37 protein-coding genes, 1 tRNA gene and 1 pseudogene are annotated in these 48,827 nt (G+C 73.0%); 13 read left to right on the top strand and 26 right to left on the bottom strand.

The annotated features are described in order from the left end of the window. Nucleotides 1–134: 134 nt before the first annotated feature. Nucleotides 135–704: a site-specific integrase gene (locus tag AB0D32_RS29660; protein ID WP_357097351.1), complete on the top strand. Its 570-nt coding sequence runs from the start codon at nucleotides 135–137 to the stop codon at nucleotides 702–704. A gap of 94 nt (nucleotides 705–798) precedes the next feature. Here AB0D32_RS29660 and AB0D32_RS29665 read toward each other — a convergent pair. Beyond that, a tRNA-Thr gene (locus tag AB0D32_RS29665) sits at nucleotides 799–875 on the bottom strand. Between the two features lie 136 nt (nucleotides 876–1,011). Here AB0D32_RS29665 and AB0D32_RS29670 point away from each other — a divergent pair. Then, nucleotides 1,012–2,769, top strand: a complete 1,758-nt coding sequence (locus AB0D32_RS29670; RefSeq protein ID WP_357097288.1) for a metallophosphoesterase — start codon at nucleotides 1,012–1,014, stop codon at nucleotides 2,767–2,769. Nucleotides 2,770–2,775: 6 nt separating this feature from the next. On the opposite strand, the gene ricT is transcribed toward AB0D32_RS29670, so the two are convergent. The 6 genes from ricT to tmk all read right to left on the bottom strand — a co-directional run bounded on the left by ricT (nucleotide 2,776) and on the right by tmk (nucleotide 8,664). Then, complete coding sequence (gene ricT, locus AB0D32_RS29675) at nucleotides 2,776–3,615, bottom strand: regulatory iron-sulfur-containing complex subunit RicT (protein ID WP_357097290.1); 840 nt, start codon at nucleotides 3,613–3,615, stop codon at nucleotides 2,776–2,778. Nucleotides 3,616–3,812: 197 nt separating this feature from the next. Then, complete coding sequence (locus AB0D32_RS29680) at nucleotides 3,813–4,499, bottom strand: hypothetical protein (RefSeq protein ID WP_357097293.1); 687 nt, start codon at nucleotides 4,497–4,499, stop codon at nucleotides 3,813–3,815. After that, the gene (locus tag AB0D32_RS29685; protein WP_357097295.1) at nucleotides 4,499–4,804 is read right to left on the bottom strand and encodes a hypothetical protein; all 306 of its coding nucleotides are present in this window, start codon (nucleotides 4,802–4,804) and stop codon (nucleotides 4,499–4,501) included. The genes AB0D32_RS29680 and AB0D32_RS29685 overlap by 1 nt, the downstream gene beginning before the upstream one ends. A gap of 1 nt (nucleotide 4,805) precedes the next feature. Next, nucleotides 4,806–5,135: a YbaB/EbfC family nucleoid-associated protein gene (locus AB0D32_RS29690; RefSeq protein WP_357097297.1), complete on the bottom strand. Its 330-nt coding sequence runs from the start codon at nucleotides 5,133–5,135 to the stop codon at nucleotides 4,806–4,808. A 149-nt stretch (nucleotides 5,136–5,284) separates the two neighbouring features. Further along, a complete protein-coding gene (locus tag AB0D32_RS29695) occupies nucleotides 5,285–6,565 on the bottom strand; it encodes a DNA polymerase III subunit delta' (protein WP_357097299.1) in 1,281 nt (426 codons plus the stop codon). Then, nucleotides 6,565–8,664 carry a dTMP kinase gene (gene tmk, locus AB0D32_RS29700; protein WP_357097353.1) on the bottom strand — a complete coding sequence of 700 codons (2,100 nt, stop codon included), beginning with the start codon at nucleotides 8,662–8,664 and terminating at the stop codon, nucleotides 6,565–6,567. The genes AB0D32_RS29695 and tmk overlap by 1 nt, the downstream gene beginning before the upstream one ends. Nucleotides 8,665–8,962: 298 nt before the next feature. On the opposite strand from tmk, the gene AB0D32_RS29705 reads away from it, so the two are divergent. After that, on the top strand, nucleotides 8,963–10,171 hold the full coding sequence (locus AB0D32_RS29705; RefSeq protein WP_357097301.1) for an amino acid deaminase/aldolase: 1,209 nt from the start codon (nucleotides 8,963–8,965) through the stop codon (nucleotides 10,169–10,171). A gap of 76 nt (nucleotides 10,172–10,247) precedes the next feature. Here the strand turns inward: AB0D32_RS29705 and AB0D32_RS29710 are convergent, their stop codons facing one another. Then, nucleotides 10,248–10,823: a TetR family transcriptional regulator gene (locus AB0D32_RS29710; RefSeq protein WP_357097303.1), complete on the bottom strand. Its 576-nt coding sequence runs from the start codon at nucleotides 10,821–10,823 to the stop codon at nucleotides 10,248–10,250. 222 nt (nucleotides 10,824–11,045) lie between these two features. Here AB0D32_RS29710 and AB0D32_RS29715 point away from each other — a divergent pair, with 222 nt between their 5' ends. After that, entirely contained in the window at nucleotides 11,046–12,362 is a 1,317-nt protein-coding gene (locus AB0D32_RS29715; RefSeq protein ID WP_357097305.1) for a D-arabinono-1,4-lactone oxidase, read from the top strand. Nucleotides 12,363–12,464: 102 nt separating this feature from the next. On the opposite strand, the gene AB0D32_RS29720 is transcribed toward AB0D32_RS29715, so the two are convergent. The 8 genes from AB0D32_RS29720 to AB0D32_RS29755 form a co-directional block, all read right to left on the bottom strand. Further along, nucleotides 12,465–13,427 carry a DUF559 domain-containing protein gene (locus AB0D32_RS29720; protein WP_357097307.1) on the bottom strand — a complete coding sequence of 321 codons (963 nt, stop codon included), beginning with the start codon at nucleotides 13,425–13,427 and terminating at the stop codon, nucleotides 12,465–12,467. Between the two features lie 87 nt (nucleotides 13,428–13,514). Then, a complete protein-coding gene (locus tag AB0D32_RS29725) occupies nucleotides 13,515–14,552 on the bottom strand; it encodes an IS30 family transposase (protein ID WP_357097355.1) in 1,038 nt (345 codons plus the stop codon). Nucleotides 14,553–14,643: 91 nt separating this feature from the next. Continuing rightward, nucleotides 14,644–17,469 (bottom strand): type I DNA topoisomerase, encoded by a 2,826-nt coding sequence (gene topA, locus AB0D32_RS29730; protein ID WP_357097310.1) that lies wholly within the window; start codon nucleotides 17,467–17,469, stop codon nucleotides 14,644–14,646. A gap of 320 nt (nucleotides 17,470–17,789) precedes the next feature. Then, nucleotides 17,790–18,359, bottom strand: a complete 570-nt coding sequence (locus tag AB0D32_RS29735) for a hypothetical protein (RefSeq protein WP_357097357.1) — start codon at nucleotides 18,357–18,359, stop codon at nucleotides 17,790–17,792. A 131-nt stretch (nucleotides 18,360–18,490) separates the two neighbouring features. Further along, entirely contained in the window at nucleotides 18,491–19,033 is a 543-nt protein-coding gene (locus tag AB0D32_RS29740) for a hypothetical protein (protein WP_357097312.1), read from the bottom strand. A 112-nt stretch (nucleotides 19,034–19,145) separates the two neighbouring features. Continuing rightward, on the bottom strand, nucleotides 19,146–21,500 hold the full coding sequence (locus AB0D32_RS29745; protein WP_357097314.1) for a sodium-translocating pyrophosphatase: 2,355 nt from the start codon (nucleotides 21,498–21,500) through the stop codon (nucleotides 19,146–19,148). 348 nt (nucleotides 21,501–21,848) lie between these two features. Further along, entirely contained in the window at nucleotides 21,849–22,283 is a 435-nt protein-coding gene (locus tag AB0D32_RS29750) for an ATP-binding protein (protein ID WP_357097316.1), read from the bottom strand. Beyond that, complete coding sequence (locus tag AB0D32_RS29755) at nucleotides 22,283–22,639, bottom strand: STAS domain-containing protein (RefSeq protein ID WP_357097318.1); 357 nt, start codon at nucleotides 22,637–22,639, stop codon at nucleotides 22,283–22,285. Before AB0D32_RS29755 ends, AB0D32_RS29750 begins: the two co-directional genes overlap by 1 nt. A 133-nt stretch (nucleotides 22,640–22,772) precedes the next feature. Here AB0D32_RS29755 and AB0D32_RS29760 point away from each other — a divergent pair, with 133 nt between their 5' ends. From AB0D32_RS29760 to AB0D32_RS29770, 3 genes are all read left to right on the top strand, one after another. Further along, a complete protein-coding gene (locus AB0D32_RS29760; RefSeq protein ID WP_357097320.1) occupies nucleotides 22,773–25,274 on the top strand; it encodes a DEAD/DEAH box helicase in 2,502 nt (833 codons plus the stop codon). Nucleotides 25,275–25,467: 193 nt separating this feature from the next. Further along, nucleotides 25,468–26,046 (top strand): hypothetical protein, encoded by a 579-nt coding sequence (locus AB0D32_RS29765; protein WP_357097322.1) that lies wholly within the window; start codon nucleotides 25,468–25,470, stop codon nucleotides 26,044–26,046. Nucleotides 26,047–26,139: 93 nt separating this feature from the next. Further along, on the top strand, nucleotides 26,140–26,694 hold the full coding sequence (locus tag AB0D32_RS29770) for a hypothetical protein (RefSeq protein WP_357097324.1): 555 nt from the start codon (nucleotides 26,140–26,142) through the stop codon (nucleotides 26,692–26,694). A gap of 312 nt (nucleotides 26,695–27,006) precedes the next feature. Here AB0D32_RS29770 and AB0D32_RS29775 read toward each other — a convergent pair whose 3' ends face one another. The 7 genes and pseudogenes from AB0D32_RS29775 to ssd form a co-directional block, all read right to left on the bottom strand. Beyond that, the gene (locus AB0D32_RS29775) at nucleotides 27,007–27,405 is read right to left on the bottom strand and encodes an Rv3654c family TadE-like protein (protein WP_357097325.1); all 399 of its coding nucleotides are present in this window, start codon (nucleotides 27,403–27,405) and stop codon (nucleotides 27,007–27,009) included. Further along, on the bottom strand, nucleotides 27,402–27,800 hold the full coding sequence (locus AB0D32_RS29780; protein ID WP_357097327.1) for a TadE family type IV pilus minor pilin: 399 nt from the start codon (nucleotides 27,798–27,800) through the stop codon (nucleotides 27,402–27,404). Before AB0D32_RS29780 ends, AB0D32_RS29775 begins: the two co-directional genes overlap by 4 nt. Further along, entirely contained in the window at nucleotides 27,797–27,964 is a 168-nt protein-coding gene (locus AB0D32_RS29785; protein ID WP_076470820.1) for a DUF4244 domain-containing protein, read from the bottom strand. Before AB0D32_RS29785 ends, AB0D32_RS29780 begins: the two co-directional genes overlap by 4 nt. 24 nt (nucleotides 27,965–27,988) lie before the next feature. Further along, a complete protein-coding gene (locus AB0D32_RS29790; RefSeq protein WP_357097359.1) occupies nucleotides 27,989–28,720 on the bottom strand; it encodes a type II secretion system F family protein in 732 nt (243 codons plus the stop codon). A 56-nt stretch (nucleotides 28,721–28,776) separates the two neighbouring features. Beyond that, a pseudogene (locus AB0D32_RS29795) lies at nucleotides 28,777–29,433 on the bottom strand (hypothetical protein); the annotation flags it as partial. Nucleotides 29,434–30,101: 668 nt separating this feature from the next. After that, a complete protein-coding gene (locus AB0D32_RS29800; protein ID WP_357097330.1) occupies nucleotides 30,102–31,313 on the bottom strand; it encodes a TadA family conjugal transfer-associated ATPase in 1,212 nt (403 codons plus the stop codon). Further along, nucleotides 31,310–32,413, bottom strand: coding sequence for a septum site-determining protein Ssd (gene ssd, locus AB0D32_RS29805; RefSeq protein WP_357097332.1), 1,104 nt, complete (start codon nucleotides 32,411–32,413; stop codon nucleotides 31,310–31,312). The genes AB0D32_RS29800 and ssd overlap by 4 nt, the downstream gene beginning before the upstream one ends. A 794-nt stretch (nucleotides 32,414–33,207) precedes the next feature. Between ssd and AB0D32_RS29810 the strand changes: the two genes are divergently transcribed. After that, nucleotides 33,208–34,014 (top strand): HAD-IB family hydrolase, encoded by an 807-nt coding sequence (locus tag AB0D32_RS29810; RefSeq protein ID WP_357097334.1) that lies wholly within the window; start codon nucleotides 33,208–33,210, stop codon nucleotides 34,012–34,014. 99 nt (nucleotides 34,015–34,113) lie between these two features. On the opposite strand, the gene AB0D32_RS29815 is transcribed toward AB0D32_RS29810, so the two are convergent. Beyond that, nucleotides 34,114–34,860, bottom strand: coding sequence for an oxidoreductase (locus tag AB0D32_RS29815; protein ID WP_357097336.1), 747 nt, complete (start codon nucleotides 34,858–34,860; stop codon nucleotides 34,114–34,116). Between the two features lie 266 nt (nucleotides 34,861–35,126). Between AB0D32_RS29815 and acs the strand changes: the two genes are divergently transcribed. From acs to AB0D32_RS29835, 4 genes are all read left to right on the top strand, one after another. Beyond that, nucleotides 35,127–37,091: an acetate--CoA ligase gene (gene acs, locus AB0D32_RS29820; RefSeq protein ID WP_357097338.1), complete on the top strand. Its 1,965-nt coding sequence runs from the start codon at nucleotides 35,127–35,129 to the stop codon at nucleotides 37,089–37,091. A gap of 268 nt (nucleotides 37,092–37,359) precedes the next feature. Next, nucleotides 37,360–40,149, top strand: a complete 2,790-nt coding sequence (locus AB0D32_RS29825; protein ID WP_357097340.1) for an immune inhibitor A domain-containing protein — start codon at nucleotides 37,360–37,362, stop codon at nucleotides 40,147–40,149. Nucleotides 40,150–40,479: 330 nt separating this feature from the next. Continuing rightward, nucleotides 40,480–42,873, top strand: a complete 2,394-nt coding sequence (locus AB0D32_RS29830; RefSeq protein WP_357097362.1) for an immune inhibitor A domain-containing protein — start codon at nucleotides 40,480–40,482, stop codon at nucleotides 42,871–42,873. Nucleotides 42,874–42,981: 108 nt separating this feature from the next. After that, nucleotides 42,982–43,914, top strand: a complete 933-nt coding sequence (locus AB0D32_RS29835; protein WP_357097343.1) for an alpha/beta hydrolase — start codon at nucleotides 42,982–42,984, stop codon at nucleotides 43,912–43,914. Between the two features lies 1 nt (nucleotide 43,915). On the opposite strand, the gene AB0D32_RS29840 is transcribed toward AB0D32_RS29835, so the two are convergent. Together AB0D32_RS29840 and AB0D32_RS29845 are read right to left on the bottom strand one after the other, a co-directional pair. Then, nucleotides 43,916–44,278, bottom strand: coding sequence for a hypothetical protein (locus AB0D32_RS29840; protein ID WP_357097345.1), 363 nt, complete (start codon nucleotides 44,276–44,278; stop codon nucleotides 43,916–43,918). Beyond that, a complete protein-coding gene (locus AB0D32_RS29845) occupies nucleotides 44,275–47,187 on the bottom strand; it encodes an SseB family protein (RefSeq protein ID WP_357097347.1) in 2,913 nt (970 codons plus the stop codon). Before AB0D32_RS29845 ends, AB0D32_RS29840 begins: the two co-directional genes overlap by 4 nt. 152 nt (nucleotides 47,188–47,339) lie before the next feature. Between AB0D32_RS29845 and mycP the strand changes: the two genes are divergently transcribed. Next, entirely contained in the window at nucleotides 47,340–48,608 is a 1,269-nt protein-coding gene (gene mycP, locus AB0D32_RS29850) for a type VII secretion-associated serine protease mycosin (protein ID WP_357097349.1), read from the top strand. Nucleotides 48,609–48,827 lie beyond the last annotated feature (219 nt).

Here is a 48,827-nt window from a genome sequence, read left to right on the forward strand (position 1 = left end):
GGTCTCCGGTATGAAGTTCTTGCTTGGTCGCAGAACCAGATACCGGAGACCTCTTCAGTTATCGATCACCGCCACGCCGCAACTTCACGGACACAACCCGACTTACGAAACACGCCTTAAAGGCCGTCGACGGCTTGCGATTGGAGGCGCGGTGGATCATCGGGATCGCGCTCGGACTTCGGCAAGGTGAGGTCCTAGGCTTGCGTTGGGATGACGTCGACCTGACCGCAGGCACCCTGCGAGTGCGGGGACAACTGCAACGCAATCCCGAGACGGGCGGCCTGGTCTTCGTCGAGACGAAGACCGCTCGGTCTCGCCGGACTCTGCCGCTGCCGCCCACTGTGCTTGTGGCGCTGCATCGTCATCAGGAGCACCAGGCAGCAGAACGTCTGAACTCCGACAACTGGGCCGACCCCGGCTTGGTGTTCGCAACCAGCGTCGGTACGCCCATCCACCCGCGCAACGACTACCGCTCGTTCCGGGAGATCATCCGGCGGGCCGGTCTCCGGCAGGTTCGGCTGCACGACCTACGCCACACGGCTGCCAGCGTGCTCCTCGCCCAGGGCGTGCCGGCCCGCGTGGTCATGGAGATACTCGGTCACTCACAGATCAGCGTAACCCTCAACATCTACGCCCACGTAGCTCCGGAGATCGCACGGGAAGCCGCTTCGCGGATGGAGGGGGCGCTGTGGTCGGGTGAATGAAGCTTGGCTGCTCGCTTGGCTGCTCGGCTCAGCGAAGGCATGCAAAAGGCCCAGGTCATGATCGGCGATCAAGCCGGTGACCTGGGCCTTTCCATGGAGCCGCCTGACGGAATCGAACCGTCGACCTACGCATTACGAGTGCGTCGCTCTAGCCGACTGAGCTAAGGCGGCAACGATCATCAAGTGTACGGCACGACCCGGCCTCCGGCCGAGCGGGATCCCCACTCGCCTGCCGAGCCGGACAACCGACCCCGAACCGTCGTCCGCCGGACAGCGATCGACGTCGGCCGGGACTACGCTGCGGCGGGTGACCGACGATCGCGCCCCCGACGTGGCTCCGCAGGACGGCGCGGCGGAGAGCCCGCACGCGAGCGAGGCGGTCGGCGGGCGGGCGGCACGCCGTCCGCGCAGCGTCGATCCCCGGGAGCTGGGCTTCACCCCGCGCAAGCCGGTGCCGTGGCTGGCGCCGTTCCTGCTGATCAGCACCGGCATCCGTACGCTGCTGGCGGTGCTCTTCGGGGCTTACCTGGACAAGCGGGAGCTGCAGAATTCGCTCGACGCCGGCATCGCGCGGCAGGTCGGGCCGGACGGCGGTCTCTGGCTGGACTACGTGGCCGACCTGGGCGACGGTTTCAACGCCACCTACTCGGTGGCCTATCTGCTCGCCCAGCCCGAGCTGGAGGTGGACGGGCACCGGCTGCCCCGCGCGCAGACCCTGGTGATGGGTGGCGACCAGGTCTACCCGTCGGCCGCCTTCGAGGCGTACGAGGACCGGTGCAAGGGGCCCTACCAGGCCGCGTTGCCGGTCACCCCGCCCGAGCGGCCCACGCTCTTCGCGGTCCCCGGCAACCACGACTGGTACGACGGCCTGACCGCCTTCCTGCGGCTCTTCGTCCGGTCCCGGGACCGGCACTTCGGCGGCTGGGAGACCGGCCAGTCCCGCTCGTACTTCGCGGTCGAGTTGCCCGCCGGCTGGTGGCTGCTCGGCCTCGACGACCAGTCCGGCTCGTACCTGGACGATCCGCAGCTCACCTACTTCGACAGGGTCGCCAAGCGGTTGGGCCCCGACAGCCGGGTGATCCTGGTCGTGCCGGCGCCGACGTGGGTCAAGGCCGTCGACCATCCCACGGCGTACGACTCGATCGACTACTTCATCCGTACGATCGTCGCGCCCACCGGGGCGCAGGTGCGGCTGCTGATCTCCGGCGACCTGCACCACTACGCCCGGTACGCCGGCCCGGACCGGCAGCTGATCACCTGCGGGGGCGGCGGCGCGTACCTCTACCCGACGCACGAGCTGCCGGAGCGGATCGAGGTGCCGCCGCGGGACACCCTCGCCCGGAGGGCCAGCACCTCCCACCCGTACGAGCTGGCCGGCCGCTACCCGGACGCCAGCCGCTCCCGGCGGTACGCCTGGGGGATCTTCCCCCGGCTGCCGCTGCGCAACCCGGGTTTCACCACCCTGCTGGGCACCCTGCACACGCTGCTGATGCTGTCGATGGCCGGCGTCGTGGCCAACCCGGAGGGGACGGCGCAGCGACTGTTCAGCGTGCCGCTGATGGCGATGCTGATCGTCACGATGCTCGGCGCGGCGTTCTTCGCCAAGCCGCCCAGCTCCGGCGGCAAACGGCATGCCCGGCACTGGATCCTCGGTGTGGGCCACGGCCTGGCCCAGATCGGGCTCGGCGCCGCCGGCACCTGGGCCTGGCTGGCGCTGCCCTTCCAGGACTGGCCGTGGCCGCTGCCGGCGGTCGCCGCGGCGGTGCTCTACGGGCCGGTGAGCGGGCTGGTGGCGAGCCAGTTGGTGGCCGCGTACCTGCTGGTGGCCGGCGCGTTCGGGGTGAACGTCAACGAACTCTTCGCCGGCCAGGGCATCGAGGACGCGAAGGCGTTCCTGCGGCTGCGCATCGACCCCGACGGCACCTTGACGATCTACCCGATCGCCGTGGACCGGGTCGCCCGCGACTGGCAGATCAACCCCGACCAGTCTCCCGGCTCCTCCTGGCTGACCCCGAAGCGCCCCCTCCGCCCCCGCCTGGCCGAGCCCCCGACCACTCTCACCTGAATCCGGTCAGGGGGCGTAGTGCTGGTCGTGGGCCTGGCGGGGGCCACAGACAGACGCGCGGGAGCAGGAGCAGCGGGAGCCGTCGGCGTCGAGACGCACCGTGACGGAGTCCCGGGGGACGCTGTGGCCGACCACCCGGCCGTCGCCCTCCGGCGTCGACACGCGGGTGCCGATCGCCGGGGCCGACTCCTGGAACCGCTGGTAGAGGGGATGTTCGTACTTCAGGCAGCACATCAGCCGGCCGCACGCGCCGGAGATGCGCAGCGGGTTGAGCGGCAGGTCCTGGTCCTTCGCCATCCGGATGGTGACCGGCTCGAAGTCGTTGAGGAAGGTGGCGCAGCAGAGGTCCCGGCCGCAGGAGCCGATGCCGCCCTGCACCCGCGCCGAGTCGCGGGCGGAGAGCTGACGCAACTCCACCCGGCAGTGCAGGGTGGCGCCGAGGTCCCGGACCAGCGCGCGGAAGTCCACCCGGTGCGGGGCGGTGAAGTAGATGGTGCTCCGCTCTCCACCGCCCTCGGCGGCACCGAGCACATGGTCGATGGCGACCACCTTCATCGGCAGGGCGTGCTCCCGGATCAGCCGCTTCGCCGCGACCTTGGCCTCGGCCTTGCGGCGGCGCACCGTCTCGTCGCGGCGCAGGTCGTCGTCACCGGCCAGGCCGGCCAGGCGGGGAAAACCGTCGGTCTCCTCGGTGACCCACTGCGCCGCCCAGACACACTCGGCCACCTCCGGCCCGTCGTCGGTCGGCACCAGCACCTTGTCGCCGACCTGGGGACGCAGCTCGCCCGGGTCCAGGTAGTAGAGGCGCCCGTACCGCTGGAAGCTGACCGCGCAGAGCATGCCCATGCCTCACACCCTACGATGCGCGGGCCGGGGCGACCCGGCCGGCCGTCGCCGCCCGACTACGGTGCGCAGCCATCCGCGCCTGCCGAATCGCCCGGCCCGCCCGCCGGCAAGGCGGTGGTCAGCGGGCGCAGCACCGCCAGCATCCCGGCCCCGCGCAGCCGGCAGCCCGGCACGGCACGCCACGCCCGCACCGCCGGTCACCAGCCGACCCGGGTGGGGGTGTCGTAGCGAGGGCGTTCCGCCGCCGGAGCCCGCCAGCGGGACTCGGCGAGGCTCGGCGCCCACTGGCGCAGCAGGGTCTCGGCCCCGTCGTACGCGACGCCGAGCACCGCCAGCACGCGCGCGGCGATCTCGGCGGCCTCGGTCCCAGCCGGCCCGGCCGTCCCCCGGTGTTCCGGTCCGCCGCTCGGCATCGACGTCGCCGCGACCACGGTCACCGCCTCGGCGGAGCGCAGGACGGCGGCCAGCGCCCGGGCCAGCGTGAGCCGGCTGCCCTCCACCCAGTCGGCGAGCGCGTCGGCGTAGCCGGCCGTCGACTCCAGTCGGCCGACCAGGCTCTCCGGCCCCTCGTCGAGGTGCCGCAGCAGGGCCGCCCGGGCCTGCCCGTACGACGAGGCGGCCGGGCCGGACCAGAGCACCGGGTCGGTCAGCGCGGCGCAGACGTCGTCGTACCCCCGCGTCAGGCGGCGCGCGGTGTGGCCGGCGGTGGCCAGCGGCGCCGGATGCAGGTCGAGGAAGCTCCGGACGGCCTCGCCGGGAAGCACCTGCATCCGGCGCAGCAGCGGCCATACGCGGTGCCCCTCGGGGGCCCCGGCGGCGAGCAGCGTGTCGACCCGGCGGAGCAGGTCGAGGGCGGGCTCGGCGAGCCGGTCCAGCGCGTCCATCACGCCTCCCCGGTCAGCCGGTGGCGTACGTCGCGGTCGACGTCGGTGTAGTGGTCGGCGGCGGCCCGCACCGCCGCGGCGGCAGTGGCCAGTTGTTGGGCGGCGGCGTGCGCCTCCCGGGCCCGGTCGCCGGTGGCGGCGGTCCACTGCCGGTGCAGGGCCCGCCCGATCTCGCCGGGCCGGCCGGGGGCGTCGACGCCGAACGCGGCCTGCGCCGGGTCTCCGGCGGTGACGGTGCGGGACATGGCTGCCATGGTCTCGCTCGCCTCGTCGAGCCGGGCGGCGAGGACGCGCAGGCTCTCCATCTCAGGCTCCCGCCAGCGGCCGGTAGGCGGTGAAGGTCTCGTTGTGCAGTTTCTCCCGGGCCCACTGGGCGGCGTCGGCCGCCGCGGTGACCGCCGCCTGCACCGAGCCGGCGACGTCGCGGGGGTTGCGGGTGTGCAGCGGGCCGAGGAACCGGACGTCGGTGATCCGCCCGCCGGCGGTCACCACCACCTCGACCAGCCCGTCGGGCGACCGGACGGTGACCTCGACGGTCGACACCGCCTGGTCGAACTCGGCCTGGAGGGACTCGATCCGGCGGTAGCGCCGCACCGCCTCCTCGATCCAGGCCTCGTCGATCTCCCCCCGCGGCATCGGCGGACTCCTCCCGGAACAGGAAATCACTGTGCGTGCCGCCACCGTCACCACGGCACACCGGACCGCACCGCACAGCAATCGAGCCTGTCGATGCCTGTGGACAGCCGGTCCGGCCGGCGGGACCTCGTGGTCGCGGGGCGGCCCGCTCAGCCCTTCCAGAGCGAGAGCATCATCGCCTCGACGGCGATGCGGGGCTTGACGTTCGCCTCGATCGCCGCCCGGCACTCCAGCACCGCCTCCAGCCGGCGCAGCGCCCCCTCGGCGTCCCACTTCTGCGCGCCCGCCCCGGCCAGCGCGGCCGTGTCGGTGTGCACCGGCGCCACGGGGGCGCGCAGCGCCATGGTGAGCGCGTCCCGGTAGAAGCCCGCCAGGTCGACCAGCGCCCGGTCCAGCGCGTCGCGCTGCGCCCGGGTGGCCCGGGACTTCTGCCGCTTCTCCAGGTCCTTCAACTGCCCGGCGGCGCCCCGGATCGCGCCCGCCGCCCCCCGCCCGGTGCCGCCGGCGCCGAGGGCCGTCTCCAGCGCCGCCCGCTCGGCCGCGTCGGCCTCCGCGACCGACGCCTCGGCCTCCGCCTCGGCCGCCTCGATCAACGCCGACGCCGCGTCGAACGCGGCGCCCACGCCGGTCAGCCGGCGTGGCACCGCGAGCACGGCCTCGCGGCGCTTGCGCGCCTCCGGGTCACGGGCCAGCCGGCGGGCCCGTCCCACGTGCCCCTGCGCAGCCGCCGCCGCCCACCGCGCCGCGTCGGGCGCGACGCCGTCGCGGCGGACCAGCACCTCGGCCACCGCGTCCGGCGCGGGCTGCCCCAGCGGTACGATCCGGCAGCGCGACCGGATGGTCACCGAGATGTCGTCCGGGTGGGTGGACGGGGCGCAGAGCAGGAAGACCGTCCGCGGCGGCGGCTCCTCGATGGCCTTGAGCAGCGCGTTGCCGGCCGCCTCGGTGAGCCGGTCCGCGTCCTCGATCACCACCACCTGCCAGCGCCCGCCGGACGGAGTGCTGGCGGCGCGCAGCACCAGCGCCCGCATCTCGTTGACGCCGATGGAGAGCCCCTCCGGCACCACCATCCGGACGTCGGCGTGGGTGCCGGCCAGCGTGGTGTGGCAGCCGGGGCACTCGCCGCAGCCGGTGCCGCGCACGCACTGGAGGGCGGCGGCGAGGGCCCGCGCCGCCACCGACCGGCCCGACCCGGGCGGCCCGGTGAAGATCCAGGCGTGCGTCATCCCCGCCCCCGGGTCGACGACGGCTGCCGCCTCCGCGCCCGTGCCGTCGGCCTCCTCGGCGAGAGCGTCCCACTCGTCCCCGGCGGCGTCGGTCGTGGGCGGGACCGCGGCGGCGCGCAGCACTGCGGCCGCCGCGGCGGCGGCGCGGCGCAGCGTGTCGACCGCGTCGTCCTGCCCGACCAGGTCGGCGAAGACGTCGGGCATCAGGTTCTGTGCTCCATCGGTACCAGCTCCGATTCGGATAACTCCGGCTGCACCGTGGTGTCCGGCCCCTGGGCGGGGCGCGGGTGCACGATGCCGCCCGGGCTGCCGAACATCTCCTCGACCCGCCGGGCCACCTGCCCGGTGATCTCTTCGACCGGGCGGGACGCGTCGAGCACCAGGTAGCGCTTCGGGTCGGCGGCGGCGAGGTCGAGGAAGGCGTACCGGACCCGCTCGTGGAAGGCGACGGACTCGGCCTCCAGGTGGTCCGCCGCCTCGGTGCGGGCCGCCACCCGGGCCAGGCCGGTACGCGGGTCGACGTCCAGCAGCACCACCAGGTCGGGCTTGAGCCCGCCGGTGGCCCAGGACGAGAGCCAGGAGACCTCGTCGGCGGGGAGTGTCCGCCCGGCCCCCTGGTATGCCAGGGACGAGTCGACGTACCGGTCGCTGATCACGACCGCGCCCCGCACGAGCGCCGGCCGGACGACGGTGGCCACGTGGTGCGCCCGGTCGGCGGCGTAGAGCAGCGCCTCGGCGCGCGGCGACGGCACGTCGGACCCGGGGGCGCCGAGCAGCAGCGACCGGATCCGCTCGCCCACGGCGGTGGCCCCGGGCTCACGGGTCACGACCACGTCGCGCCCCTGCCCGCGCAGCCGCTCGGCGAGCGCGGCGAGCTGGGTGGACTTGCCGGCGCCCTCGCCGCCCTCGAAGACCACGAAGAGGCCGGCGGAGACGAACGGCTCGGCCGGCATCAGCGGGCGGCCCCGGATCGAGCCCCAGAGGTCGGCCAGGACGGGCACGCCCTTCTTGTCGTCCATCTGCCCGAACGCGCTGATCCCGGCGAAGATGCCGGCGGCACCGGCGGCGAGCAGCAGCAGTCGGGTGGACGAGATCGAGACGCCCAGGTCGGCGAGTTCCAGCCGGCGCGATCCGCCGACGCCGGCGAGCAGGCTGCTCAGGCCGATCGCGAGGATCAGCACCAGCCGGGTGCCGATCTGCACCACCGCGAAGACCCGGCCCCGCACCTCGTCGGCGATCTCCCCGCCGAGCAGGGTGGTGCCGGAGAGGAAGGCCATCCCGGCGCCCGCGCCGACCAGGACCGCGCCGACCATCGCCATCGAGAGGTGGATGGCGAAGGCCAGGGCCATCACCGACGCGCTGGCCAGCACGATGCTCATGCCGAACCAGCGCCGCCGGGACATTTCCTTGACGATCATCGGGCCGAGCCCGATGCCGAGCGCGAGGCCGACGAAGATGGCACCGAAGAGCAGGTAGAAGGCGGCGTCACCGGCGCCGAGGGAGGTGGCGAAGAACTTGGCGGTGCCGATCACGATGCCGCCGCCGGCGAACGCGCCGAAGATGCCGAGCACCAGGCCGCGGACCAACGGGGTCTGCCCGATGAAGCGCCAGCCCTCCTTGAACTGGCGCAGCATGCCCTGCTCCGCGTCGCCCCGCTCCGCGGCCTGCCCCTGGCTGATCTCCTTGATGCCGTACGCCACCACCAGCGCGGTGGCCAGCCGGGAGAACGCGTTGAACCAGAGCGCCAGATCGGCCGGCTCCGCCCAGTTCGGCGTCGAGCCCCCGGTGGCGGCCCGCACGATGCCGTCGAGCGAGGCGAGGATCAGCGCGGCGAGGATGGGAGTGAGGCCGTACGTGGTGATCAGCGTGAGCTGGTTGGCGGCCTCCAGCCGGGCGCGCGGGATCAGGTTGGGGACCGCGGCCTCCTTGGCCGGGATCCAGAGCAGCGTGATCGACTCGATCAGGAAGGTGGCGATCGCCGCCCAGCCGACGGTCACGCCGCCGGAGGCACCGAGCAGCGCGACCAGCGGGATCGAGGCGAAGAGCAGGAAGCGCAGCACGTCGCAGATGACCATGGTCCAGCGCCGGTCGAACCGGTCGGCGAACACGCCGGCGACCGGGCCGAGCACCAGCGCCGGCAGCAGCCGGATGGCGATGACGCCACCGAACGCGGCACCCTGGGCGGTGCTCCCCTCGACCTGGGAGGCGGCGAAGACGGAGGTGGCGAGCAGGCCGAACCAGTCGCCGAAGGACGCCGCGCCGAGCACGATCCAGAGCCGGCGGAACGGGGTGATCCGCAGCACCGAACGGATGCCGGCGTAGCCGGACAGGTCGGTGCCGGACTGGTCGGCGGTGCCGCCGGACTGCTTCGAGGACGACGACACGCCGGGCGACTCGCCGTTGAACTGGCTTTCGATGGCCGTACCTCCACGTGCCGGCCCATCGCTGGGCAGTCCCGGTGGAACACTCTAGACCCGGTGGGGACCTGCCCCGCCGCGACATTCTCCTGTTCGCCGAGCCTAGGCCGCCGCGACCACCGCCCGCAGCCCGGACAGACGCGAGGGTATTTCGCATTGCCTCCCAGACAGTTAGCGTGCACACGTGGCCATCGAAAGCGACAAACTTCGTGATCGCCTCGACCGGGCGACCGCGCACCTCGACCCGCCGTACGCCGTCGTCGACCTCGCGGCCTTCGACGGCAACGCCGCCGCGCTGGCCGCGCGGGCCGACGGCAAGCCGGTTCGGGTCGCCAGCAAGTCGGTACGCGCCCGGGAGCTGATCGGCCGGGCGCTGGCGCGGCCCGGCTGGCAGGGCGTGATGGCCTTCACCGTGCCCGAGGCGATCTGGCTGGTCCGCTCCGGCGTGACCGACGACGCCCTGGTGGCGTACCCCACGGCCGACCAGGGGGCGCTCGCCGAGCTCGCCGCCGACCCGGCGCTCGCCGGGGCCGTCACGCTGATGATCGACAACACCGACCAGCTCGACCTGGTCGACGCCGTGTGCCCGCCCGGGCGCCGCCCCGAACTGCGGGTCTGCCTCGACCTGGACGCCTCGTGGCGACCGCTGGGCGGAAGGGTGCACGTCGGGGTGCGCCGCTCCCCGGTGCACAGCGCCCGGGCGGCCGGCACGCTCGCCGCCGCCGTCGCTGGCCGCGCGGGCTTCCGGCTGGTCGGCCTGATGGCGTACGAGGCACAGATCGCCGGCCTCGGCGACGCGCCGCCTGGGCGGGCGGTGCTCGGCTCCGCGATCCGGCTGGCCCAGCGCCGGTCGTACCGCGAGCTGCTGGCCCGCCGGGGCGCGGCGGTGGCCGCCGTACGCGAACACGCCGACCTGGAGTTCGTCAACGGCGGCGGCACCGGCAGCGTGGCCGCGACCAGCGCCGATCCCGCGGTCACCGAGGTCACCGCGGGATCGGGCCTGTACGGGCCGACGCTGTTCGACGCGTACCGCGCCTGGCGCCCCACCCCGGCGGCCTTCTTCGCCTGCGCGGTGGTCCGCCGCCCGGGCCCCGGGCTGGCCACCGTGCTCGGCGGCGGCTGGATCGCCTCCGGCCCGGCCGAGGACAGCCGGCTACCCCGGCCGTGGCTGCCGGAGGGGCTGAAACTGATCGGCACCGAGGGGGCCGGCGAGGTGCAGACCCCGCTGGCCGGCGCAGCGGCCGGCACGCTGCGGGTCGGCGACCGGGTGTGGTTCCGGCACGCGAAGGCCGGCGAGCTGTGCGAGCACGTCAACGAGTTGCACCTGATCGAGGGAGATTCGGTCGTGGCCACCGTGCCCACCTACCGGGGCGAGGGCCACGCCTTCCTCTGACCTGCCGGCCCGGCACGTACCGGGCCGTCCGCACCGTGTCCCGCCGCCTGGCGCACCCCGGGTCGGCGGGCCGGGTTCAGCCGGGCTGGTTGGCGTCGGCCGGGGCGTCGACCTGGCGGTGCAGGTATTCCCGGATCAGCGCCTTGGCCTCGACCAACACCCGTTCGTCGCCCTCGGGCAGCCGACGGAACGCCAACTTGATCAGCGCGTCGGCCGCCTCCACGGCGATCTCCAGGTGGAACCGGAGGTCGGGGACGTCGGTCAGCCCGAAGCGCTCGGCGAGCACGCGGGCCAACTGGTCCGCGATCACCCCGTTGTTGTCCCGCTGCTCGTCGAGCAGGTGCAGGTCGACCACGTCGCCGAAGTGCAGGGTACGGAATCCGGGAACGGTACGGTGCATCGTGATGTACTCGTCGATACCCGCGTCGACCCCGTCCCACCAGTGGGTCATGTCGTCCGACGCGAAACGCTCGTCGAGCCGCTGGAGGTAGGACTCCATCGTGCGCAGGGTCAGCGCCTGCACTATGGCCCGCTTGTCCGGAAAGAACTGGTATACCGACCCGATCGCCACCTCGGCACGCTCGGCGAGCAGGGTCGTGGTCAGTCCCTCGTACCCCACCTCGTCGACGAGCTCGGCACAGGCGTCCAGCATCCGCTGGACCCTCGCGACACTTCGACCCTGCACCGGTACCCGGCGCAGCGGCCCGGCTGTGGCGGCTGGTGTGGACACTCGCCACCCCCCTTCGACGGATGAACATATCTGCACGTCACGGGTTCGTGACTACCGGTACAACGAGCAAACCTCGATTGCGGTATTTACCTGCTACAACGTTCCTGATATGAAGGTAGTTCACATTCATGTCGAGGAGTGCGCATGGCCGGTACCGCACCGCCAACCATGGCCGGCTGGTCCAACTGGGCCGGCAACCAACGCGCCACCGCCACCGCCATCCTGCGCCCCACCTCCCTCACCGACGTCGCCGAGGCCGTACGCTCCGCCGCCGCCACCGGGGACCGGATCAGGGTGGTGGGCAGCGGCCACTCCTTCACCGGCGTCGCGGTCACCGACGCACGGCGGATGGAACTGACCGAACTGGACACCGGCGTACGCGTCGACATCGACCGCCGACTGGTCACCGTACCGGCCGGAACCACCCTCCGCGCGCTCAACGACCTACTCGCCACCCACGGCCTGGCACTACCCAACCTGGGCGACATCGACGCCCAGACCATCGCCGGCGCGATCTCCACCGGCACCCACGGCACCGGCGCCGGATACGGCTGCCTGTCGACGTTCGTCGAGGCGCTCACCCTCGTCACCGGCACCGGCGAGGTGCTGCGCTGCTCCGCCGACGAACACCCCGACGTCTTCGCCGCCGCCCGGGTGTCACTGGGCGCGCTCGGGGTGCTCGTCGAGGTGACCCTGCGCTGCGTGGACGCCTTCGTGCTCCACGCCCACGAACGGCCCGCGTCGCTGGAAGCCGTCCTCGACGAACTGCCCACGCTGGTCGAGCGGCACGACCACGCCGAGTTCTACTGGTTCCCGTACACCGACCGGGTGCAGGTCAAGACCAACGACCGGGTGCCCGCCGACGACCGGCCGCTGCCCCGCTGGCGCGGCTGGCTGGACGACGAGTTCCTCTCCAACACCGTCTTCGCCGGGGCCTGCCGGCTCGGCCGCGCCGTGCCGGCGCTCGCCCCCGGCATCAGCGCCGTCTCCGCCCGCGCGCTCACCGAACGCCGCTACACCGGCCGCTCCGACCAGGTCTTCTGCACCCCGCGCCGGGTCCGCTTCGTGGAGATGGAGTACGCGCTGCCGCGCGAAGCCCTTCGCGAGGCGCTCGACGCACTGCGGCGGATCGTCGACGGGCTGCCCTTCAAGGTGCTCTTCCCGGTCGAGGTGCGGTTCACCGCCGCCGACGACATCTGGCTCTCCCACGGATACGGGCGGGAGTCGGCGTACGTGGCGGTCCACCAGTACGTCGGCATGCCGTACGAGCCGTACTTCCGGGCCTTCGAGCAGGTCGCCGCGAGCCTCGGCGGCCGGCCCCACTGGGGCAAGCTGCACTGGCGCGACGCGCAGTCACTCGCGGCGGTCTACCCCCGCTGGACGGACTTCCAGACGCTCCGCGCCCGCCTGGACCCGCACCACCTCTTCACCAACCCCCACCTGACCCAAATCCTCGGCTGACCCCCCTCCGCCACGAGGCTCCAGCCAGAGATCTTGGAAGAAACAGGCCCCTGGGAGGGCCGAAATCCGCCAAGATCTATCGTCCGGTCGGGTGAGAGAGAGTCAGCCGGGCCATCCTGCGGCCCGGAGGGCGGCGTGGAGCTGGGCGAGCACCTCCGCCGGATGTGCCCGAAGCGCCCAGGCCGGAAAGCGGAGCACCCGGTCGCCCTCAACCCAGAGTGCGTTCTGCCGGCGCATGTCGGCCCAGGCCGTACGCGGATCGAGGTGCTGGCCGCCGTCGATCTCCACGTGCACCTTCCACTCCTCGAAGTAGGCATCCAGGTAGCGGCGTCGACCGCCGGAGTCACGTCGGACCTTCTGCCGGGTCGGCTCCGGCAACCCGGCTCGGCGCACCAGTTTGAGGAAATCCAACTCGGCCAGGGAATGTGCACCGCCGGCCGCGTCCCTGGCGACGTCCAGGACCAGCCGGCGACGACGCAGTCGGGGCATCCGATCGAGGACCTCCTGCACGTCGGCGCCGCACACCAGTCGCTGCTGAAAGCCAGCGGCGACGATCGACCGGGCCTCCTCGTCGGTGCGGGCCCACTGCGCCGCGTCCACGATCGAGCGGGCGGCGGTCGTCCGGCACGGTTGCCCGACCGCGAGCACGTCCCGCTCAGGCAGATGGGTCGTCCGGTGCGCCGACACCCCATGCGGCAGTTCCCGCCTCCGGTCGGCCGGCAACAGCAGGTGGATGACCCGTGTGGGAAAACCGCGCAGACCTCCCGCCTGGACGGCGGTCAGCCCACCGAGCATCGCGCCGGGCCCGGCAGCCAGCACCGCGATCCACCGGAGCTGTGCAGGACCGACCGGTCCGCTGTGCGTGACGAAGACGGCCTGGTGAACCTGTCGCCACCGCCCACTTGCCACCCGGTGCCGGATCGCCTTGCGGGACATGTGTCGTAGTGCCTGGCTGAGGCCGATCACGTCCTCCTGCCGGAAGAGCAGCCAGGTCAACTCGTCGGCGTGGTCGCCCGGCAGCGCCCGGATCAGCGCCGCAGGCGAAGGTTCGAAGAGCAGGCTCACGACCCCACCCTGCCCCTGTGGCACCCTCGTCGGCTGCCCCTGTGGACAACGTCAAGATCTTGGAAGGCGGTGGCCCCTGTGGCGGCTTCAACCGGTGGTTGCAACACCGATGAATTGGGACATTCTCTCACCAGGGGTGTCCCAGCCCAGGGTTTCTCGGGGCCGTGCGTTGAGTTGATCGGCGACGGCGTGCAGGTCGGTCTGGCTGATGCTCCGGAAGTCGGTGCAGCCTTTGGGGTAGTACTGACGTAGCAGGCCGTTGGTGTTTTCGTTGGTGCCTCGCTGCCAGGGGCTGTGGGGGTCGCAGAAGTAGACCGGGCAGCCGGTGGCGACGGTGAACTGGGCATGGCGGGCCATTTCGCTTCCCTGGTCCCAGGTCAGCGAGGCCAGTAGCCGGCGGGGCAGCCAGCACATGGCGGCGGCCAGTTGCGCCACGACGTGCTCGGACACCTTGCCCTCGGGCAAGCTGACCAGGATCACGAAGCGGGTGTGTCGCTCTACCAGCGTCGCGATCGCCGATCCCCCTGCCGGGCCCCGGCCGCCTTCGACGAGATCGCCTTCCCAGTGCCCGGGCGTTGCCCGGTCGTTGACCTCTGCGGGCCGGGAGCTGATGTTCAGGCCCAGCCAGGGGCGGTACGAGCGGATCGGCCCACCGGCCTGCGGTCGTCGACGCCGGGCAGCGCGACCGGAGCGCAAGGCCACCTGCCGGGCCAACTCCGCACGAAGGTTCCCCCGCGCCTGCAGATAGATCGCCTGGTAGATCGTCTCGTGCGACACCCACATCTCCGGGGACTCGGGATGGTCACGTCGCAGTCGTCGACTGATCTGCCGTGGTGACCACCGTTGCGTCAACAGGTCAACGACCCGCCGTCGCAACGGCCCGTCACCTGACAGCCTGGCAGGCCGCTTCCCACGCCGGTGACGCAGCCACGCCGCCCAATCCGCAGCGGAAGGCCGATACACCTGCCCGTACCGCTCGAACCGGCCCACCTCCCGACCCACCGTCGACGGCGCCCGAGACAACCCCCGCGCGATCTGACGGATCGACAAACCCGCCGCCCGACCCAGACCGATCTCTTCCCGCTCCACCAACGACAACCGAGCTGCCACTGCCACCACCTCCACCAGGATCAACGAAGGTGTTGCAACCAACGGTTGACCCCAAGTGTAGGGGCCACCGCCTTCCAAGATCTTCTGCTGGGGCGGCTCGGGGCGCTCAGTCGGTGGTGGTGGAGGCCTTCTTGGGGGCCGCCTTCTTTGCCGGCGCCTTCTTGGCCGCCGTCGTCTTGGCCGTCGTGGTCTTCCTGGCCGCCGTCGACTTGGTCGCCGCAGCCGTCTTCTTCGCCGCCGTGGCCTTCTTGGCGGGTGCCTTCTTCGCGGCGGTCTTCTTCGGCGCCGGCCCCTTCGCCCGCTTCTCGGCGAGCATCTCGGAGGCCTCCTCGATGCTCAGCGCCTCCGGGGTCTGGCCGCGCCGCAGCGACGCGTTCGTCTCACCGTCGGTCACGTACGGGCCGAACCGGCCGTCCTTGATGACCAGCGGCTTCTCGGTGAGCGGGTCGACGCCCATCTCCCGCAGCGGCGGCGCGGCGGCACGGCGCTGGCGGGTCTTCGGGGCGGCCAGCAGGGCCAGCGCCTCGTCCAGCGTGACGGTGAACATCTTCTCTTCGGAGTCCAGCGAGCGGAACTCGTCACCGCGCTTGACGTACGGGCCGTAGCGGCCGTTGTTCGCGAACACCTCGCCGCCGTCGGGGGCCACGCCGACCAGCCGGGGCAGGCTGAGCAGCTTCAACGCCTCGTCGAAGGTGAGCGAGTCCGGCGACTGCGAACGCAGCAGCGACGACTTGCGCTCGCCGCTGGCCACGTACGGGCCGAAGCGGCCCGACTTGAGCAGGATCGGCTCGCCGGTGCCCGGGTCGTCGCCCAGCTTGCGCTCGCCCCCGCCGCCGAGGAACAGCTCGTGCACCTTCTCCGGGGTCAGCTCGTCCGGCGCCAGCCCCTCGGGGATGGGTGCCCGGTCGCCCTGGCCGCCGCCCTCCTCGCCCTCGGTCTTCGGGGCCGGCTGCTCGCCGGGCAGCGCCCGCTGGAGGTACGGCCCGTACTTGCCCACCCGGACGACGACCTCGCGGCCCTCGTCGTCGGTGAACAGCGGGATCGAGTTGACGCTGCGCGCGTCGATGTCGCTGAGGTTCTCCGTGACCAGCTTCTTCAGCCCGCCCGAGCGGGCGATGTCCCGGTCGCCGGCGCCGTTGGCGCTGCCGAAGTAGAACGCGGTCAGGAAGTCGACGGCGGCGTGGTCACCGCCAGCGATCTCGTCCAGCTCGTTCTCCATGCTGGCCGTGAAGTCGTAGTCGACCAGGCGCGGGTAGTGCCGCTCCAGCAGGCCGATCACCGCGAAGGCCAGGAAGGTTGGGATCATCGCCTGGCCACGCTTGGTCACGTAGCCGCGGTCCTGGATGGTCTGCATGATCGACGCGTACGTCGACGGGCGGCCGATGCCCAGCTCTTCGAGGGCCTTGACCAGCGACGCCTCCGTGTAGCGCGACGGCGGCTGGGTGTGGTGGCCCTGCGCGGCCAGCTCGTCGGCGGTGAGCGGCTGGTCCTTCACCAGGTTGGGCAGCCGGCGCTCGGCGTCCTCGGCCTCGGCGTTCTCGTCGTCGCTGGACTCGACGTACGCCCGCAGGAAGCCCGGGTCGGTGATGGTCTTGCCGGTGGCGCCGAAGTCGGCCTCCTCCTGCGCGGAGGAGACGGCGCGGATGCGCACCGAGACGCTGGAGCCGACGGCGTCGGTCATCTGCGAGGCGATGGTGCGCCGCCAGATCAGCTCGTAGAGCCGGTATTCCTCGGTCGACAGCTCGTTGCGCACCTCGCCCGGGGTGCGGAAGTTGTCCCCCGCCGGGCGGATCGCCTCGTGCGCCTCCTGCGCGTTCTTCACCTTGCCGGTGTAGCGCCGCGGCTCCGGCGGCACGCTGCGCTCGCCGTACAGCTCGACGATCTGCCTGCGGGCCGCCGCGATGGCGGTCTCCGACAGGTTCACCGAGTCGGTACGCATGTAGGTGATGTAGCCGTTCTCGTAGAGGCGCTGCGCGGTGCGCATCGTCTGCTGGGACGAGAACCGCAGCTTGCGGGCCGCCTCCTGCTGGAGGGTGGAGGTGATGAACGGCGCGTACGGGCGGCGGCGGTAGGGCTTCTCCTCGACCCGGGTGACGGTGAACGGCCGCCCCTCCAGTCGGGCCGCGAGCCCCTGGGCACCACCGGAGTCGAGGTGCACCACCCCGGCGCCGGCCTTCACCCGGCCGGTGGTCGGCTCGAAGTCCTTGCCGGTGGCGATCCGGTCGCCGTTCAGCGCGACCAGGGTGGCGTTGAAGTTGCGCGGGCCCTCGCCGGCGTTCGCCACGGCCAGGGTGGCCAGGATGTCCCAGTATTCCGCCGTGCGGAAGGCCATCCGCTGCCGCTCGCGCTCCACCACGATCCGGGTCGCCACGGACTGCACCCGGCCCGCCGAGAGCTTCGGCATGACCTTCTTCCACAGCACGGGCGAGACCTCGTAGCCGTAGAGGCGGTCGAGGATGCGCCGGGCCTCCTGGGCGTCGACCAGGTCCCGGTCGATCTCGCGGGGATTCGCCACCGCGGCCTGGATGGCCGGCTTGGTGATCTCGTGGAAGACCATCCGCTTGACCGGCACCCTGGGCTTGAGCGTCTCCACCAGGTGCCAGGCGATCGCCTCGCCCTCGCGGTCCTCATCCGTCGCCAGGAAGATCTCGTCGACCTCCTTGGCCAGCTTCACCAGCTTGCTGATCTGCTGCTTCCGGTCGGCGGAGACCACGTAGAGGGCGTGGAAGCCGTTGTCGACATCCACCCCGAGCCGGGCCCACGGCTCGCCCTTGTACTTGGCCGGCACGTCGGCGGCGTTGCGCGGAAGGTCCCGGACGTGGCCGAAGCTGGCCTCCACGACGTACCCCGGGCCGAGATAGCCCGAGATCGTCTTGGCCTTCGCCGGTGACTCGACGATGACCAGACGGGTGGTTCCAGCTTTGCTCGGCACGTCTCTCCCCGACCTCACTCCTGCTCGTAGCCACCGACGCCCGGTTCGGGCCGCCTTCGACCCGCCGACCCCCGGCGGTCCGGATGTCCAACGTAACGCGCCGCCCGCGTTTCGGGTTTCGCGGGCGGCAAACCGTCCCGATGAGGGGCGGCCTCCTGCGCCGGCGGCGGCTGGGCGTGCCGGACGGCGCCACCGTACACCGTGCGTGTGCCGCCGGGTGGGACACTGTGACGATGGCGGGCCTTCGGCCGACGCGTCACCCAGCCGTTTTCCGCGATATTGCGCACCTGCTGTCCCGCATCGGACAGGCGCGCGGCGGGTCAGGAGCGGGCCGGCCAGGCCGTCGCGGGGGCGGCGGCCGGCGGGTCGCCGACCAGCTCGGCCAGGCGGGCGAGCCGCCGCCGGCCGGTGATCCGGTACGCCGGCCCGCCCTCGCCGGGACCGAGCAGCACCCCGGACAGGCCGACCGCGTCGAGGGCCCCGCCGACCGGTTCCCAGCACTCCTCGTCGGCGACGCCGAGCCGGAGCAGGAAGCCGGACGGCTCGGCGACCCCTGCCGCGGCGAGCCAGAGCCGCAGCCGCCGCCCGTTGAGGTGGAGACCGGCGGGCGGTCGCTTGCCGGCGCCCCGCAGCCAGGCCATCGCGAGCGGCTTCAGCGTGCGGGCGTACGAGGTGCGCACCGCGTGCCGCCCGTCGGTGGTCGCCTCCCAGGTGGCCGCCACCTGGCGCAACGCCAGCTCGGCGACGAGCACGTGCACCCGCCAGGCAGCGTCGACCACCACCGAGAGCCGGGCGGTGCCGCCCATCCGGACCACCTCGCCCGGGCCGGCCAGCAGCCCGGCGAGGTCGGCGAGGGACGGGTCCGCCGCCTCCGCGCCGAAGAAGGTCAGCTGCCGGGCCGACTCGTCGCCGCCAGCCGGCGGGGGCGGGGCGGGACGGCGTGCGACCGGCGCGACCCGGTCCGTGGGGGCCGGGAAGAGCACCGGCAGCGCCTCGCTGCCCGACGGGTCACCGGTCCCGCTCAGCGACACTCCGGCACCTCGTCGAAGGCGCGTTTCAACTCCTCCGAGTTGAGCCGGCTGATGTCGAGCGCGCTGGCGTCGTACTCCTTGTTCAGGGTGTCCACGGTGGCGCGGACGCCGTCGTAGAAGGTGGCGGGCTGGCCGGTGCCCAGCCCGTCGATGGTGTCGCGGGCCCGGCCGTACGCGTCGCGCACCTTCTCCAACGAGGCGCGGAAGCCCGCGGAAATCTCCGCGCCGTGCTCGGCCTCCGGGATGCCGGCCTCCTCGACCTTGCGGCGGGCGGTCTCGCTGGCCTGCTCCGCGCCACCGAAGAGCCGCACCAGGTTCTCCTTCGCCTGCGCCGGGGTGGTCTGGGCGGTCATCTGCTGGTCGGTGCTGCTGGTCAGCTTGCTGATCTCGGCCCGCCACGGGGTGAGCGCCGAGCAGACCGACGCCGCCCACGCCTGCGGGCTGGGACCGCTGCCGCAGCCGGCCGCCACGAGTACGAGCGTGGCCAGGACCACCGTGAGCTTTCCGGCGGCTGTCGCCCGGCACGTACGCATGCGTTGCAGCGTACGGCCTCTGTCGAGCACCGGCAGCGGACAGGTTTGCCGGGGTATGGGCGGTCCCCGGCCGGCCACCGGGGCCGATCGGGGACCGCCAATGCCGGACGGATCAGGCGTTGACCGTCTCCGGCCGCTGGCCCGGGCTGCCCGCGCCCGTGCCGGAGTCGGAGTCGGACATCGCCACGCCCTTGCGCTTGCTGAACACCACCGCCGCGACGATGACCAACGTCGCCGCCACGGCGATCCCCACCCGCAGGGCGGTGTTCCGCTCGTCGCCGACGCTCCAGGCCACCACGGCCGGCGCGATCAGCAGCGAGACCAGGTTCATCACCTTGATCAGCGGGTTGATGGCCGGGCCGGCGGTGTCCTTGAACGGGTCGCCGACGGTGTCGCCGATGACCGTCGCCGAGTGCGACTCGGAGCCCTTGCCGCCGTACGCGCCGTCCTCGACGAGCTTCTTGGCGTTGTCCCAGGCGCCGCCCGAGTTGGACAGGAAGACCGCCATCAGCGTGCCGGCCCCGATCGCCCCGGCCAGGTACGCCGCCAGCGCGCCCGGCCCGAGGCCGAAGCCCACCGCGATCGGCGCGAGGATGGCGAGCAGGCCGGGGGTCATCAGCTCGCGCTGCGCGTCCCGGGTGCAGATGTCGACGACCTTGCCGTACTCGGGGCGCTGGGTGCCGTTCATGATCCCGGGCAGCTCGCGGAACTGCCGGCGTACCTCCATCACGACCGCGCCGGCCGAGCGGGAGACCGCGTTGATGGCCAGTCCGGAGAAGAGGAACACCACCGCCGCGCCGATGATCAGGCCGACCAGGTTGCGGGGGTTCGCCACGTTCAGCGAGTTGAGGATCTCGGCGCCGACGTCGGCCACCCCGGCGTCGGCGTACGCGGTGCTCAGCGTGTCGGTGTACGAGCCGAACAGCGCCGTCGCGGCCAGCACCGCCGTGGCGATCGCGATGCCCTTGGTGATCGCCTTGGTGGTGTTGCCGACCGCGTCCAGCTCGGTGAGCGTGCGGGCGCCGTGCTCGTCGATGTCGCCGGACATCTCCGCCACGCCCTGCGCGTTGTCGGAGATCGGGCCGAAGGTGTCCATCGCGACGATCACGCCGACCGTGGTGAGCAGGCCGGTGCCGGCCAGCGCCACGGCGAACAGCGAGAGCGTGATGGAGCTGCCGCCGAGCAGGAACGCGCCGAACACGCCGGCGCCGATCAGCAGCGCCGAGTAGACCGCCGACTCCAGGCCGACGCTGATGCCGGCGAGGATGACGGTGGCGGGGCCGGTCTGCGAGCTCTTGCCGATGTCCTGCACGGGGCGCCGGTTGGTCTCGGTGAAGTAGCCGGTCAGCGCCTGGATCGCCGCCGCCAGCACGATGCCGATGACGACCGCGCCGATGGCGACCGTCCGCGGGTTCTCGCTGACGTTGGTCAGCCCGCCCTCCAGCTCGGCGAAGGTGGCCGGCAGGTACGCGTACGTGGCGACCGCCACCAGCACCGCGGAAAGCAGCGCGGAGATGTAGAAGGCCCGGTTGATCGCGGTCAGGCCGTTGCGGTCGGCGGCGCGCAGCCGGGTGATGAAGACGCCGACGATCGCCACGAGCACACCGATGGTGGAGATGATCAGCGGGAAGACCAGGCCCTCCTCGCCGAAGGCGGCGCGGCCGAGGATGAGGGCGGCGACCAGGGTGACCGCGTACGACTCGAAGAGGTCGGCGGCCATGCCGGCGCAGTCGCCCACGTTGTCGCCCACGTTGTCGGCGATGGTGGCGGCGTTGCGCGGGTCGTCCTCGGGGATGCCCTGCTCGACCTTGCCGACCAGGTCGGCGCCGACGTCGGCGGCCTTGGTGAAGATGCCGCCGCCGACCCGCATGAACATGGCGAGCAGCGCGGCGCCGAAGCCGAAGCCCTCCAGCACGGTCGGCGCGTCGCCCCGGTAGAAGAGCACGACCAGCGCGGCGCCGAAGAGGCCGAGGCCGACGGTGAGGAAGCCGACCACGCCACCGGTGCGGAAGGCGATCTTCATCGCGGCTTCCCGGCCACCCTCCCGCTCGCGGGCGGCAGCGGCGACCCGCAGGTTGGCCCGGGTGGCCAGCCACATGCCGGCGCCACCGATGAACGCGCTGAACAGCGCGCCCACGACGAAGAAGACGGACCGGCCGATCTTCACCGCCGTCTCGCTGCCGTCGGTGTCGTGCACCGGCAGCAGGAAGAGCAGTACCACGGCGATGACCACGAAGATCGCCAGGGTGCGGAACTGCCGGATCAGGTAGGCCGAGGCGCCCTCCTGGACCGCGCCCGAGATCTCCTGCATTTTGTTGGTGCCCTTGCCGGCGGCCAGTACGGCTTTCGTCAGCGCGCCGGCGAAGGCGAGCGCCACCAGCGCGAGCACCGCGGCGATGACGACGTACGTGACGTTGTTTCCGGTGAGGGATATCCCGCCGCCCTCGGCGGCCAAGGTGTCGGACATGCGTGTCCTCCTGTACCGAACGCTCGCGCCAGCCGGTGGAGACGCACCGACCCGGCGCCTGGATGCGGAGTGGTCGCAAGCACGCGCCAACCCACCCCGGCGGGACCAGCGATGAACAACCGTTCCCGCTGGCTGCGAGATGGATCACTTGCTGACAACTCGCGTACTGTAGCCCTCCGCAGTGTTGGAGGTCACACCGAGGGGCTACCGCGTCTCGATGATCTTCGTCGCTGTGTTATGAGGAAAAATCTGATATAGGAGTCCATCCATGCCAAAGAGGCCGCGCCCCGGCGGGACGCGGCCTCTCACGGCGTACGACACCCTCAGCGAGGGCGGTGGAAGATCACCTCAGCGGCCGACGGGCCAGACCATCCGCACCTCGGTGCCGATGCCCTCGTCGACCGGGCGGACCTGGAGGTCCTCGACGAAACCGGCCAGCAGCGCGAAACCGACCCCGGTGGTGAGGTCGTCCTCGTCGAGCGACTCGTTGGCGAGCTGGTCGGCGTCCAGCGCGGCCAGGCCGAGACCGGCCTCGATCGGCGCACGGTCGACGACGCGCACCGCGTACGCCCCCGTGTCGGACATCTCGACGAACACGGGATCGGGCACGCCGTACTGGCGGTGCAGGGCGACCGCGCGGGTGCACGCCTCGCCGATGGCCAGCCGTACCTCGTCGAGCAGTTCCTCGCGGACCCCGGCCCGCCGGGCGACCGCCACGCCGACCAGGCGCGCGGTGCGCACGTGCACCGGGGCCGGCGAGAAGGAGAGCTTGACCGTGGCCATCAGGCGCCAGCGCCGGCCGGGCCGGCACCGATCGCCGCGTCGACCGTGGGATGCAGCGGGAAGACCTGGTCGAGCGCGGTGATCCGGAAGATCTTGAGCAGCGGCTCCTTGTCACAGACCAGCGCGAACGAGCCGCCGGCCGCGCGCAGCCGCTTGAGCGCGCCGACCAGCACACCCAACCCGGTGGAGTCGAGGAAATCCACCCGACCCAGGTCGACCACGACGTGGCGGGCCCCGCCGTCGATCAACTCGAGGAGCCGCTCCCGCAGCCGGGGCGCGGTGTAGACGTCCACCTCACCGCCGACCTCGAGCACCGTGTGCTCGCCCACGGTGCGGGTCGCCAGCGACAGCTCCATCGGTCCTCCCTCGCAAGAGCCGTAAACTCTCCTGGGCATCTAACCATCCCCGCCGGACCACGGCTCGGCTCACCGGCGGAGGCCTCTCCTTACCCCGCCCCCCGGCTTTTCATCTCCGAACACCAGTGCGAGAGTGCAGAACGTGACCACCGTATCCGCGGGTATCGGCGCCGGGCGAACGCCGGCCGACCTGCTGGGCCGGCTGCGGGCCCGCACCGGCGCCGACCCGGTCACCCACGTCGAGCGGGTGCCGGCACGGGCCGGCGAACCCGCCGCGTGGCCGGACTGGGCGCCGGATGAACTGCGCGCGGCGTTCGCCCGGCGCGGCGTCGTCGCGCCCTGGCGGCACCAGGCCGAGGCGGCCACCCTGGCGTACGACGGCCAGCACGTGGTCGTGGCCACCGGCACCGCGTCCGGCAAGTCCCTGGCCTACCAGCTGCCCGCGCTGGCCACCCTGCTCGCCGACCCCCGGGCCACCGTGCTCTACCTGGCGCCGACGAAGGCGCTCGCCGCCGACCAGTTGCGCGCCGTCGCCGCGCTCGAACTGGAGGGGGTACGCCCCGCCTGCTACGACGGCGACACCCCGCGCGCCGAACGGGAGTGGATCCGGCGGCACTCCCGCTTCGTGCTGACCAACCCCGACATGCTGCACCACGGCATCCTGCCCGGGCACGCCCAGTGGTCCGGTTTCCTGCGCCGGCTCGTATACGTGGTGATCGACGAGTGTCACACCTACCGGGGGGTCTTCGGCTCGCACGTCGCGCACGTGCTGCGCCGGCTGCGGCGGCAGTGCGCGAGCTTGCGGCGTACCCCCGTCTTCGTGCTGGCCTCCGCCACGTCCGGCGACCCGGCGACGGCGGCCGGGCGGCTCACCGGGCTGCCCGTGGCCGCCGTCACCGAGGACACCTCGCCGCGCGGCGGCGTGACGTTCGCGCTCTGGGAGCCGCCGCTGCTGCCACCGGACTCCGCCGCCGACCAGCAGGCGGACCTCACCCAGGTCCGCCGGTCGGCACTGCGGGAGACGGCCGACCTGCTCGCCGACACGGTCGCCGAGGGGGTACGCACGCTGGCCTTCGTACGCTCCCGGCGCGGCGCCGAGGTGGTCGCGGCGAACGCCCGCCGGTCCCTCGACGAGGCGGTGCCCGGGCTCGGCGACCGGGTGGCCGCCTACCGGGCCGGCTACCTGCGCGAGGAACGACGCGAGCTGGAACGGGCGCTGCTGGACGGCGACCTGCTCGGGCTGGCCTCGACCAACGCGCTGGAACTGGGCGTCGACCTGATCGGCCTCGACGCGGTGCTGATCTGCGGATACCCGGGCACCCGGGCCTCGCTGTGGCAGCAGGCCGGGCGGGCGGGGCGTTCCGGGCAGGAGGCGCTCGCCGTGCTGGTCGCCCGGGACGACCCGCTCGACACCTACCTCGTGCACCACCCCGAGGCGCTGTTCGGGCGGCCGGTGGAGGCGACCGTGCTCGACCCGGCCAACCCGTACGTGCTGGCCCCGCAGCTGGCCTGCGCAGCGGCCGAGGCACCGCTCACCCCGGCCGACCTGGCACTCTTCGGCGACGGGGCGAAGGAGGCGGTGGACCAGCTCGTGGCGGCGGGGGCGCTGCGCCAGCGCCCGACCGGCTGGTACTGGCGGCACCGGGAACGACCGCAGGTGGACCTGCGCGGCGAGGGCGGCGCACCGGTCTGCGTGGTCGAGGGGGCGACCGGGCGGCTGCTCGGCACCGTCGACGGCGGCTCGTCGCACTTCCTGCTCCACCCCGGCGCGGTCTACCTGCACCAGGGCGTCTCGTACGTGGTCGACTCGCTCGACCTGGCCGACGGGTGCGCACTGGTGCACCCCGAGGAGCCGGACTGGTCCACCCACGCCCGCGACGTCACCTCGCTGTCGGTGGTGTCGGTCCGCTCGTACGTGGATGCCGGGCCCGTGGGGCTCTTCCTCGGCGAGGTCGACGTGACCAGCCAGGTGGTGTCGTACCAGCGGCGGCGGATCGCCACCGGCGAGGTCATCGACACCCGCCCGCTGGACCTGCCGGCCCGGGAACTGCGCACGGTCGCGGTCTGGTTCACCCTGTCACCGCAGTCCCTGACCGCCGCCGGCGTGGAACCCGCCGACGTGCCGGGCGCGCTGCACGCCGCCGAGCACGCCGCGATCGGCCTGCTGCCGCTCACCGCCACCTGCGACCGCTGGGACATCGGCGGGCTCTCCACGGCGGTGCACCCGGACACCGAGGCCCCCACCGTCTTCGTCTACGACGGGCACCCGGGCGGGGCGGGCTTCGCCGAGCGCGCGTACGGGACGGCGGCGGCCTGGCTGCGGGCCACCCGGGACGCGATCGCGGAGTGCGGCTGCGAGGCGGGATGCCCCTCCTGCGTGCAGTCCCCGAAGTGCGGCAACGGCAACAACCCGCTCTCCAAGCCGGACGCCGTCCGGGTCTTGGGCGTGGTGCTCGCCAACCTGCCCGAGGGCGTACCGGCACCCCGCCAGTCCGACGGCGGGTCCGGTGGCTCCTCCTCCGGTGGCTCTTCCGGTGACGTGTCCGGTGGCTCTCTCGATGACGTGCCCGGCGGGGCTTCCGGTGGCGTGCCGGTTTCGCGGGCCGGCGATCTGGCCGGCGGAAAGCAGGCATAGAACCTGCCGGCCCGGGGCCGGGGCCGGCGATCCGGGCCGCGTACCCGGGTCGGGAGTGGGGTACCAGTGTCGGGCCGGAGCCGGCCGGTCCCGACGGCTGGCCGCCTGGCCTGCGGCGGAGGGCCGCGCGTCCTGCGGCCGGCGGTGTGGTTGAAGCTGTGCGACACTCCGGCGACCCCTCGAAGGAGATCCCATGCACCCCGACAACTTGCAGGCCCAGCAGCAGTTCCACATCCGGCAGCGGATCCGGATGATGGTCAACCAGTACGAGGTCCACGCCGTCGCACCGGACGGCTCCGAAGCCGGGCTGCTGGCGTTCGCCCAGCAGAAGCGGCTCGCCTTCAAGGAGCAGGTGACGATCTACACCGACGACTCGAAGCAGCAGCCACTGCTCGGGTTCAAGGCCCGCCAGCGCCTCGACATCGGCGCCACGTACGACGTGACCGACCACGCCGGCAACCCGATCGGCCTGTTCCGCAAGGACTTCGCCCAGTCCCTGCTGCGCTCCACGTGGCACGTCGAGCAGCCTGGCCTGCCGCAGGTAACCGGCCAGGAACGCAGCATGCCGGTGGCGCTGCTGCGCCGGTTCGTCGACTCGCTGTCCTGGCTGCCGTACCACTTCGACTTCGTCGCGGGCGGCCAGCCGGTCTTCTCCGTCATCAAGAAGTGGGGCCTGCGCGACCGGTATGTCGTCCAGATCCATCACCCGCAGGTCGACCGCCGTCTCGTGATCGCGATGGCCATCGGCCTCGACGCCCTTCAGGGGCGCTGATCCGTCCGGGCCGGGGTGTCGGCTCCCGGCACCCCGGCCCAGGCACGGCCTGGCCCGAGCCCGGCATGGCGAGGGGTTATTAGCCTTGCCCGCATGTCAGATCCGCTGCCCGACACGCGTTCGGCTCGTCAGTCGGTGGGGGCCTCCGACGACGTGATCGGCGGCATCACGCAACAGGTGCGGCCGTCGCCAAGCCTGCCGGGCCCGGACCCGAACCCGTTCACGACAGCGGTAAGGGCCTTCCTCTTCACCTGGCCGCCGACCCTCGCCGTGCTTGTGGCCGCGACAGTCGCCGTGCCTTCGGCGACCGACGAGGCTGGCGTCGGTACGGTAGCGATGTGGGCGCTGGATTTCGCCCTGCTGATCGCAATCGCGGCGGCGGTCAGCACGCTCTGGCAGCGCTACCGCAAGCCCGGCGCGGGCGGCACGGCCCAGCCAATTCAGCGGGTTCTGCTGCGCGTGGCGGCCCAGGCGCTGCTCACCGGCGCCTGTGCCTGGCTGGTGCTGGCGCTGCACGGGCTCGCCACCGGCCAGATCGCCTCGTTGGTGGTCGCGCTCATTGTCGTGCTGAACCTGCTGCCCGTGACCGCCGCCCGGCTGCTGCATCGGCGTCGCAGGCGCAGCGGGACGCCGCCCACCCGGGCCTGAACCACTCGCCGCCGCGCTACCCGCCCTCGGCGCCAGCGATCCGGGCCGCCTCTTCGCGCGCCCGGTTCACGACCGCCTCCGGCGAGCCTGAGGATCTGTTCCACCCGGGTGCCGAGACCACTGAGCATGGGCCGCGTCTGATCCTGCCACCGTTGCTCCGCGGCAGTTGCTCTCTCCGCATCCGTCATGGAAGTGGTCAACCAGGCGTCCCCGTCAGGTCGGCGCTGAGCTTCCGGCCCCAGCATGGCGAGCGACGTTCACCCCGATCCCAGACATCACCAAGCCGGCAGGGTCCCCCACGCCTGCGTCCAATCAGCCGCGCACCGGGCCGGCACGGGCACTGGCCGTCACCACCCGCGCCATCCTCGGCAGCGGGTTGACGGCAACCTCCACGGTCACCAGGACATCAAGACCGTCGAGCCGACAGGCAAGCAGCCGGCCGCCGTTGGCGGCGGCGATCTCGGCCGCCCGCCCGCAGGCAGCCGCCTCGCCCCACAACCCGCGGCCGGCGCCCGCCAGCGCGCCGAAATCCGCCGCCACCCGGGCCTGTTGCCGGGCGACCCGGGCCGCGCCGACGGCGGCACCGAGCGACCCGACCAGGACGAACACCAGCCCCACCGCGAGCAGACAGACGGTCGCCCCACCACGCTCCCCCGCGCTACCGCCCGCGACTCGGGGCGACCGGTCAGCGAAGCACCGGCGCCCGCTCACCGTCCACCTGCCGGAGCACCCGGGACCGGTGTGGCAGCTTCCGCGACCCCGGGTTCGAGGGCCGCGACCGCCGTGGCGGTCACGACGATCCGGGGCAACCGGGAGCCGAGCGCGCGTACGGGCGCCTGGACGGTGGCGATGATCCGCTGACCGTCGACGGTGACGGTCACCTCGGCTCCCGCCGGGGCCGCGCCGCTCGCAGCGGCCGTCCCGTCGGCGCCCCGGGAGGCGGCCAGCGCTGCCTCCCGGGCCGCGTGCAGGCAACCCGCCCTCGTACCGACGGCGTTGACCGCCGACAGGCCGGCGAGCAGGAGGAGCAGGAGCGCCGGCAGGCCGGCCGCCAGTTCGGCGGTGAAGGAACCCCGGTCACGGCCGGCCGACCGGCGCCGGCTCACTTGAGTGCCCGGTCGATGACGGCAGTCAACGCGGACTGCACGTTGCCCGAGGTCAACACCTTCAGCAGGATCCCGGCGAAGGCGACGGCGGCGAGCGTGCCGACGGCGTACTCGGCGGTGTTCATCCCGGCGTCCCCGCGCAGGCGGGCCAACAGTTTGCGCACGTTCTCGTCCTTTCTCGAGGTGGGTCAGAGCACGTCGCCGAGGACGGCGACGATCACCGGCACCAGGCCGGCGAGAATGAAGGCCGGCAGGAAGCAGAGCCCCAGCGGCAGGACGATGAGCACACCGGCACGGCGAGCGGCTGCCTCTGCGGTCGTGGACCGGTCGGCGCGGAGGTCGTCGGCGAGTCGGGTCAGCGCGCCGGCCAGCGCGGCTCCGCTGCTCGCGCTGCGAAGCACGGCGGCCGTCAACCTCTCGGCCCCCGGCACCGACGCGAGCGGAGCCCACGCCTCCTCGACGCCCCCGCCGAGCCGCAGCAACCGGCCGACCCGGGCGAGCCGGGCGGCGAGCGGCCCGTCGAGCGCCCCCGACACGGCCAGGACCGACCTGTCCACGGGTGCCCCCGCCCGCATCGCCGCAGCCAGCAGGTCCGCGGCGAGCGGAAGGTCGGCGGCCTCCCGCAACCGACGGTTCCGTACGGCCGGCGGTTCGATCCGACGGAGCAACCGGTCGAGCAGCAGCGCTGTCGGCACCGCCGCGACCGCCCCGGGCCAGCCGCCGACGATGACCGCCACAGCCACGCCGCCCAGGCCCGCGGCGACGCGGACGGCGTCGGGCCTCCGCCGAGGACGCACGTCTTCCGTCGCCTCGTCATCGGGACCGACCGGGCGGCGGGGCGTGGCGGCCGGGTGCATGCCGACCGGCGCCCTGCGCAGCGCGCGCAGCCGACGCAGGGGCCGCCGCCCCGCGACGAGCATCGCGGCGAGCAGGGCCACGGTCACCACGAAGCCTGTTGCCAGGGCCACCCGGGGCATCAGCTCACCCGCCCCGGCGCCGCACCGAGCCGCTCGGCCCAGAACAGTCCCGCGACCTGAAGGGCGATGGCGACGACCGCGCACGCGCCACCGATCGGGGTGTGCAGCAGCACCGCCACCGGGTCGACGCCGATGCCGTAGCCGAGCCCGATACCGCCGAGCGGCAGGGCGGCGAGCAGCCAGGCGGTGGCTCGCGCCCCGGCCGCCTGGGCGTCCGCCGCGGCCAGCCCACGGTCGGCCGAGCGGGCGTCCGCCTCGATCCGCTCCAGGAGTTCCGCCAACGGCGCGCCCGTCTGGTCGGCGAGGCGTACGGCCGATCGGGCCAGTCGATCCAGTCGCCCCGCCCCGCCCCGCTCAGCGGTAGCCGCCCCGTCGTCGCGCGGAGCCTCACCATCGGCTCCCGGCGTCGCGGGGGTGAGTCGCTCGGCAGCGACCGGCACCGGCAGGCCGGCCCGGAGGTCCGCGGCCAACCCGCAGAGCTGGTCGAGCCGGCGTCGCCGGGCCCGGACCGCGTACTGGCCGCTCTGCCGTCGGAGCAGCGCGCGGGCGGCCAACGTGCCGTAGGCACCGACGGCCACCGCCGCGACCGGTCCGGCCAGCAGCAGGCCCGCTGCGGTACCGGCCGACGCGGCGAGCAGCAGGGTGCGCCTGGGCGACTCCGTCAGCACGCCCGACCGAAGCCATCCCGGCCACCGATCCCCGCCCGCCGGATCGATCAGCGCACGGGGCCGACGGGGTGGGGCGGCGGCCGGGGCCGGCGTTCCGCCAGGGCGTCGGGCGTCCCGTCGCACAGGTGGCCGGGTCCGAGCGGGATCTCCGCCACCGGGTCGGGCCGGCCCCGCCGGTCGGGTCGCGCCACGCCTCTCCCCGGCTGGCCAGGGCCAGGGCGAGCGGTCGGTCGCGTCGCGGATCGCCCACCGGGCCGCATCGCCCGGCTCGCGCCCACTTCCGGGGACACCACTGGTCGGGGCTGCCCGACCTGCCTGCGGCTGTTGGCGAACCCAGAGTTCGTCGCGCGGGTCGCGGCGGTCGACCGACTGCGGACACGCCGGTTCCGGCTGGCGCGGACCGTCTCGGTCTCCGCCCACCGCCTGGCCGGAAGCCGGATCGGCGTCGAACGGCCGGCGGGGCGGCTCAACGCCCTGAGCAGGTGTCCGGCGCAGTTCGGTGATCCAGTCGACGAGCGGGTCCTCCGCCCCGGTGCGCCCGCCTCCCCCGACCCCGGCGGCCAGCGCGCCCCGCCAGCTCCGGCCACCACGCACCGCCCCGACCAGCAGGACCGCGACCAGGACCGAGAGCAGCGCCACCAGGGCGTACGGGGTGCTCACTTCGGTCCCGCCGATCCGGGCCACGGTTCGGTGAGGACCGGCGGCACCGGTACGGCCCGCTCCCGCAGCAGTGCGGCGAGCGCCCGGGCGGCGAGGGTCGGTCCGCGCCCGCGTACCCAGGCGGGAACTGCCGTGACCAACCGGTCCGGGCCTTCCGGCAGGAGCAGGCAGACCGACTCCAACACCCGCCCCTCGGCGCTGCGGCGCACCTGGAGCAGCACCTGGAGCGCGGCGGCCACCTGGGCGTGGAGCGCGGGGCGGGGCAGCCCACCGAGCATCCCGAGTGCCTCCAGCCGCGCCGGCACGTCCGACGGGGCGTTGGCGTGCAGGGTGCCGGCTCCTCCGTCGTGACCCGTGTTCAGGGCGGCGAGCAGGTCGACGACCTCTCCGCCCCGGCACTCGCCGACCACCAGCCGGTCGGGCCGCATCCGCAGGGCCTGGCGCACCAGGTCGGTCAGCCCGACGGCACCGGAGCCCTCCACGTTGGCCGTCCTCGCCTGCAAGCCGACGACGTGCGGGTGTCGAGGGTGCAGCTCCGCCGCGTCCTCCACCAGCACGATCCGTTCGGTGGCGGGGACCAGTCCGAGCAGCGTGTTGAGCAGGGTCGTCTTGCCCGAGCCGGTGCCGCCGGTCACCAGGTACGCCAGCCGGGCCGCCACCACGGCGGACAGCACCGGTGCCACCGGCCGGGGAACCGTCCCCTGGCTCACCAGTTCGTCGAGGGTGAAGGGCCGTTGCCGGAAGGTCCGCAGGGACAGGTAGGGCCCGTCGGTCGCCACCGGCGGCAGCACCGCGTGCAGCCTGGTGCCGTCGGGGAGTCGGGCGTCGGCGTACGGGGAGCCGTCGTCGAGCCGCCGGCCGGCGCTGGCGGTGAGCCGCTGCGCGAGTCGGCGTACGTCGTCCACCGTGCCGAGCGGCACCGCGACCTGGTGCAGGCCCCGTCCCCGGTCCACCCAGACCCGGACACCGTTCACGAGCACGTCGGTGACCTCCGGATCCGCCAGCAACGGGGCGAGCGGACCTGCTCCCACCAGGTCGTCGTGCACCCGGTCGGCCATCCGCAGCACCGCGGTGTCGCCGAGGACGGCGGCGGTGGGCTCCGCCCGTACGGCGGACACGATCGCGGCGGCGGTGACCGGGGCCGCCGCTGCCGCGATGCGCTGTCGCACCCGGGCGGCCAGGGTTTCGCCCTCGGCGGGCCCGGTCATGCCGCACCCGCCGCCGGCGATCCGGTCAACTCGGCGACGATCCGCTGGCAGAGCGCCGCCAGCGGCCCCCGGCCGTGGGCGGCCGGCGCCTCGCCCCGCTCCAGCCCACGGGCCAGCGCCGGTTCCGGGCGAAGCGTGGCGGCAAGCGGCAGCCCGAGTGCCCTGGCCACCTCCGCCGCGCTCAACCGGCCCGGTGCCGGACCACGCACGATCACCGACATCACGGCGCAGTGTGGGGCGGCGGACGCCACCACCCGCGCCGCCGCGGCGGTGGCCCGCAGCTCGGCCGGGACCACCAGGTAGACCTGATCGGCCGCCTGGAGCGCGGTGACGGCCGCGTCGTCCAACTGCCGGGGCAGGTCCACCACCACGAAGTCCCTGCCCCGCCGCGCGGCGTCGACGGTGGCCGCCATCGCCTGGGCGGGAAGGGCGAGCAGGTCGCCCCGGTCCCAGGAGAGCACCACCAGGTCGCCCCGGCTCGGCAGGGCCCGCACCAGCGCCGGTGCGTCGACCCGGCCGTCGGCGCCGGTCAGCGCCGGCCAGCGCAGCCCTTCCAACTGCTCCCAGCCGAGCACCAGGTCGAGCCCGCCGCCGAGCGGGTCGGCGTCGACGAGCAGGGTGCGCAGCCGGGCCCGGGCGGCGGTGACGGCGAGCCCGCCGGCGAGGATGCTCGCTCCGGCGCCGCCCCGCCCGCCCAGGACGGCGACGATCCGGGCACCACCGGGCTCGGCGCCCTCCGGCCCGCACTCGGCGAACCGGTCGACCAGCCAGGGCTCGGCTGCCGGCAGCGTCGCCACGTGCTCCGCGCCGATCAGCTCGGCTACCTGCCAGCCGGGATCGAGCTCCCCGGACCGGCCGACCAGCACCATCCGTGGCCGCCGCGGCAACCGCGCCCGCAGGCAGGGCTGGGCCTGGTCGGCGCCGACGAGCACCAGCGGGGCGGGCAGCCAGCGGGTACGTGCCGCGGCAGGGTCGGCGGCGAGTTCCACCTCGACGCCGCCCGCCGCGGCGAGCCGGAGCAGGTCGTCGAGCAGTTCGCCGTCCGAGGTGACGAGCAGCGGCAGGCGCCGGTGCGGCGGGACGGAGGTACGGGGTGGCATCGCGGCCTCCAGCGGTCGGACTCGGGGGTTGCTGACCCGAGACCCTGCTCCGGCACCGCCCCAATCGCCGCCCCGTCCCCACAGCCTGTGGACAACCGCGCGCCCTGTGGACAACGCCCGCCGAACCAGTCGATCTGCTATGGACGCGTACCGTCGCTGATGCCTGCTGGTCGGCGAGATGACCCGCCCGCCCTCGCCAAGTTCTGAACTGCCACAAGCGGACCGCGAAGACCCGGACCGACGGCGTCCCGATCAACGTGGTGCAGCGCGTCACGGGCACGAGCAGTGCTCACGACGCCGAATCGTTATCAGCACACCCCGGACGACTACGCCGCGCGCGTCCCTGACCGCCTTCGACAACTCCGCTGTTTCCCTGCTGCCTCCGGTCGGCATCCGCCTTTCGAAAGACGCCATCCACGAGGAGGGAGATGGCCTGTGACCTGCGCCGGAGCGCTCTGGCAGAGAAAGGGACGACCCCCGTCGGGGGGAGACGGGGGTCGTCGGAGGTTCGGCTCCGGGGGGGGTGAGCCGAACCCACTCAGCGGTCACGGGGGGTGCAACCGCCGAGGGTCTGACTGTCGTACGAGATGTGAACGCTCGTCGCGTCGACAAGTCTGCCTGAGCGAACCTGTATACGTCGAGTGGCGCCGTCTCCACTCCCTGCGAAATTATGTTCGCAGGGTGTGACCATCGTCACGGTGCGCGAAGGTGGCAGGGGCCGGCCCGCAGGTCCGAGGGGTCAACGGGCCCCGGGCACCCGCCGACCATAGACCATCCGGCTAGACTTTCGCGCCGTGGGCCGAGGTGCCGCTTTCTTCGATCTGGACAAGACCGTCATCGCCAAGTCGAGCGCCCTGGCGTTCGGTCGGCCGTTCTACCGGGACGGCCTGATCACCCGGCGTGACGTGGTCAAGTCGGCGTACGCGCAGCTGATGTTCCGGCTGGGCGGCACCGACGAGCAGACCATGGCCAGGACCAGGGACTATCTCGCCGCTCTCTGCAAGGGCTGGCAGGTGGAACAGGTCCGCCAGATCGTCGCGGAGACACTGCACGAGCTGATCAATCCTTACGTGTACGCCGAGGCCGCCGCCCTCATCGAGGAGCACCAGGCCGCCGGCCGGGATGTCGTCCTGGTCTCCGCCTCCGGCGAGGAGATGGTCCGGCCGATCGGCGTGCTGCTCGGAGTCACCGACGTCATCGCCACCCGGATGGGCGTGGTGGACGGCCGTTACAGCGGCGAGGTCGAGTTCTACGCGGCCGGCCCGAGGAAGGTCGACGCGGTCGGCGAGTTGGCCGCCGAGCGTGGCTACGACCTGGCCGACTCGTACGCCTACTCCGACTCGTACAGCGATCGGCCGCTGCTGGAGTGCGTCGGCCACCCCTCGGTGGTCAACCCGGACCGGCAGCTGCGCCGGCTCGCGGTCGAGAACTCCTGGCCGGTGCTGGAGTTCCGGCACCCGATCCCACTGGGCCGGCGACTGCGTGAGCGCCCGGCCGTCCCGGTCGCCGCCGCAGCGCTGGGGGTGGGCGTGGGTGTCGCCATCGGCATCGCCTGGTACGGCCGCCACCGCCGCACCCGCGCCACCGCCGCACCCGCCTGAACCGGAACGACACCGCCCGCGGGCGGCCGGACAGCCAGGCCGGACCGTGCCTCGACGAGGCGACCGCGCGTCGGCTGGCGATCGGCTCCGGCGCGACGGTCAGGCTGCCGCGAGGACCTCGTCGCCGATGGCGGTGAGCTGGTCGGCGCCGACCTCCACCGCCGCCATGTAGTGACGCAGCCAGGAGCGCAGGCCGTCCGGGGTGCCGGTGGCGAAGGCGCCGGCGGAGCCGACGTACTCGGGCTCGCGTTCGTGGTGACCGACGTCCACGGCGAGCAGGCCGCGCGGGTCGAGCCCGCTGGACAGCAGCACCAGCCGGGCGGCACCCCGGGCCACCACGCCGGACGGCCCGGCGAAGGGGCGCAGGTTCAGCAGTTCGCCGTGGACGACCGCGGCCAGCACCAGCGGCGAGACCTTCGTGCCGCCGGCGACGAGCCCGGACAGCCCGTCCAGCCGGGCGGCCACGACCGGGTCGGCCACCGGCCGGCCCAGTTCGGCCTCGCCGACGACGTCGCGGGCGGCGAGCACGTGCAGCCTGGCCAGCGCCTGCCGGGGCGCCCTGGGCCACAGCTCGGTCAGCCCCGGCAGCGCCCCGGCGACCCGTAGCGCGCCCTGCACCACCGGCTCGGTCACCGTTCCGGCGCGGACCGCCTCGCGCTCGCGGGCGTACCCCTCGAGGGCTGCGCTGGCCACCGCGGACCGGAGGCTGACCTCGGCCGCGACCTGGCCGCCGTGGCGGCGCAGCGCGCGGTGCCCCAGCGCCTGGTCGAACCGCTCGCGGGCCTGATCCACGGCGAGGGCGATGTCGGCGAGTGCGAGCAGCGGGGCGAGCGGATCGGCGGTCACCCCGTCACGCTATCGACTGCCCCGCGCAACCCGCCGACGAGCCGCCCGGAAGCGACCATCGCCACCCTGCGCTTTCGTCAGGAAGGGGCCCTTCCTCTACAGAAAGCGTCAACCAGGTGCCCTTCCTTGCACCGGGATCGCCGTCCGGCGCTTGGCGGGGGCCGCTCGGCGCGCGCCGGACGGACCGGTGGTCGCCCGCGCTCCGGGTCCCGACTAACCTCGTGTCGAGAGAGATGCAGGTCACCTGAGCGACGAGGGAGCACGGCATGAGCGAGGCATTGGCCAATCTGCTGAACGAGACTCGCCAGTTCCCGCCGCCGGCCGAACTCGCCGCGAACGCCAACGTCACCGCCGACGCGTACGCGGAGGCCGATGCCGACCGGTTGGCGTTCTGGGAGCGGCAGGCCGGGCGGCTGACCTGGGCGAGGCAGTGGGACCAGGTGCTCGACTGGTCGAAGCCGCCGTTCGCGAAGTGGTTCGTCGGCGGGCAGCTCAACGTGGCGTACAACTGCCTGGACCGGCACGTCGAGGCCGGTCTGGGCGACAAGGTCGCCATCCACTGGGAGGGTGAGCCGGGCGACACCCGCACCATCACGTACGCGGACCTGCACAGGCTGACCTGCCAGGCGGCGAACGCCCTGACCGACCTGGGCGTCACCGCGGGCGACCGGGTGGCGATCTACCTGCCGATGGTTCCGGAGGCGGCGGTCGCGATGCTGGCCTGCGCCCGGATCGGCGCCACGCACAGCGTGGTCTTCGGCGGTTTCTCCGCCGACGCGCTGACCAACCGGATCCAGGACGCCAGCGCGAAGGTGGTGATCACCGCCGACGGCGGCTACCGCCGGGGCAAGCCGTCGGCGCTGAAGCCGACCGTGGACGAGGCGGTGGCGAACTGCCCGTCGGTCGAGCACGTGCTGGTGGTGCGCCGTACCGGCGAGGAGGTCGCCTGGTCGGGCAGGGACCGCTGGTGGCACGAGACGGTGGAGACCGCGGCGGCCGAGCACGCCGCGCAGCCCTTCGACGCCGAGCACCCGCTGTTCATCCTCTACACCAGCGGCACGACGGCCCGCCCGAAGGGCATCCTGCACACCACCGGCGGTTACCTGACCCAGACGTCGTACACGACGCACGCGGTCTTCGACCTGAAGCCGGAGACGGACGTCTACTGGTGCACCGCCGACATCGGCTGGGTCACCGGGCACTCCTACATCGTCTACGGCCCGCTCTCCAACGGCGCCACGCAGGTGATGTACGAGGGCACCCCGGACACCCCGCACAAGGGCCGGTTCTGGGAGATCGTCGACAAGTACAAGGTCAGCATCCTCTACACCGCCCCGACGCTCATCCGCACGATGATGAAGTGGGGCGAGGACATCCCGGCCGGCTACGACCTGTCCTCGCTGCGGCTGCTCGGCAGCGTGGGCGAGCCGATCAACCCCGAGGCGTGGATGTGGTACAGGCAGCACGTCGGCCGGGGTGAGCTGCCCATCGTGGACACCTGGTGGCAGACCGAGACCGGGGCGATCATGATCTCGCCGCTGCCCGGCGTGACGGCGACCAAGCCCGGTTCCGCGATGACGCCGCTGCCCGGGATCGTCGCCGACGTGGTCGACGACCAGGGCCAGTCGGTGCCGAACGGCGGCGGGGGCTACCTGGTGCTGCGCGAGCCGTGGCCGTCGATGCTGCGCACCATCTGGGGCGACGACAACCGGTTCATCGAGACGTACTGGTCGCGGTTCGAGGGCATGTACTTCGCCGGGGACGGCGCGAAGAAGGACGACGACGGGCACGTCTGGCTGCTCGGCCGCGTCGACGACGTGATGCTGGTGTCCGGGCACAACATCTCCACGACCGAGGTGGAGTCGGCGCTGGTCTCCCACCCGTCGGTGGCCGAGGCGGCGGTGGTCGGCGCGACCGACCCGACCACCGGGCAGGCCATCGTCGCGTTCGCCATCCCGCGCGGCACCACGGACACGGCCGGCGAGGCCGGTGAGAAGCTCATCGCCGAGCTGCGCAACCACGTGGCGAAGACGCTCGGCCCGATCGCCAAGCCCCGGCAGATCATGCTGGTGCCGGAGCTGCCGAAGACCCGCTCGGGCAAGATCATGCGCCGGTTGCTGCGGGACGTGGCGGAGAACCGCTCGCTCGGCGACGTCACCACGCTCCAGGATTCGTCCGTGATGGACCTGATCTCGTCCGGTATGGGCGGCGGCAAGTCCGACGAGGACTGACGACAGTCGTACGGCCGATGGGTGGCGGTCCCGCGCGGACCGTCACCCATCGTCGTTTCTTACGGGCGGTCGACCGGCCGGGTGCGCACTGTCACATCGGTCGGTCGGGTGAGCCGAGAGAAGCTGAACGGACACAGGCAGACGTCGACCCCTGTCGTTCGCCTTCTTTCTGATTTAGGTTCACGCAAGTCGACCCGTTTCGATGGCCGTCGCATCGATGAAGCGCGGGGCCGACTTCCTCCTCCCCCTGCCCGAGAAACGGAGCGGAATGAACAGAAATCCGCAATCCGGGCCGCGTCGACGCCTACTCGTCGCGCTGCCCGCCCTCGCACTCGCCGCCACGTCACTGACCGTGACGGGCAGCGCGGCGGTGGCAGAGTCCGGCCCCGCCCGCGCCACGATCGGGGCGGACGAGTACTACATCAACTACGCCGAGCCCGCCGTCCAGCCGGACAGCAGCGGTCGCGAGGTCAAGGGCAAGGGTGGCGTCTACGCCCCGGCGGTCGAGGACGCACGCGCCTTCGACCGCAAGTACGCCCGCGGTAATCCGGTCGCGGCCGAGCAGCTCGCGAAGCACGAGGCCAAGGCGATCAAGACGGGCAAGAGCCCGCGGAACATCAAGAAGGCCCCGGCCACCCAGACCGCCAAGCTGCTGACCCTGCTGGTGGAGTTCAACGACCAGGCGAACGACGACTTCACCGACGTCATGGTCCCCCGGACGGTCTTCGAGGACCGGACCTGTGTCCCCGGCACCGTGCAGAACGGGCCCCGGCACAACAACATCCCGAACCCGGCGAGCCTGCCGCACGAGGACAACAACTCGATGTGGGTGCCGGACTTCTCGCCCACCCACTACAACAAGATGCTCTACACCAAGAAGGGCCTCACCGAGCGGGTCCGCAAGGACCTGAAGGGTCCGGACGGCAGGCAGGGCATCGACCTGACCGGCCGCACGATGCACAACATGTACCTGGAGATGTCCAAGGGCGCGTACACGGTCGACGGGCAGGCCAGCCCGTGGATCACCGTCCCGCACTCCGAGGGCTGGTACGCCGCCTCGCGCTGCTTCCAGGACGAGAACGGCAACTGGGTCGCCGGCCGCCAGCAGTCGATGAACGGCCACCCGGACAACCCGCAGGGCGCGGGCCGGCTCGCCACCGACGCGATCGACGCGCTGGCCGCGATGGACCCGAACTTCCCGTGGGCCGACTACGACATCGAGGACCAGGCCGACCGCGACGGCGACGGCAACCTCTTCGAGCCGGACGGCGTGATCGACCACCTGGTGCTGGTGCACGCCGGGCAGGGCAAGTCCCGCGGCGGCGGCGCCGAGGGCACGTACGCCGTCTGGGCGCACTCGTCGACGGTCACCGGCGGCTACACCATCCCCGGCACCAACCTCCAGGTGTCGAACTACATCGTGCAGCCGGAGGACGCCGGCGTCGGCGTCTTCGCCCACGAGTTCGGCCACGACCTGGGTCTGCCGGACCTCTACGACACCTCCGGCAACGCCGACTCGGACGTCGACTTCTGGGACCTGATGGCCTCGGGCTCGCACTCCGGTGAGATCTTCCAGGCGCTGCCGACGCACATGGGCCTGTGGGACAAGTGGGTGCTCGGCTGGGCCGACCCGGTGACCCTCGCTCCGGGCTCCGACCCGCGCACCGTCAAGTTGGGCCAGACCTCGCGCACCCCGAAGCACACCGAGGACGGCATCAAGGTCGACCTGCCGAACAAGGTGATCACGCTGGCCACGCCGCACAGCGGCGCGAACATGTGGTACTCGGGCGCCGACCAGGACTGGGCGGACGTCAAGATCGCCCGCCAGGTGGCCGTGCCGGCGGCGGCCGACGCGAAGTTCTGGATGTGGAACAACTTCGTCATCGAGGCCGACTGGGACTTCGGTTTCGTCGAGGTCTCCACCGACGGCGGCACCACCTGGACCGAGCAGAAGGTCTACGACGCGGCCGGCAACCTCGTCACCACGAACGACGGCTACGCCGACCCGAACGGCCGGATGGTCGACTTCGGCAACAAGAAGTACGGCCTCACCGGTGACACCCACGGCTGGCGGCACGACTACGTCGACCTGTCGGCGTACGCCGGGCAGACCGTGCAGGTCCGGCTCCGCTACGCCACGGACGAGGCGTTCGCGGAGCGCGGCTGGTTCGCCGACGACTTCTCGGTGACCGGCGGCGGCGCCACCACGTGGAGCGACGACGTCGAGAGCGGGGCCAACGGCTGGACGGCGACCGGCGGCACCTTCGTCGACACCACCGGCCAGGGCTGGACCATCAACACCGGCACCTCCGTCCAGGCGCACTACTACCTGGCCGAGTGGCGCAACTTCGACGGCTTCGACAAGGGCCTGAAGTACGGCTACGACACCGTGTACTCGCACGAGGCGTGGAAGGTCGACCGGATCTCCTACAACGCCCCGGGCATGCTGGTCTGGTACCGGGACACCGCGCTGGGCGACGTCAACCACACGACGGCGCAGCTCACCGCGCTGCCCAGCTACGGCGCCAAGGGCGGTCTGCTGATCGTCGACTCGCACTTCGACCCGTACCGCCGCAAGGGCGAGGCGGCCGTCAAGGACCCGTCGGTGCTGGACAACCTGCCCAGCCGCCCGCAGTCCGCGAACGCGGCCTTCTCGCTCAAGCCCACGTACCCCTTCACCGAGTGCCTGGAGGCGGCGGACGAGCCGTACAGCGAGTACTGCACCAAGTTCGGCGCCCAGCCGGCGGTGCCGTCCTTCACGGACGCGAAGGGCTGGTACCCGGGCATCGAGATGCGCGACGGCTCGCCGTACGCGCGGGACAGTGACGCCTCGGTGGTCATCCCGTCGAAGGGCAACGCGCCGTACACGACCCGGGTCACCAACCCGGACGGTACGCCCGCGCCGTCCTACTACGGGGTCTCCCTGGGCAGCAACATCGTGCTGGGCACCGGCAACCCCGGCGACCAGGGTGTGTCCTACGGCGTGACGATCACCATCAAGCGCGCCGCGAAGGACAACTCGTACGCCACCGTGTACGTCACCCCCGCGAGGAACTGACCGCAGTAACTCACCATCGGGCATCCGTTGGGGCCGGTGGCGTCACCGCCGCCGGCCCCACTTTTCGCGTACGCGACCGCTCTATCGAAAACCGTCTCTTCTTTCCCATCGAAGGCCATGCGCGCTGCTCACGGTGGGCGCCGAACGGTCTGATGTGACGGTGGAAAGCGTTCTCAACAAAACTTTGCAACAAATCGACGTATGCATCTTCCCACCGGTCACACGAGTGTCTATCTTCACCATTGGTCCCATCAGTGGACCGATCTTCCGGCCCGTACCCCCGTTGGGCCGGTTCCCTCACACCGGAGGTACCACGTGCGCAAAGTCGCAGTGGGTCTGCTCGGGCTTTCGCTGACGGCGACGGGACTGGTGGTCAGCACGCCCGCCAGCGCCGCGCCGCAGCTGAAGTTGCCGGCGGCCGCTCCGTCGGCCGCCGAGCCGGCCCCCGACCACGACCTGCCGAACCCGCTGGAGGAGAAGCGTCGCGCCCTGCGCCAGGAGGGCCTGAGCGACGTCCTGTCCGGCCGGTCCAAGCCGCAGAACATCAACGGCAGCAAGGTCGTCAAGGTCGGCAAGACCCAGGCCCAGGGCGCCAACGCCCGCTCGACCCGGGCCAACGCCGCCAGCCAGACCGAGGACCAGTACGTCGAGCTCTCCCGGGAGAAGACCGACCGGATCTTCGTCATCCTGGCCGAGTTCGGCAACCAGCGGCACCCGAACTACCCGGACCAGGACACCGACCCGGACACCCCCGGCCCGACCCGGTTCGACGGTCCGCTGCACAACGAGATCCCCGAGCCCAACCGGGCCGTGGACAACTCGACCGTGTGGCAGGCCGACTACAACGCCGACTACTTCCGCAAGCTCTACTTCGGCACCGAGCCCGGTGGCGAGTCGGTGAAGCAGTACTTCGAGGCGCAGTCCTCGGGTCGCTACAGCGTCGACGGCACCGTCACCGACTGGGTGAAGGTCCAGTACAACGAGGCCCGCTACGGCCGCTCCGGCGGCTACCCGTGCGGCTCGAACGTCTGCACCAACACCTGGGCGCTGGTCCGCGACGCCGCCAACCAGTGGGTCGCCGACCAGAAGGCCGCCGGCCGCACCGACGCCCAGATCGCCACCGAGCTCTCGGCGATGGACCAGTGGGACCGGTACGACCACGACTCGGACGGCAACTTCAACGAGCCGGACGGCTACATCGACCACTTCCAGATCGTCCACTCCGGTGGCGACGAGGCCGACGGCGACCCGTACCAGGGCGAGGACGCCATCTGGAGCCACCGCTGGTACGCCTTCGCGTCCGACCAGGGCTCGACCGGCCCGGTCGGCAACCCGCTCGGCGGCACCCAGATCGGCAACACCGGCCTCTGGATCGGTGACTACACGATCCAGCCCGAGAACGGTGGCCGGAGCGTCTTCTACCACGAGTACGCCCACGACCTCGGGCTGCCGGACGACTACAACGTCATCAGTGGTGGGGACAACAACAACGAGCACTGGACCCTGATGGCCCAGAGCCGGCTCGGCGCCAAGAACGACGCCGGCATCGGCGACCGCGGTGGCGACCTCGGCGCGTGGAACAAGCTCCAGCTCGGCTGGCTCGACTACGAGGTGGTCGTCGCGGGGCAGAAGCGCACCATGACCCTCGGCCCGCAGGAGTACAACACCAACGAGGCCCAGGGCGTCGTCGTGGTGCTCCCCAAGCGGGACTACACGTTCGACCACGGCGCGCCGTTCGCGGGGAGCAAGCAGTTCTTCTCCGGCAACCAGGACGACCTCAACAGCTCGATGACCCGGACGCTCGACCTCACCGGGAAGTCGTCGGCGGCGCTGTCGTTGAAGGGCCGCTACAACATCGAGGCCGACTACGACTACCTGTTCTTCGAGGTGTCGCTGGACGGCGGCCAGAGCTGGTCCACCCTGCCCGGCACGGCCAACGGCCAGCCGCTCAAGGAGATCTCCGCCGGCCGCTTCGCGCTGGACGGCAGCAGCAACGGCCAGTGGGTCGACGTCGCCGTCCCGCTGGACGTGGCGGCGGGCAAGGTCGCGCAGTTCCGGCTCCGCTACCAGACCGACGGTGGTGTCTCCGACGGTGGCTTCTACGGTGACGCGATCACCGTGACCGCCGACGGCCAGACCGTCCTCTCCGACGGTGCCGAGGCCGGTGCCGCCGGCTGGACGCTCGCCGCCGGTTTCGAGATCGCCGAGGCGAGCTACACCAAGGCGTACGACAACTACTACATCGCGGGCACCCGGCAGTACATCTCGTACGACAAGTACCTGAAGACCGGCCCGTACTTCTTCGGTTACTCGAACACCCGCCCGGACTACGTGGACCACTACGCGTACCAGGAGGGTCTGCTGATCTCCTACTGGAACACCCGCTGGGCGGACAACGACACGTTCGCGCACCCGGGCGAGGGTCGCAACATGATCATCGACGCGCACCCGCGGCCGATCTACAACCTGACCGGCCAGGCCTGGCGCTCCCGCGTCCAGATGTACGACGCGACGTTCGGTCTGAAGAAGGCCGACTCGTTCACGCTGCACCTCAACAGCCAGCCGCAGTACATCCGTGGCCAGGCCGCGCAGCCGCTGTTCGACGACACCCAGCAGTACTGGTTCCCGGAGCTGCCGAACCACGGCGTCAAGCTCCCGGCCACCGGCACCAAGATCAAGGTCCTGGAGAAGAACGGTCTCAACACCAAGATCCGTATCTCCTGATCCACTGATCCCGCACCACCACGCGATGCCCGGGCAGGTCACCTGCCCGGGCATCGCCCTTTCCGCCGGCCACTTGCCGGCCTGCGCCGGGGTCCTAGGCTGTCTGGCATGACCGAGCAGCGCGGCGGGCCCGTCGACGAGTCCTGCGTCCTTACCGAGGGGCCGTGGACGCACCGGTTCGTCGGCGCCAACGGCAGCCGCTTCCACGTCGTGGAGGCCGGCACCGGCCCGATGGTGCTCTTCCTGCACGGCTTCCCCGAGCACTGGTGGGCCTGGCACGAGATGCTGCCGGCGATCGCCGGTGCCGGCTTCCGGGCCGTCGCGGTCGACCTGCGCGGCTACGGCGCCAGCGACAAGCCGCCCCGGGGGTACGACGGCTACACGCTGGCGGCCGACGTCGCCGGACTGATCCGGGCCCTCGGCGAACGGTCCGCCACCGTGGTGGGCACCGGCATCGGCGGCATGATCGGCTGGACGGTGGCGTCGTTCCACCCGTCGCTGGTCCGCCGGCTGGTGGTGCTCGGCGCTCCCCACCCGCTCCGGCTCCGGGCCGCCATCTTCGCCGACCCGCGCGGGCAGTTCGCCGCCGCCACGCCCACCCTGAAGTTCCAGCTACCCCGCTACGAGCACGTGCTGACCCGCGACGACGCGGCGGCCGTGGAGGAGATGTTGCGCCGCTGGGGCGGGCCGCGCTGGGTCGGCGGGCCTGACTTCGAGGCGTACGCGCAGCGGTGCCGGGAGGCCATGCGCATCCCGCAGGCGGCGTTCTGCGCGCTGGAGGGCTACCGCTGGGCGTTCCGCTCGGTGCTCCGCCTGCACGGCTACCGCTTCGTCCGGCTGATGCAGAAGCCGCTCGTCACGCCCACCCTCCAACTGCACGGCGCGCTGGACGAGGCCTCCCTGCCGCGCACCGCCCAGGGCTCCGGCCGGTACGTGGTGGCGCCCTACGAGTGGCGGCTCCTGGACGGCGTCGGGCACTTCCCGCACGTGGAGGCCGGCGACGTGGTGCTGGGCGAGATCCTGCGCTGGGCGAAGTCCTGACTCAGACCCGCTGCTCGCGCAGGTCGGCAACCTCGGCGGCGGGCGCCCAGCCCTGGTAGACGCCGAAGTCGAAGACCTCCAGCCCCATCGCCCGGGCCACCGGCCAGCGCCCACCGGTGTACTCCACCCGCAGCCAGCCGTCGTGCTCACCGAGGACGATGAACGGCTGCCCCTGCCAGGTGCAGGTGGTCCGCACGTACGCCAGGTCGATCTCGGCGGCCGGCAGCACCCGGACGTACCGGCCGGGGCGGATCTCCTCGAAGCCCTCGCCCGGCTCCGGCTGGTACAGCCGGACGTCGTCGCCGTCCGGGCTCGCCTGGTATTCCCGGCCCTGCCAACGGGCCACGTAGCCGTCCCGCGTCACTGCTCACCGACCTGTCGCCACCGCAGCGCGTCCGTGTCGAGGATGGCGACCACCCGCTCGGTGCCGTCCGCGCCGATCCGCCACAGCTGCGCGCCGTGCGGCAGCCGGGCGCTGTCCACCTTGAACTCCGCCACCACGTCGCTGCTCTCGCCCGGCGCGAACCCGTTGCCCCGGAACGGCGGTCGCTCGATGACCCAGCCCTCCATGGCCCGCATGGCGGCCTCGTTCTGCCCGCCGTACGGGATCCGGTAGAGGCTCGGCCGGTGCGCCGGCCAGCGCAGCACGTAGATCTCCTCGGCGTCCCGCGCGAAGGGGGAGTCCGGGTAGCCGAGGCCGAGCGCGTCGCTCAACTGGGCCGGGGTGGTGAGGTGGGCCAGTTCGCCGGCCCGGTGCACGAAGCCGGAGACCCGGTCGTAGCCCCGCTCCAGGTAGTACGCGAGCTGGCTGGGGGCGATCGCCTTCTGCATCACGGTCGGGCGCGCCGGGTCGGGTGCGGGCGGGTCGTAGCGGGGGCGGCTGACCGGTTCCTCGGCGGCCGGCGGCTCGGTCTCGGTGTCGTCGCCGAGCCCCACCTCGGCCGCCCAGTTGGCCAGCCCGACGATCTGCTCACCGGGCAGCTTCGCCCCGACGGGGGTGCCCGGGTTGACCGCGAACGACCAGCACTCGTCCGGCCAGCGGCGGATCAACTGGACGAACCTGACCTCGATGGTCTCGACCGTCGCGTCGGTGTGGTCGGCGAGCCGCTCCGGCGAGGTGTGCACCACGACGAACGTCTCGCCGTCCAGTTCCTCCGTACGCCAGACGAAGCCGGGCTCGCCGGGCCGGCTGCCCGGCGCGGAGTCGGCGGCCACCGGCAACAGCACGCGCGCCAGCAGCAGGGTGGACAGGAAGGTGTCGGTGCTGCCGGCGCCGGCGGCGTCGAGCAGGTCCTCCTCGACCTCGTTGGCCGGCTGGAAGCCGACCGGCACGGCATCCGACGGCACGTCCTCGACGGTACGACCGCTCCCGGCCTCCGTCGTCGGCTCGTCGGCGACCGGCCCGTGGTCCGCGGCCAGCGCGGCGGGCTCGACGTCGGGAACGCCGACATCGGCCGAGGCCGGCGCTGTCGGCGCGACCTCCTCCGCGGCGGCATCGTGCGGCGTCGGCGCGGACACGGGTACGGCGACGGTCGCCGGCTCCCCCTGCCCCGATGGCTCCCCCTGCTCCATCGGGACGCCCGGCCACGCCGGGTCGAAGGGCGCGGTGGCCTCCTCCCCGGAGGCCGCCGGCTCGCCCGGCCACGCCGGGTCGGCCGGTGCGGTCGGGTGTCCGGACGCCGCCGGAACGCCGGGGACGGGCGGCGCGGGCGCGACGTCGACCGAGGCGGCGGACGCGCCCACCGACTCCCGCCGTCGCCGGACCGGCTCGAACAGCGAGACGGTCTCGTCGGCCGCCGGGGCAGGCTCGTCGGCGGACGGCCCGGTGAAGTCCCGCGACTCCACGACGGTGCCCTCGATGACGATCGGCGTGAATCCGCGCCGGGGGGCGGGCGGCCCGGACACCGGCTCCGCGCCCGAGGCCTCCGCCACCGGCTCGGACCCGACCGGTTCGGAGGTGGGCTGCCGGCGTGGCAGTGCCTGGGTGACGTCCTCGGCCGGCGCCGGTCGACGACCGCCGTACGCCGGTGGCGGGACGGACTCCGGAGCGGGGGCCCGGAGGTCCCGGGTGGCGTCCCCGTCGGGCCCCCGCGGCGGCAACACCTGGGTGGCCTCCGCGCCGGGCACGGTCAAGGGCTGGGTGGCCTCCGTGCCGCGCACCACGAAGGGCTGCGTCGGTTCCGCACCGGGCACCGCGAAGGCCTGGGTCGGCTCCGCAGCGGGCACCGCGAAGGCCCGGGTCGGCTCCCCGCCGGTCGGGTTGTTCGGGATCGGGCGGGTCGGCTCCTCCGGCACCGGCTCCACGAGCGGCCGGCGGCGCGGGAACGGCTGGCTGCCGGACGCGAGGCGGGGCGGCGGGGCGGCCCGCTCACCGGAACGCAGCGCCTCCTGCCGGTTGGCCGCCGCCCGACCGGACGCCGGCTCGAAGAACGACCGGCTCGGCCGCTCCGGGGCCTCCCCCTCCGAACGGCCGTTCGTCGACGGCGGGGGCTGGGCCTCGGGCGTCGGCAGGCCCCTCGGGCGCTCCGTGAGCGGCGCGGAGCGCGGCGGCGGAAGCCGGTCGGGGGCCGCCACGGCATCGAAGCGCGCGGGCCCGCCGGCCGCCGGGTCACCGCGCCACGGGTCGAGCGGGTCCGCCGGGAACGCCGGTGGGACGGGCGTGCGGGACTGCTCCGACGGCGGGCCGGGTCGGGCAGGTGCGGGAACCCGGCCGGTCGGCGATGCGACCGTGGGCTCGGGCCGGAGCGTGCCGTTGGACCGGCTCAGGCCGGTGGTCGGCCCGGTGTCCGACCCGCCCGGCGCGTCCTGCCCGGCGGCGAGGGCCCGCGCCCGGGCGGCTGTCTCCACCCGTTCCAGCCGGGCCCGCGCCCCCATGGTGCGGCCGGGCAGCCGGACGTCGCCCCGGGAGAGTTGGGCGACGAACCAGGCCGGCAGGTAGCCCTCGATGGGCAGGCCGGGGTTCACCGCCAGCCACCACTCGTGGTTGGGCCAGCCGTCGGCCAGGTCGGCGTACGTGCTGCGCCGGACGGCGCTCCCGTTCTCGCCGAGACAGGCGTGCACGGCTGCGCCGGAGGTGAACGCCAGCACGTGGGTGCGGCCACCCGTGCTCCAGGTGCCCCAGCCCACCGGCGCCGTTCCCGCGAGCGCCTCGGCGGAGACCGGCAGCAGCAACTCGGTCCGGGCCAGGACGCGGAAGTAGAGCTGTTGGTCGTTGGCGCGTAACGCGTCCCGCATCGCCGCTTCGGCGTCGGTGGCCGGCTCCCACTCGGTCACGGCCACCCCTCCTCCCGCGAACAGGCCATAGGTATCGCGTACAACCTACAAGGTAGAAGCAAGGTCACAATCGCTGGCCGGCGGCGGTGCGCCCGGTGTCGCCGGAGGCGCTAACATCCCGTTCCGGAGTCGACACGATACGGAGGCGGTCGATGTCCCGGTCCCCCGCGCGCCCGCTTCTCGCCGCTCTCACGACGGCGTTGCTGACCGCCCCCGCGGTCGCCGCCCGCCCGGCCGAACCCACCCCCGGCCCGGGCCTCGCCGGTCGGTCCGTGTTCGCGCCGACCGCCGTGCGCGCGGCCCCCGGCTGCCCCTCGCCCCTCGCCCCGGTCCGGCCGGTGTCCGCACCCCCCTGGCCCCAGCAGCGGTACGCCCCGGAGCGGCTGGCACCACTCGCCACCGGCGCCGGCGTGACGGTCGCGGTGATCGACTCGGGGGTGGACCGGCGGCACCCGCAGCTGGCCGGCCGGGTGCTCGACGGCACCGACCTGCTCGACCCGGGCGGCGACGGCAGCCGGGACTGCGCCGGCCACGGCACCGGTGTGGCGAGCGTCATCGCCGCGGTCCCCCGCGACGGGGTGGCGTTCCGTGGGCTGGCGCCGGGCGCCCGGATCCTGCCGGTACGGGTCAGCGAGCAGCAGGTGGTCGAGGGACGCGAGTCGGGGCGCACGGTCAGCGCAGAGGACTTCGCCCGCGCCGTCCGCTGGGCGGTCGACCACGACGCGGACGTGCTCAACCTCTCCGTCGTCCTGTACGCGGACGCCCCGGCGGTGCGGGCCGCGATCGGCTACGCGGTCGACAGGGACGTGGTCGTGGTGGCCGCCGCCGGAAACCTGCACGACGCCGGGGACCCCCGGCCCTACCCGGCCGCGTACGACGGGGTGCTCGGGGTGGGCGCGATCGGGGCGGACGGCACCCGCGCCCCGTTCTCCCAGACCGGCTCGTACGTCGACCTGGTCGCCCCGGGCAGCGACGTGCTGATGGCCGCCCCCGGTCAGGGCCACCACCGGGCCGAGGGCACCAGCTACGCGGCGCCCTTCGTGGCGGCCACCGCCGCGCTGCTGCGCCAGTACCGGCCGGAGCTGACCGCGGCGCAGGTGGCGCAGCGGATCGTGGCGACCGCCGATCCGGCCCCGGGCGACGGCCGGGGTGGCGGGTACGGCGCGGGGGTGCTGAACCCGTACCGGGCGGTCACCGAGACCGGGGGCGGCACGCCGGAGCGGGTACGTCAGGTCACCGCGCTCGCCGACGACCGGGCCGAGCCGGCGCTGGTGGCGCAGCAGGCCCGCCGGGCGACGGCCCGGGACCGGGCGCTGCTGGTAGCCGGGATCAGCGGTGCGGTGGTGGCCCTGGCGACGCTGTTGGCGCTCGTCGTGCCGCGCGGGGCCCGCCGCCGCTGGCGGCCGGCCGGTCCGGCCTGATCCGGCGCCGGTCACCGCCTGACGGCCCGCTCGACCCCGGTCGCCCCGCCGACAGGCCCGGCCCGGTCAGCCCAGCCGGGGCTCGGCCCGAACGCCGGTGGTGGGGGGGGCCGGGGGCGGTGGGGGCCCCCCCCCCCCCGGGGGGGCGGGGACAAGCCGCCCCGCAGATTATTCCAGTGGTAGTCGTTGGGGGCGGGGGGGGGGAGCCCCGCCCGTCTA

This window comes from Micromonospora sp. NPDC048170 (genome assembly GCF_040652795.1).
Classification (GTDB): domain Bacteria; phylum Actinomycetota; class Actinomycetes; order Mycobacteriales; family Micromonosporaceae; genus Micromonospora.

Excerpts from the sequence above, each read along its gene's own strand:
- ricT (WP_357097290.1), bottom strand. The coding sequence starts at position 3,615 with ATGGGCATGCTCTGCGCGGTCAGCTTCCAGCGGTACGGGCGCCTCTAC.
- AB0D32_RS29680 (WP_357097293.1), bottom strand. The coding sequence starts at position 4,499 with ATGGACGCGCTGGACCGGCTCGCCGAGCCCGCCCTCGACCTGCTCCGC.
- AB0D32_RS29685 (WP_357097295.1), bottom strand. The coding sequence starts at position 4,804 with ATGGAGAGCCTGCGCGTCCTCGCCGCCCGGCTCGACGAGGCGAGCGAG.
- AB0D32_RS29690 (WP_357097297.1), bottom strand. The coding sequence starts at position 5,135 with ATGCCGCGGGGGGAGATCGACGAGGCCTGGATCGAGGAGGCGGTGCGG.
- AB0D32_RS29695 (WP_357097299.1), bottom strand. The coding sequence starts at position 6,565 with ATGCCCGACGTCTTCGCCGACCTGGTCGGGCAGGACGACGCGGTCGAC.
- AB0D32_RS29710 (WP_357097303.1), bottom strand. The coding sequence starts at position 10,823 with ATGCTGGACGCCTGTGCCGAGCTCGTCGACGAGGTGGGGTACGAGGGA.
- AB0D32_RS29715 (WP_357097305.1), top strand. The coding sequence starts at position 11,046 with ATGGCCGGTACCGCACCGCCAACCATGGCCGGCTGGTCCAACTGGGCC.
- AB0D32_RS29740 (WP_357097312.1), bottom strand. The coding sequence starts at position 19,033 with ATGCGTACGTGCCGGGCGACAGCCGCCGGAAAGCTCACGGTGGTCCTG.
- AB0D32_RS29745 (WP_357097314.1), bottom strand. The coding sequence starts at position 21,500 with ATGTCCGACACCTTGGCCGCCGAGGGCGGCGGGATATCCCTCACCGGA.
- AB0D32_RS29750 (WP_357097316.1), bottom strand. The coding sequence starts at position 22,283 with ATGGCCACGGTCAAGCTCTCCTTCTCGCCGGCCCCGGTGCACGTGCGC.
- AB0D32_RS29755 (WP_357097318.1), bottom strand. The coding sequence starts at position 22,639 with ATGGAGCTGTCGCTGGCGACCCGCACCGTGGGCGAGCACACGGTGCTC.
- AB0D32_RS29765 (WP_357097322.1), top strand. The coding sequence starts at position 25,468 with ATGCACCCCGACAACTTGCAGGCCCAGCAGCAGTTCCACATCCGGCAG.
- AB0D32_RS29770 (WP_357097324.1), top strand. The coding sequence starts at position 26,140 with ATGTCAGATCCGCTGCCCGACACGCGTTCGGCTCGTCAGTCGGTGGGG.
- AB0D32_RS29790 (WP_357097359.1), bottom strand. The coding sequence starts at position 28,720 with ATGCTCGTCGCGGGGCGGCGGCCCCTGCGTCGGCTGCGCGCGCTGCGC.
- AB0D32_RS29800 (WP_357097330.1), bottom strand. The coding sequence starts at position 31,313 with ATGACCGGGCCCGCCGAGGGCGAAACCCTGGCCGCCCGGGTGCGACAG.
- ssd (WP_357097332.1), bottom strand. The coding sequence starts at position 32,413 with ATGCCACCCCGTACCTCCGTCCCGCCGCACCGGCGCCTGCCGCTGCTC.
- acs (WP_357097338.1), top strand. The coding sequence starts at position 35,127 with ATGAGCGAGGCATTGGCCAATCTGCTGAACGAGACTCGCCAGTTCCCG.
- AB0D32_RS29825 (WP_357097340.1), top strand. The coding sequence starts at position 37,360 with ATGAACAGAAATCCGCAATCCGGGCCGCGTCGACGCCTACTCGTCGCG.
- AB0D32_RS29835 (WP_357097343.1), top strand. The coding sequence starts at position 42,982 with ATGACCGAGCAGCGCGGCGGGCCCGTCGACGAGTCCTGCGTCCTTACC.
- mycP (WP_357097349.1), top strand. The coding sequence starts at position 47,340 with ATGTCCCGGTCCCCCGCGCGCCCGCTTCTCGCCGCTCTCACGACGGCG.